Consider the following 41,299-nt stretch of genomic DNA (forward strand, 5'->3'; position numbering starts at 1 on the left):
CCCCCCGGCGCGCTGAGGGGCAGCGGCGCATCCGCCTCGAGGGTCCAGGCGGTGCTGTCGACGGTGGCCTCGGTGGGGCCGTAGACGTTATGCAGGCGCACCTGCGGCAAACGCTCGCGCACACGCTGGACCAGGGCCAGGGTCAGCTCGCCGCCGCCGCAGAAGATGTCGGTGAGGCTGCTGCACTGCGCCACCTCTGGCGCATCGAGGAAGGCATGCAGCAGGGCCGGGACGAACTTGACGATGCTCACCCGCCGGGCCTGGATCAGCCGCACCAGGTACTCGGGGTCGCGGTGCCCGTCAGGGCGCGCCAGCACCAGGCGCAGGCCGGCGCACAGGGGCCAGAACAGCTCCCACACCGAACCGTCGAAGCTGAACGGCGCCCGTTGCAGCAAGGCGCCGTCGGGCTGCGGCGGACACAGGCTCGAGCCCCAGTGCATCAGGTTGCACAGGCCACGATGCGCGACCATCACCCCTTTCGGCGTGCCGGTGGAGCCCGAGGTGTACATCACGTAGGCCAGGTGCTCACCGGTCAGCGCCTCGAGCGCCGGGGCCTGCGTGGGGTGAGCCTGCCAATCGGCGCGGTCGAGGTCGACCATCGGCGTCGCCACGTCGGCCCACAACCCCCGCGTGGCGCCATGCACCAGCAAGGCCACTGGCGCGCTGTCGGCGAGCATGTAGTGCAGGCGTTCATCGGGGTAGCCGGGGTCCAGCGGCACATAGGCGCCGCCGGCCTTGAGCACGCCCAGCAGGCCGATCAGCAACTGCGCGCCGCGCTCGATGCACACCGCGACCCGCAGGTCCGGCCCTACCCCCAGGCCGATCAGGTGATGGGCCAGGCGGTTGGCCTGGGCCTCCAGCTCGCGGTAGCTGAGCTGAGCGTCCTCGCCCTGCACTGCCACGGCATCCGGCGTGCGCCGCACCTGGGCGGCGAACAGGGCAGGCAGGTGCGGGCAGACAGGGTCCAGCGCCACCTCGGTGTCATTGAGCGTGTCCAGCAAGTAGCGGCGTTCGTCGGCGGGCAAGGTGCTCAAGCTGTCCAGCGCCAGTGCCGGGTCGTCCGCCAACGCCGCGGCCAGGGCCTGCAGTGCGCACTCGACATGCCCCAGCACCCGCGCCGCGCCCAGTTCGCGGGGCGCGCGCACGGCCAGGCGCAGGGCATCGCCGTCATCGTCCACGGTCAGTACCAGCGGGTGGCTGTGTACCTCGCTGGCCTCTTCCAGCGTCACGCCCGGCAATGCCAGGCGCTCGGCAGCCGGTCCGTGACGGTAATTGAGCAGGCTGTCGAACAATGCCACGCCAGCCGGCAAACCGCTGCAACGCTGGGCCAGCACTCGGGGCGCATCCTCATGGGCCAGCAAGGCGGCCAGTTGCGCATGGGTCGCCGCCAACGCCTGGCCTACACTGCATCCGCCCAGCCTCACCCGCAGCGGCAGGCTATTGATGAACATGCCCAGCGCCCGGTCGGCACCCTCGCCGGCCATCACCCGGCCCAGCAGCACGCTGCCGAACACCACCTCGTCACGCCCGCCCAATGCCCCCAGCACCTGAGCCCAGGCCAGGTGCAGCAGGCTGCCCAGGCCGACATCCTGCGCGCGCGCCAGGCGCCGCAGCGTGGCGGCGAACGGCGTCGCGAGCGTGACCGCGCGGCTGTCCGGCGCACCGCCCTCGCCCATCCCCGGTAGCCGCGCCGGGGCCTCGACACCGGCCAGGCTGGCGTTGAAGAACGCCTCATGGCTGGCCTGACGAGCCGGGTCTCGGCTATGGGCGACATAGTTGCGGTACGCCACGGGCGCAGGCAACGTGGCCGCCTGGCCGAGCATCATCGCGCGCAGTTCATGGAGCAGCACCTGCACCGACACCGCGTCATTGACCAGATGGTGGAAACGCAGCAAGCCCAGCCAACGCCCCTGGTCCTCGACGCAAGCCAGGGCCATCATCGGCGCCACGCGCAAGTCCAGTGCCTGGCCCTCGGCGCGCAACGCCGACACGGCAGCCCCTGGCGCTGCGTCGAGCACCGTCAGTGGCAACCTGGCCTGGCGCCAGACCACCTGCTGCGGCTGCTCCAGGCCCTCCCAGGCCAGGCTTGTGCGCAGAATATCGTGGCGCGCGATGACCTGCTCCAGCGCCCGGCTGAAGGCATCAAGGTCCTCGCGACTGGCAAAGCTGAACAAGGCGTCCTGCTGATAGGGATCGCGGGCCTCGGTGAGGTGGTGGTAGAGCAAGCCCTCCTGCAGCGGGGCCAGCGGATAGATCTCCTGCACATTGGCCGCGCCGCCGGGCACCGTGGCGACGATACGCTCGATGGCGGCCTGGTCCAAGGCCGCCAGGGCCAACAGTTCGGGGGTGATCCGCGCGCAGCCCGCGGGCACCCGGTTGGCCGGTATCAGTTCAGTCTTGCCCGTGTCGACGGCAGCCGCCAGGCTGGCCAGGGTCGGTTGGCCAAACAACACCTGGGCATCGACCTGCAGGCCCTGCTGGCGCATGCGCTCGATCAACTGCACCGCCAACAGCGAATGGCCGCCCAGCTCGAAGAAATGGTCCTGGCGACCGACTCGCTCGACCTGCAGCAGCTCGATCCACAGCGCCGCCAGGCGTTGTTCGAGCGGCCCCTGGGGCGGCTCGTGGGCGCGGCGCAACTGGGCGTCCATGGTCGGCGCCGGCAAGGCGCGACGGTCAAGCTTGCCATTGGCGGTGAGCGGCCAGCTTGCCACGGCCACATAGGCCGATGGCAACAAGGCCGTTGGCAGCCTGGCCCGCAAGTGTTGGTGCAAGGCCAGCGGGCTGGTGGGCGCGGCATCGAGGAACCAGGCCACCAGTTGCCCGTCACGCAACAGCACCACCGCCTCGCGCACAGCCTCGTGGCTGGCCAGCGCCGCTTCGATTTCGCCCAGTTCCACCCGCACGCCGCGGATCTTCACCTGGTCATCGTTGCGCCCCAGGTAATCCAAGGTGCCGTCAGCGCGCCAGCGCACCAGGTCGCCGGTGCGATAAAGGCGTGCCTTGGCCTGGGTGGCGAACGGGTCGTCGATGAAGCGCTCGGCGCTCAGCCCGGGCCGGTTCAGGTAGCCCCGGGCAACCCCCAGCCCGCCGATATAGAGCTCGCCGACAGCACCGATCGGCAGCAGGCGCTGGCGCTCATCGAGCACGTACAAGCGGGTGTTGGCGATCGCGCCACCGATATGCAGCGGCGCCCCGGCCTCGACCCGCCCCGAACTGGCCACCACCGTCGCCTCGGTCGGCCCATAGTTGTTGACCACCTGATAGCCGCGTTCACGGGCCAGGCGCCGCAAGCGATCACCACCCACCAGCAAGGTGCGCAGGGTCGGGTGCGGCTGGCCTTGGGCGAAGGCATGTTCGGCCACCGGGGTGGGCAGGAAACTCACCTGCAAGGGCTGGGCGCGCCACCAGCGCAGCAGCCCGTCGATATCCTCGCTGCCCTCGCCCACCGGCGCCAGGTGCAGGGTCGCGCCGGCGCACAATGCTGGCCAGATTTCCCAGGCCATGGCATCGAAACCGAAGCCGGCCAGGCTCGATACATGGCTGCCGGCGCGCACATCGAAGGCCTCGCAGTGCCAATCCACCAGGTTGGCGAGCATGCGCTGCTCGACCATCACGCCCTTGGGCTGGCCGGTGGAGCCGGAGGTGTAGATCACATAGACCAGGCTGTCGCCGGCAAGGCCCGGCACCTGCGGGTTGGCCAGCGCCGACCTGGTCTGCTCCAGGCGGTCCAGTTCGATCACCGGCAGCTCGCAAGCGCCCAGGCGTTGGCGCAGGTCGGACTGGGTCAGCAGTACCTGCGGCGCGCAATCCTGCAACAGGTAGTCCAGGCGCTCGCGCGGATGCGCCGGGTCGATGGGCACATAGGCGCCGCCGGCCTTGAGCACGGCCAGCAAGCCGACCAGGGTGTCGAGCCCACGCCGGGCCATCACCGCCACGCGCAGCTCGGGCCCCACGCCCAGGTCGATCAGTTGCGCGGCGAGTGCGTTGGCCTGCTGGTTGAGGGCGCCGTAGGTCAGTTGGCGACCCTGCTGCTCGGCGGCCACGGCATCCGCCTGGCGGGCGGCCTGGGCTTCAATACGGCGGTGCACCAGGCACTGCGCCGGGGGCTTGGTGGCGGTAGCGTTCCATCGTTCGAGCAACTGCTGCTCGGCCGGCAACAGGATGTCGAAGGCCTCGACCCTGCGCTGCGGCTGCGCCACCCCTTGGGCCAGCACCCACAACAGGCGTTCGCCCAGAGCCTGTACTTCGTCGCTGTCCAGCCAGGCCAGGTTGTGCACCAGGTGCAGCCAGGCCTTGCCGTTGTAGCGGTTGCTGCGCAGGTACAGTGACAACGGCGTGGGTTCGTGGTCGTTGCTGACCTTAACCGTATGCCCCGGCAAGGCGCCAAAACGCAGGTCGCTGCCCTCCTCCTCGTAGGACACCGTCACTTCGAACAGTTGCGCGCGCTCCTCGCGCAGCAGGCCCAAGGCGCGGTTGAGTTCACTGACCGGCAGGCGCTGATGGCGCAGATCACGGCGTAACGCGTCGGCGATGGCGCGGACCAAGGCGGCGAAGCTCAGTTCGCGACCAAAATCCATGCGCAGCGCGCTGACCTGGGCGAACAGCCCGAGCGTCGCCTTGTGCCGGGCGCCGCCCCGGTTGCGCAGCGGCAGGCCCACGACCCAGTCGTCACGCTGGGCACTGCGGGTGAAGCAGACATGCAGCGCGGCCAACAGCACGTGCAACACCGAGGCCTGCTGCGTGCTGGCCAGCTGTTGCATGCGCGCCAGCAGTTGCCCATCGAACGGCTGCGCGCACGCTTGGCTCGGCGATGCGCCGGCCGCCGCGCGTTCGCGCGGGCGCAGCAAGGCGTCGGGTAGCTGGCGGTAGCGCGCCAACCAGTAGTCACGGTCGCGCTGCTCGCGGGCCGAGCCCTGGTAGGCGTGGTCTTCATCGATGTACGCGCGGTAGGAAGGCGCTGTAACCGGCAACGCCAAGCCCTGCTCGAGCAGCCCGTAATACTTCCCCAGTTGCTGGAAGAACTGCTCGAAGCCCCAGCCATCGAGGATCAGGTGGTGTGCCTGGGCAGCCAGCCGATAATGCTGGTCGGCCAGGCGGATCAGCGCCAGCCGCAGCAATGGGCCCTGGTCGAGGCTGAACGCCTGGCGCATCTGCGCCTTGATCAGGCGTTGCGCGGCGGCCGGCGGGTCGTCTTCGCCGCGCACATCGTGCTCGCTCAGGGGCACCACCAGGGCGTCGACGAAACGTTGACGTGGCAGGCCGCTGCCAGCCGGGTCGTCGACCAGCACACTGCGCAGCGCATCATGCATGCGCACCAGGTGTGCCAGGGCCTGGCGCAGCCGGGCCGGGTCGAGCGCTCCTGGCAGTTCGACGTAGCCGCCGATGTTGTACAGCGGAGAGTCGCCATGGCTCAACTGGTCCAGCCAGATGTCGCGCTGGGCGCAGGTCAGGGCAAAGCTGTCGGCGGCGAACATGGGACTTCATCCTTGAAACGGGGTTATCGGCGTATTCAAGCATCGGCTTGGGGCGCCTGTATGGCCTGACAAACCCGGACAGCGCGCCATTCGATCTGAGCAGTTGCTCATCGCCTAAAGCACCGAACAAACGCACTGATTTTTTTGTAGGACATTGGCCACCCTGCAACACCCGCCACGACCTACCCGCAGCGCTTGTGGTCGCCATTACCCGCGATCCAGTGGCTTTCTGGCGGAAATCGTCCGACAAACCGACAGGCAAGCGCCCAGCCACCGGCAACCCAGACGCCTTTTCCCGGCGCGAAAAATGGCATTTGCTGTCCCCGGTTTCCATTACAGACGCAGGCTTGGAGCCTGCTATTCAATACCGCCAAACCCGCCCCGCAGAGAGGAAGCGCCCGCGAGCCCCACCCGCAGCGTTAGCGAATCAAGGAAGAAAGCACATGAAGCTGACCGACAGCCCCGCACACCGCCACGACCCGCTGCTGTACCTGCAGTTGGGCGCGCTGGTCGCCAGCACCGGCGACAGCACCTTTGCCGAGCAGATGTTCGAGCTGGTTGGCGACCTGGTACCCATGCATCGGCTCGACCTCAGCGAATGGACCCTCGACAGCCAGCAGACCCGCATCCAGACGGTCAAGGCGCTGGGCAGCGCCGGCCATGCGCAGGCCGTCAACACACGGCCGCTGCGCCATCCGTTGTTGCAGAGCATCATGCGCATGGAAGATCCACTGCTGATCCAGATCAACACCCCGGTGGGCGCCCAGGGCGATGCCCACCAATGCAAGCTGGTCTCGCGCAGCGGCAACCGCCGCTGGGTGATCTGCTGCTTTCGCCAGCCGAGCCAGCGCGCGTTCTCCCTGGCCGAGCTGGCACTGCTCAAGACCTTGTCGGACACCCTGCTGCCCCTGGTCGAACACCACGCGCAGCTACTCCACTCGGCCGGCCAGCGCCGCCCCGGGCAACTACTGCCCGATGAAGCGGGCACCCTGCGCCAACTGTTCACCGACCGCCTCGAACAGGAGGCCATTCGCCTGTCCAGCCGCGAACAGGAGGTCTGTATCGGCCTGCTGACCGGCGACACCGTGCCGCAACTGGCGCTGCGCCTGCACGTCAAGAACAGCTCGATCGAAACCTACCTCAAGCGCGCCACGGCCAAGCTGGGTGTCAGTGGCCGTCACGGCCTGGCCCGCTGGCTGGCCGGGCGCTGACCGCCGAGACCCGCCATGCCGCGAATCACCTTGCCCCTGCTGGCCACACTGTTGGCCGGCTGTACCCTGGCGCCGGACTACCAACGCCCGGCCTCGCCCGCGCCAGGCCAATACCCCGCTGGCGCCGCCTACCAGGATGGCCCGGCCGCCACGGCCTTGCCCCGCGATTGGCAGGCGGTGTTCCACGACCCCGCCCTGCGCCAGTTGCTGGCCAAGGCCATGGCCAACAACCGCGACCTGCGGGTGGCCGTGCTCAACGTCGAGGCCTACCGCGCCCAGTACCGCATCCAGCGCGCCGAATTACTGCCGAAGATCTCCGCCAATGCCCAGGGCACTCGCCAGTACCTGCCCCGCCGGCGCACCGGGGGCGACGGCATGATCAGCAGCCAGCAGTCGGCCACCGTTGGCATCAGCGCCTATGAGCTCGACCTGTTCGGCCGCCTGCGCAGCCTCAGCGACCAGGCGCTGCTCAACTACCTGGCCACCGACGAGGCCCGGCGCAGCGCCGAGCTGAGCCTGATCACCAGCGTTGCCGGTGCCTACCTCACCTGGCGCGCCGACCAGGAGCTGCTGGCACTGTCGCAGCAGACCTTGCAAGCCGATCAACAAAGCCTGCGCCTGACCCAGCGTCAGCGCCGCACCGGCACGCTGTCGGCGCTCGACCAGATCCAGGCCACCACCCGCGTCGACAGCACCCGCGCCGCGGTAGCCCGCTACACCCGCCTGGCCGCCCAGGACCTCAACCAACTTGAGCGCCTGGTCGGCATCGCGGTGCGCGACGACCTGCCGGCCATGGCCCTGGCCGACGAACAGATTGCCCGCCTGCCCGCTGGCCTGCCCGCCGACCTCTTGCAACGACGCCCCGACATCCGCCAGGCGGAGTACCAGTTGCAGGCGGCCAACGCCAATATCGGCGCGGCGCGGGCGGCGTTCTTCCCAAGCATCAGCCTGACCGCCAATGCCGGCAGCAGCAGCCGCCAGCTCGCCGACTTGTTCGACGCCGGCTCCGGCACCTGGCTGTTCCAGCCGCAGATCAACCTGCCACTGTTCAACGCCGGCAGCCTGCGCGCGAGCCTGGACTACGCCAAGCTGCAGAAGGACATGCAAGTGGCGCGTTACGAGAAATCGATCCAGACCGCGTTTCAGGAAGTCGCCGACGGCCTCGCCGCGCGCAGCACCTACCAGAGCCAGTTGCAGGCCCAGCGCGACCTGGTGGCGGCCAGCCAGCGCTACCACGACCTGGCGCAAAACCGCTACCGCAACGGCATCGACAGCAGCCTGACCTTCCTCGACGCGCAGCGCTCATTGTTCAGCGCCCAGCAAGGCTTGATCAACGACCGCCTGGCCCAGTTGCTGGCCGAGGTCAACCTCTATGCCGCGCTGGGGGGGAGCTGGGAGCAGCAATCGGTTCTGGCTTACCAGCGCTCGGCGGCCCTGCCGAAATAGACCGAGGGCGACACCCCAAGGGTGCGGCGGAACATTGCGCTGAACGCGCTGGGGCTGTCGTAGCCCAAGTCCAGCGCCACTGCCAGCACCGATTGTCCGGCCGCCAGGGCATCGAGGCTGGCCAGCAGGCGCATGCGCCGCAGCCACTGCACCAGGCTCAAACCGGTTTCACGCTGGAAGGCGCGGGTCAGGGTGCGCGGGTTAAGGCCACTGTGGGCCGCGGCGCGGGCCAGGCTCCAGGCCTCGGCCGGGGCTTGGCGCAAGGCTTCGCACAGCGCCTGCAACTGCGCCGAACGCGGGCTGGGCACATGCAGGGCAGACACCGGCAGCACGCGGATCTCATCGAGGATCAGTTGCATGATCCGCGCCTCGCGGCCTTGCGCCGGGTAGTCGGTGGGGATGTCCATGGCCCGCACGATCAGCTCGCGCAACAGCGCTGAGATCTCGATCACCTGGCACTGATGTGGCAGGTCGGGGCGCGCGGCAGGGTCGACGAAAAGCGTGCGCATGCGCACCACGCCGGCCATGCGCAGTTCGTGCTCGGCCGCCGCCGGAACCCAGACCCCGCGCCCTGGCGGAACCACCCAGCTGCCTTCGCTGGCGTTGACCGTGACCACCCCACTGATGGCATGGATCAGTTGCGCACGATCGTGACAGTGCGGGGCGATATGCTCGCCATGGCGGTAGTTCTCGGCGAGGGGCAGGATGATTGGGCGGGGCATTGGCGCAGACCTGGCGGTGGCGAGGGGAGATTATTGGCGATTGGCCGGGGTTGGGGAATCCCGGACGTGTTTTTTGCCGGCCCGCTGATTCCCCAACCCTGGGGCCACTCGCCCACCCGCCCGCCCTCGTCAAGCCGCCTGCCAAACCGGCAAGACCCTTGTCCCAGAGCCTCCTGCCTGCATCCAGGCAAACCTGGCACAACAGTTGCCGATCCCTCCCCAGACGCCCCAACCCATGGGCCCGTATGCAGGAGGAAGCAACTCATGCACCGACCGATACCCCACCCGCTGGCCGTGGCGATCTTCGCCGGCCTGCTCCAGCTACCGGCCCAGGCTGCGCTATACGCCGTCGACAGCGGCCCCTACGCGCTGCCCACCGGCAAGTTCCCCGCCTGGTACCAGGACAGCCACGGCCGGGTGCTCGACCTGTGCCTGTCCAAGGCTGTCAGTTCGCGCGTCGCCGGTGCCCCCGGCGCGCCATCGTACATGTGCACCCTGCTGCCGACGCCTGGCGTGTTCGACGACAGCCGCCCCATCGTCTTCCCCAGCAACTTCCCCGACGAAGCCTTCTGGTTCACCGCCGACGCGGCGGTCGTCGACGCCGCCCGGGGCATCGACCTCAGCTACGGTTCGGCCATCGAGGCGGCCTTCAGCGCCGAGGAACCCAAGGACGGCGACCAGCTCAGCTTTGCCCGGGTGCGCATCCGCGTCGATGTGCCGGTGGCCGGCACCTATGTGGTCACCCACCCCTATGGCGTCGACGTGTTCGACGTGCCGGCCGGGGGCCGTCGGGCGATCAACATGACCCGCGACATCGGCATCGGCTCGCCGGGCGACTTCAGCGGCGCGCTCAAGGGCGACGTCGGGCCGTTCCTGCGCAGCGTCAATGGCCCCTACAGCGAAACCAACCCGGACACCGGCGCCAGTGAGCGCTACGTCGGCGACCCGAACCTGGAAGAGCCGGTGACCGGCAGCCCGTTCAACACCAACTTCGTGCGCATCGAAGGGCCCAACGGCATCGACCTGCGCACCGAGCTGTTCGCGGTATCTGGCAAGTTGTCCACGGTCAACCGCCCGACCCCGCTGATCCCGCAGCGCAGCACCTACTCGCGACGCAGCGAGAACGGCGACCTGCGCGCCCAGCAGGATGTGTTCGTCATGGCCCCGCCAGCCCCGGCCACGGTGACCCTGAGCAGCCAGACCCCGGCCCTGGCCCTGGGCGAAGCCAACGGCACCGGCGCCTGGTACGTCCAGTCGGCGCTCAACCCGAGCTTGCCACTGACCTTGCAGGTGACCGCCGACAACAGCCTGGCCATCGCCACCAGCACACCGACCAGCGTGGCCATGCCCCTGGTCGACCTGGTGACCATCAGCCGTGCCGAGTACAGCCTGGCCAGCGGCCAGCTGACCCTGGTCGCCAGCAGCAGCGACGAGACCAGCCCGCCGGCGCTCACCGCGCGTACCGGCAACGGCAGCTTGATCGGCAGCCTCAGCGGCAACGGCGCGGTCAAGACCCTGACCACCGGGCTTGCGCCGATTCCGCCGGCACGGGTGCAGGTCAGCAGCGCCAATGGCGGCAGCGACAGCGAAGACGTGGTGCTGGTGCCATGAACAGACAAAGGCCCCGCCCTCAAGGAGGCAGCATGAACACTTGGTCACGCCGTGCCCTGTGCGCCGCCGGCTTCACCCTCACGTTGAGCAGCGCAGCCTGGGCCGCGCTGTCCGAGGTCGACCCCGGCCCCTACACCTTCGCCACCGGGGGCTACCCCATGTGGTACAAGGACCACACCAACCTCGCCCTGGAGTTGTGCCAGTCGCGCGCCACCAGCACCCGCGCGCCCGGGGCGCCGGGCGCGCCGGCTTACCTGTGCACCCTGCTTCCGGAGCCGGGGGTCTACGATGACACCCTGCCACTGGTGTTCCCCGACAACTGGCCACCAGAGATGTTCTGGTTCCTCGCCGAAACCGAGATCCCGGCGGTGGGCAACAGCGGCTACGAGCTGGAAGTCTACGTGGCGGGCCTGGAGGCCGCGTTCGCCGCCGAGAACCCGGTCGACGGCGACCAACAGAGCTTCGCCCGCATTCGCATTCGCGCCTCGGTGCCCCGCGCCGGCACCTACACCATCACCCATCCCTACGGCGTGGAAACGGTGAACGTCGCCGCCAACCAGGTTGGCCGACGGGCGATCAACATCACCCGCGACATCGGCATCGGCGCCCCGGGTAATTTCAGCGGCGCCCTGACCGGCGACCTCGGCCCGTTCCTGCGTGGCGTCGGCGGCCCGTACACCGCGGTCAACCCCGACACCGGCGCCAGCGAGACCTTCATCGGCGACCCGAACATCACCGAAGCGGTGACCGGCAGCCCCAACAACACCAACTTCGTCCGCATCCAGGGCCCGGCGGGGACGATCCAGACGAACGTCTTCACGGTTTCCGGCAAGGTTCTCGACCAGCGCCAACAAACCCCGGTGAGCCTCGAGCGCGCCACGTACCAACGCAATGCCGCCGGTACCCGCGTCGAGGTCTACGCCAAGGCGCCGAACAGCGCCAGCCTGTGCCTGCGCAATGGCCTGGCGCTGGTCGGCACACCGCCGTCGCCGTGCCAGTTCAACATGCTCGCCGACAACAATGGGCTGTTCTTCAGCCAACAATTGAGCCAGGCCGTGCCCCCCCCAGTGATAGTGGTCACCGCCAGCAGCCCCACCGGTAGCACCCGCCCGACCTCGCTGTCGAGCAAGCTCAGCGACGTGGTCAAGATCGGTACCGCCCGCTATGACTGGGCCAACAAGCGCTTGCTGATCGAGGCCCGTTCCAGCGACGAAGTGCTGGTGCCCGACCTGCTGGTGCAGGGCTTCGGGCGCATGTCCAAGGCTGGCGTGGCACAGAGCCTCACGGTCAACGACCTGGGTCAGCCGCCCGCTTCGATTACCGTCAAGTCGGCCCACGGCGGCAGCGATGTCGAGCCAGTGGTGGTGGTCGGCAGCGCGCCAGTACAGGCCGAGAACCAGGCACCGATCGCCCACGCCGACGCGGCCAGCACCAGCGTCGGCGTCCCCGTGACCCTCAACCTGCTGGCCAACGACAGCGACCCGGACGGCAACGTGCCGCTGTCGATCAGCGACCTCAGCCAACCTGGCACCGGCCTGGGCGGCGTGGTCCTCAATGGCACCACCGCCGTCACCTACACCCCGCCACCCGGCGCCACCACAGCACTGGTGGCTACCTTCAGCTACCGCGCCATGGACGCCAAGGGCCTGAAGTCGACGCCGGCCACGGTGACCGTCAACGTCGCGCCGAACCAGCCGCCCAGCGCGGTCGCCGACAACGTCGCCACCCTCGGCGTGCCGCTGACCATCAACGCCCTGGCCAACGACACCGACCCGGAAGGCAACCTGCCGCTGAGCATCGCCAGCGTCACCCAGCCGGCCACCGCCGGGCGCGGTACGGTCAGCACCGACGGCAACGTCATCACCTACACGCCGCCGGCCTCGATCGCGAGCGGGTTCACCACCAGCTTCAGCTACATCGCCCGTGATGCCCTTGGCGCGCTGTCCAGCCCCGGCACGGTCACCGTGCAGGTGTCGCCACGGCCAGCCCAGGAGACCTTCGCGGTCACCGCGGCAACGGTCACCGCGCGCTCGAACAACCGCTTCAACTGGGACATCAGCGGCACCTCCTCGGTAACCACCGGCAACACCATCACCGTGCGGGTAACCACCACCACCGGCGTGCAGACCCTGGGCACCACCACGGTGCCGGTCACCGGGCGCTGGCGCCTGGCAGTGAGCAACAGCACCACGGCCGTGCCGACCGCGACGCCCACGGCCACCGTGACCAGCAGCCAGGGCACCACCCGCACGGTCAACGTGACCGTGCAATAGCACCGGAGGACGCCATGAAGCGCCTGCATTCGCTGTTGCTGTGCCTGGCCCTGGTCGGCCAGGCCCAGGCCGACGACCTGGTGGACAACGCCGACCTCGCCGCCGGCAACGACCTCGGCGAACCGCTGGTGGTGCGCCTGCTGCCCCTGGCTGCCGGCCAGGCAGCGCTGATCGAGCAACAGGGCGCGGGCAACCGCGCCGCCCTCGACCAGGCCGGCCAGGCCCTGCTGGGCCGCATCGTCCAGGCCGGAGGCGCGCAGGAGGCGTACATCCTCCAGCAAGGCAGCGACCTCAGCGCGACCATCAGCCAGCAGGGCTACGGCAACGACGCGTCGATCCGCCAGAGCGGCAGCAGCAACAGCGCCGCCATAGAGCAGGTCGGCAACCACAACAGCGCCAGCATCGACCAACGCGGCACGGGCCTGAACAGCACCGTGACCCAGGCCGGCAATGGCCAGCAGATCCACATAACCCAGTACCGCTAGACAGACCTGGAGGCATCACCATGCATATGCTCGCCCCCCTGAGCGCCGCCATTGTCCTGGCCCTTGCCGGCCAGGCGCAGGCCGATGACAGCAACTCGACCCAGTCCCAGCAGGGCAACCAGAACATCGCCGAGGTCAAGCAAATGGCCGCGCCGTTCGCCTCGGCCACCCAGACCCAGACAGGCCAGGGCCACAACCACATGGCCCTGCAGGACAACAGCACCAGCCATATCCAGCAGAGCGCCAGCGGCTCGTACAACGCCGGCTACGCCGAGCAGTTGTTCGAAAACGGCAGCCAGATCACCCAGCGCGCCGGTGGCAACACCAACGATGCCTTCGCCAGCCAGTCGGTGGGGATCAACAACGAGGCGCTGCAGGTGCAGCAAGGCAGCGGCAACCGCTCGGTGATCTGGCAGGACACCCAGAACACCAGCCAGGCCACCACCCTGCAGTCCGGCCACGGCAACGACGCGACCATCGAGCAGTTGTTCGGTGGCACCAACAACAAGGGCCTTATCCAGCAAGGCGGCACCGGCAACCAGGCCGCCGCCGAACAGATGACCCACCTGGACGGCGATATCGCCATCTACCAGGAAGGCAAGCAGAACTGGGCCTATGGCGACCAGCGCGATGGCCTGGGCGGCAGCATCGGCATCAACCAGTACGGTACCGGCAACTCGGTGGAGGTGTGGCAGGACAACCAGTCCGCCAGCTATGCCAACGTCCATCAGAATGGCCAGCAGAACGAAGGCTACATCGACCAGAGCTTTGGCCAGGGCAACACTGCCGGCCTGAGCCAGACCGGGCGTGGTAACGCCAGTTGGTCGGACCAGTTCGAGACCAGCCAGTCGGTGACCAGCATTTCGCAGATCGGCAACAACAACCTGCACTTCACCTACCAGACCGGCGACAACCATAGCCTGAGCATCAGCACCCAGGGCAATGGCAACCAGATCATGGCCAGCAACTGGAAGGGCGCGAAGTCGGGGGGGCAGTTCGGCGACAGCCAGCACGCCGAGATCAACCAGGCCGGCAACGGCAACGGCGTGAACATCACCCAGGAAGGCAGCAGCCAGCAGGCGCGGTTGAACCAGTACGGCAACCGCAACCAGATGGAGACTCGCCAGGGCGACAGCAACAACGAGTTGTATTTCGAGCAGAACGGCAGCGACAACCTGCTGATCGCCGACCAGCGCGGTAGCGCCAACTACGCCGAGGGCCTGGCCGGGGGCAATGGCGGCAGCATCACCCTCGATCAGTCCGGCAGTGGCAACCAGAGCTACACCTACCAGCTGTATGGCCAGGGCAACCAGGCCACCATCAAGCAGACCGACGGCGTCAACCTGGCCTACGTGACCCAGGGCGGCAATGGCAACCAGGCCTTTGTCGACCAGAGCGGGGCCAGCCAGACCGCCACCATTACACAGTACGGCAATGCCAACATGGCGACCGTTACCCAACAGTGATGCCCTTTCCCCTTGGACCGCGGTGTTGGCCTCTCCCTGGCACCGCGGTTCTTTTTTTCTCGGAGCTGTTCTGATGTTTTGGATTATGTAGGCGCATTTACTGGCGGGGGCGAGGCATGAACACCTTTTTGACTTTACGGTGGCCGGTTTTCTCTCTGGCACATGGGCTTTAGACGTCGTCGATGAATGCGTTTATATCTGCAAAAATCTACGTCGAACGACTTTGACTTTGACTTTCAGAGCGTGGGTTTCGAAAGTTATACGCGCATTCATTGGCGATGGCGACGCATAGTCACCTTTCCGCCCTTACGGCGGGTCCCTTTTTGAAGGATCAAAAAGGAACCAAAAAATCCTCGCTCCATTCATCCGGCCCCTACGCTTCGCTCCGGGGTTCCCTCGCTCCGTTCTTGCTCCCGTGGGGACCGCGCTGTACGCCCCATCCTGGGGCGCAGCGCTCGACGGCCATCCATGGCCGTCGCCCCACTACGCAAGAACTACGCTCGGCCTCCTGAAGTCGCAATTTGTGTTGCCTGAACTACCGCGCGTTTAGAAGCAAGAGCAGAGCAAGAGCAAGAGCAAGAGCACTTCGTTTTTAAGGCAGTTAATCCGCGCGGCCAACCGGCATATAGACACCCGGTGTAACCACCTGTCCCAAATCTATATGCCGAAAGTCCGGTTTCGCCCCCAACCGAGCATTGAAACGCACATTGAAGGTAAACGGGTCGTCCGTCGGCATATCCAGTGCCCGGCCATACAATGTGCTCACCGCTACACCGTCGTAGCCCATCAGCTTGAGCAGCGTGGGAAACAAGTTGTAATGGCTCGAGGCATTGCGGTTCTGCGCCAGGTGCGCCTGCCAGTCGAGGGTCTTCAGGCCCTGGCCCTGGATCACCACCAACGGCACCACGCCCTCTTCCGGCACCGGGTCGCTGTCACAGTGGGTGTTCAACCCCGGGTTGCCGCGCTCATGCAAATCCTGACCATGATCAGAGGTATACAGCACCACGGCATGGCTGAGATCCGCCTGGGCAAACAACCGGCGGAAGAACTCACCGACATTCCACAGCAAGGTGTTCTGGTAGGCATTGCGATAGAGCACCCAATCCTGCGGGCTGCCAGCGAAGCCCTCGCGCGTGCCGGTGTCGGCAACATCCGCGAAGCGCCCACGAGGCAAGGCCGGCTTGAACGTCAGGAAATCGTCCGGGTACTTGTCATGCACCGGAAAGTGCGCGCCAACCTTGTTGATCACGATCAACTGCGGCTTGCCATCCCCCAGCAGCGCCACCAAACGTTCCAGCGCCGCCATGTCGCGCTGTACCACCGGCGTGTCGTCGAACTGAATGAACTGGTCGATATCGCGCTTTTCGGCTTCAGTCATCAGGTTCTGCAAGTTGCCCCCAGTGCGCTGGCCGTCGATGTACACCGTGCCCAGCCCCGCCTGCTTGGCATACTGCCAGATCGACGGCTGGGTGGTATTGATACGCAAATAGTCGTCACGCGTGCCGCCATAGCGCAGGGTCACATTGGTATCGGCACTGCAATTGGCGATCGAGGCGGCGTAGCCGAAATTGACGATATCCACGCCCGGCTGCGCCTGCGCCAAGTGGCTGGTGACCCCGGCCCGGGTGTTCAGGTCCAGGTAGTTGCCCGAGATGCTCTCGTCGATCAACAGCACGATATCGCGCGCCATGGGCGGCCCGACACGCGGCAGCGTCACCGGCTGACGTGGACCGACACGGTCGTGCACGGCCTCATAGCCGAACAGCCCCAAATAAGCCAACGGTGTGTACATCACCGGCAGGCCCCGTGCGCCTTCCCCGGCGCGCACGAACAGAACGGCCATCAAGATCAGCACGCCCAGTACCGGTGCCAACGGTGGTATCGCGCGCGGTAAACGCGGCCAGTGTCCGGGACGCAGGCCAATACCCAATAGCAGCAGCAACGCACGGCCAGCCGCCAAGGTTATGGCGTAGTGGTACTGCTGCACCGCCTCCTGGACGAAACCACCGGCATAGACCATGGACACGAACGCGCTATAGGTCAGGTACGAATCGGTAATCCGGTGATAAGCATCGAGGAACACCGCGCTCAGCGCCAGCGTCGCCGCCAGCAACCAGCGTAACCAGCCCGGGCGGGTCAACGCCGCCAGCAGCAATGCAACGACAAGGATTGCGAACATCCCCAGGAACAACACCAATGGCAGGCCAATACCCAAGGCTTCTATGCGCTCGCGGTAATAGGCCTGAAAGCTGGTCAGGTAAATGAGCAGCAGCAAAATCTTGATCCAGCTACGCATGTCCCGGTCACTCCCGTCATGGATTGCTCTTCAAACCGTAGCAGCTGTGAAACAAACCACAACGAGAAAAAGTCAATTTTCCGACGATATCCCGACGCCAGATTCTGGCACCCCTGAGTAGTCGCTGATGATTATCCCTATCGTCTACAGCCCGCTTATTCCGCTGCATCTAACCGTTCATCGGGACACGAAACGGCCAATTGCCAGCAGCTTTGTTCGCTAACACACGGATTGGAAAAGGGTTGGTGGCACATGGCCCGTTTACTTAGGGTCTGTAAATTAGACGAAACATGCCATTGCTTTGACGCAAATCCCCGGCGCTGAGCTATACCGAATTCACACCACTGTTTCATCTCCCTTACTCATCCATCGAGGCACAGCGCATGGACGTGAGCGTTTTTGGCACAGGTTATGTTGGACTGGTACAGGCTGCCGCCCTGGCGGACGTCGGCCACCGCGTGCTGTGCGTGGATGTCGATGCCCACAAGATCAACCAGTTGCGCCAGGGCGTGCCGCCGATCAGCGAGCCTGGCCTGTCGGATCTGCTCGAGGACAACATCAAGGAAGGCCGCCTGCTGTTCAGTACCCAGGCCAGCGACGCGGTCAGCCATGCCGGGCTGATTTTCATCGCCGTCGGCACCCCGCCCGACGAAGATGGCTCGGCCGACCTCAGCCATGTGCTCAACGTCACCCGGCAGATCGCCGCATTGATGGAGGCCGACCGCACCCTGATCATCAAGTCCACGGTGCCGGTGGGTACCGCCGACCAGGTCATGGCCCTGGCCCGCGACGAGCTGCAGCGCCTGGGCAAGAGCCAGTTGCAGGTGCGCGTGGTGTCCAACCCGGAGTTTCTCAAGGAAGGCAGCGCCCTGGCCGATTGCATGCGCCCTGACCGGATCATCGTCGGCACCCTCGACGAGTTGGCCCATGACCAGTTGGCCGAACTGTACGCGCCGTTCTGCCGCAACCACGAAAAACTGATGTTCATGGACAACCGCAGCGCCGAACTGACCAAGTACGCCGCCAACGCCATGCTCGCCACGCGCATCAGCTTCATGAACGAACTGGCCAACCTCAGCGAACACCTGGGCGCCGATATCGAGGCCGTGCGCCGCGGTATCGGTTCCGACCCGCGCATCGGCTACCACTTCATCTACCCCGGTTGCGGTTTCGGCGGCTCGTGCTTCCCCAAGGACATCAAGGCCCTGCTGCATACCGCCGCCCATAGCGGCATGCCGCTGCGCCTGCTGCAAAGCGTCAATGAGGTCAACGACCAGCAGCGGCGCATCCTGTTCGCCAAGCTCAAGCAACGCCTGGCGGGCCTGGCCGGCAAGTCCATCGCCCTGTGGGGGCTGGCCTTCAAGCCCAACACCGACGACATGCGCGAAGCCCCCAGTCGCTACCTGATGGAAGCGCTGTGGGCCGAAGGCGCCACGGTGCGCGCCTACGACCCCGAGGCGATGGATGAATGTCGGCGGCTGTACGGCTACCGCGACGACCTGCAACTGTGCGCCACCCGCGACGACACCCTGCAGGACGCCGATGCCCTGGTGATCTGCACCGAGTGGAAGAACTTCCGCGTGGTCGACTTCGCCCTGCTGGCCAGCAAGCTGCGCGCGCGGGTGATCGTCGATGGCCGCAACCTGTACAACCCCGAGCAAGTAGCCGCCCACGGCTTGCATTACAGCGGCATCGGCCTGCGCCAGGTCAGCCCGCAGGTGGATGCGCCATGAAGGTGCTGGTCACCGGCGCGGCCGGTTTCATCGGTGCCCATACCTGCCGCCGACTGCTGCTCGACGGCCACCAAGTGGTAGGGCTGGACAACTTCAACGACTATTACCCGCCGTCGCTCAAGCACGCCCGCGTGCACTGGGTCCGCCAGAGCGCCGGCGACTTCCCGCTGCACAGCCTGGACCTGGGCGAGCGCGATGGCATGGCCAGGCTGTTCGCCAGCGAGCGCCCCGAGGTGGTGGTGCACCTGGCCGCCCAGGCCGGGGTGCGCTATTCACTGCAGAACCCCCAGGCCTACCTGGACAGCAACCTCGCCGGTTTCCTCAACATTCTCGAAGGCTGCCGCCACCACCCGGTTCGCCACCTGCTGTACGCCTCGTCCAGCTCGGTCTATGGCGCGAACCAGCGAACCCCGTATCGGGTCGAGGATGCCGTGGACCATCCGCTGTCGCTGTACGCCGCCACCAAGAAGGCCAACGAGGCCATGGCCCATAGCTACAGCCACCTCTACGGCATCCCTTGCAGCGGCCTGCGCTTTTTTACCGTGTACGGCCCCTGGGGGCGTCCGGACATGTCGCCGATGCAGTTCGCCAGCGCGATCAGCGAAGGGCGACCGATCCAGCTGTTCAACCATGGCCGCCATCAGCGTGACTTCACCTACATCGACGACATCGTCGAGAGCCTGGTGCGACTGATCCCCAGGCCCCCGGTCGGCGACCCGCAGTGGGACCCGCTCAACCCCGACCCGGCCAGCAGCAACGCACCCTGGCGCCTGTACAACATCGGCGGGCAACGCCCGGTGGAGCTGCTCGACTACCTGGCGCTGCTGGAAAAACACCTGCGGCGCAAGGCAGTGATCGAGCTGCTGCCCCTGCAGCCGGGCGACGTGCTGGCCACCTGCGCCGATGCCAGCGCCCTGGCTCGGGTCACCGGATTCACCCCACAAATAGGCCTTGATGAAGGGCTCGGGCGCTTCGTCGCCTGGTTCAAGAGCTACTACTCGCCCGCCGCCAGCGAAGCGGCGCCCACGGGCGAGCAGCCAAATCAACGGAGGGCGATATGACAGGACAACCGAAAAGCGCGCAATTACAGGCGCTGTACCAGGACAAGCGCATGGACCCGGCGCACCGCCAGCGCATCGACGCGGCCATCCACATGCAGGGCCGCGGTTGGATCAGCGGCCGTGCCGGCGGTCGGCCCTGGACCTTGTCGCGGACCAACCGCGTGCTGTCGTGCCTGGCCGCGCTGGTGTTGCTGCTGCTGCTGTCGCCAGCGTTCCTGGTGCTGGCGGTGCTGATCAAGCGCTCCAGCCCGGGCCCAGTGTTCTTCGTGCAAAAGCGCACCGGCTACCGAGGCCGGCTGTTCGGCATGTACAAGTTCCGCACCATGGTGGCCAACGCCGAGGCGCTGAAGGACTCGGTACGTCACCTCAACAAGCACGGCGCCGACGCCATCGATTTCAAGATCGACAAGGACCCGCGCATCACCTCGGTGGGCGGCTGGCTACGCCGCAGCAGCCTCGACGAGCTGCCCAACCTGATCAACGTGGTCACCGGCGACATGCGCCTGGTCGGCCCGCGTCCCACTTCTTTCAACGCCTACCGCTACCACGACAACCACCTGGCGCGGCTGTCGATCTACCCCGGCATGACCGGCCTGTGGCAGATCTCCGGGCGCAGCGACATCGACTTCGACCAACGTGTAGAGCTCGATCTGAGCTACATCAACGAACAGAGCCTGATGCTGGACCTGAAGATCCTGCTCAAGACCCCGTTCAAAGTCTTCACTGGCCACGGAGCAAGCTGAGATGGACGGTTCATCCTCAAGAAGCCTGACAATCGCGACCCCAAGCGAGACCAACCTGACCGCCACCGTGCTCGACCTCGACCAGCGCACCCTGCTGCTGACCGCGGCCAACACCGGCAGTGGCACCAGCACCAGCGCCCTGGCCTTTGCCGGCCAACTGGCGGTGATGAGCGCCGGCAACGTGCTGCTGATCGACGCCAGCCTCAGTTCCGGCGGCCTCAGCCAGCAACTGGGCCTGGCCAAGTTGCGTGGCTACAGCGACCTGTTGTTCGACCAGGACACCCCCCCCCTGGCCCAGGACTGCATCGTGCGCTTGTCCGACCAGCCGTTCGACCTGCTTCCGGCCGGTACCTGGAAGCGTGGCCGCGACCGCCTGGACCCTGAGCAACTGCGCGTGCTGCTGCACCAGCTGAGCAACCAGTACCGCTTCGTGGTGATCGACGGCGAGGCCATCTACGCCAGCGCCGACAGCCTGGTGATCGGCACCCTGGTCGACGGCGTGATACTGGTGGTCAGCGCCGAGGAAACCCGCTGGGAGGTGGCCCAGGCCGCCGCCCAGCGCCTGACCCAGGCCGGCGCGCGGCTGATCGGCAGCGTGTTCAACAAGCGCAAGTACTACATGCCCAAGTGGCTGTACGAAAATCTTTGAGAGGCCGCACAGGATGAATGCCATGAGATACCCATCGATTGCCCTGTGCCTGCTGGCCGTGGCCGGCTGCGCCAGCCAGGACGACCGCGAGATGCCGGTGCAGATCCTCACCGCGCCGCCCGCCGAAAGCCAGGCCACCGAAGTTGCCCGCCGCGAGCAGGTGCTGCGTCCGCAGGACGTGCTGGAGGTGATCTTCCATGTCAGCAACCGCTCGGCCGGGGTGTACCGCATCCAGTCCGGCGACACTCTGGACCTGAACTTCATGGCCGCCAGCGGCCTGAACGGCAACCAGTTGGTGCAGCCCGACGGCAGCATCACCCTGCCCAGCACCAACGCCGCGGTACGCGTGGAAGGCATGACCCCCGCCGAGGCTGAAGGCGCGATCCGCCAGGCCTACCAGGACAAGCGGGTGTTCAAGCCCAACCGCGACCAGGTCACCGTGCGCGTGCTCAGCCCGATGACCGACGAGATCAACCTGAAGAACGCCCTGACCCACCCCGGTACCGGCATGAGCCGCGACATCACCGTGGGCAACGACGGCCGCGCCACCTTCCCGGAAATCGGCTCGGTGCCACTGCAAGGCATGACCGTCAACCAGCTGCGCGACTATCTCAACCAGCGCTACGCCAGCCTCCCGGGGCGCATGAGCGTGGACGTGCTGCTCAAGTCCACCGCCGCCAACGAGATCTATGTGCTCGGCGAGGTCGGCCAACCCGGCGCCTTCCAGATCCGCCGGCCGATCTCGGTGCTCGAGGCGCTGACCCTGGCCCGCGGCCCGACCCTCAAGGCCAAGCTCGGCTCGGTGGTGATCATGCGCCGCGAAGGCAACACCGTGCACGCCAAGCACTACGACGTCGACAAAGCGCTCTCCGGCGGTAGCCAACAACTGGCCTACCTGCAACCCGAAGACATGCTCTACGTGCCCAAGACCACCCTGGCCAGCGCCGCCGAGCTGTCCCGGCAACTGGCCGACGTGGTGCTGTTCCAGGGCTTTGGCTTCAGTTTCAGCTACCGCGTCGACAACAAAGAAAGCAACGACTGAGCGGGGGACGAACCATGATCACGCAACCGAAAGAAAACTATGTGCATGAGTTCTTCCGCATCTTCTTCGCCAATCGCCAGTTGGTGAAACGGGTGTTCCTGGTGTTCGCGCTGATCGCCGTGCTGCTGCCGCTGGTGCTCAAGCAGAGCTACGACGTCACCGCCGAAGTCATCGTGCAGTCGAAGAAACTCTCGCAGAGCGACACCTCCTCGGCCCTGTCGCAGCAGGCCGACCAGTTCATCCCGCCGTCGCTGGCCGATATGGAGACCGAAAGCAATATCCTGCGCTCGCCCACCCTGATCCGCCAGACCCTGGGTGAGCTGCGCAAGGAAGGCCACTACCCCGACGAGCCTGGGCTGCTGCGGCGCATGCTGCTCGACCCGCTGCGCCACAGCATCATCGAGCCGCTGCACCGGCTGTTCGGCAACGCCGTGGCCGATGACCGCGACACCCAGCTGGACGCCCTCACCGACCAGGCCGTGAAAGACCTCAAGGTCGAGACCCTGCCCGGCTCCAACGTGATCTCGATCACCTACAGCGCCGCCGACCCCAAGCTTGGCACGCTGTTCGTCAGCCGCCTGCTGGAGAACTTCCTGACCAACCGCCAGGATCTGCAATCCAACGAGCTGCCCGAAACCTTCTACGAGCAGAAGAAGCTGCACTACCAGGCCCGCCTGGGTGACCTGGAAAGCCAGCGCCTGGGCCTGCTGACCGCCATCGGCTCGTCGGACCCGAAAGAGGAGATCACCTTCCGCCTCAACGCCATCAACACCGAGGAGCAGGCGCTCAACCTGCAACGTGACCGCCAGTTGCAGAACCAGAAGTGGCTGGACTACCTGCAAAGCAGCCTGGCCGCGGCCAACAAGGCGAAGCTGGCCGACTATGCGTTCCCCTACACCTTCACCACCACGGTCGACAACGTCGCCTTCGAGGACCGCGAGATCAAGCAGCTTGGCGAACAGCTGACCACCCAGCTGGCCCGCTACAACGGTGACGCCACGGTGTTCCAGCCAGGCTCAGACCAGATGGTCATGGCCCGCCAGCAGATCGCCCAGTTGCGCGCGCAGTTCCTCAAGATCGTCGAGAACCGCATCCGTGAACGCCAGCAGGACCTGGCCGTGACCCAGCAGGTGATCGAGCAGAAGACCCAGCGCATCGCCGACTACAGCAAGCGCATCCTCCAGTTGCGCGAGACCCAGAGCAAGACCCGCCAGCTGGACACCGAGATCGATGCCCTGCACAAGGCCTTCTCCACCTACGCCCAGCGCTACGAGGAAAGCCGTGGCCAGGGCCTGCTCGACGGCAGCCAGTCCAACGCGCGTATCCTCAGCGCGCCTTACCAGCCGACCGCCGCCAGCTTCCCGAAACCCGGCCTGATCATTCCATTCGGCCTGATCACCGGCTTGCTGCTGGCCATCGCCGTGGTCTATGTCAAGGAGTTCTTCGACCACCGCTTCAAGCATCCGGCGCAGATTGGTCACGAGTTGGGCTTGCCGGTGCTGCTGGTGATCAACGACCAGACCCCGGCCCTGTCCAACCCGCACAAGACCTGGTCGCTGCCACGCCTGTGGCACTGGGTGCGCAATTGAACGCGGCGCTGCGGGCCTGCGGGCGGCCGATCCTGCACCTGCTCAGCAGTGGCGGGTTCTACGGCGCCGAACGCATGCTCCTGGACCACTGCCAGGCCATGCCGGGCCAGCATCGGGTGCTGTTCCTCGATGCCCCGGCAGAGCTGGTGGCGCGTTTTCGCCAGGCTGGCGTTGCCTGCGAAACCTGCCATGGGCTACTGGCGGTGCTCAAGGTGCTGGGTGCGCAGCGCGGCCAGCGGCCGCTGGTCAACAGCCATAATTTCAAGGGCCAACTGTTTGGCTGGGTCGGCGCCACCCTGTGGCGCCTGCCGATGGTCAGCACCCAGCACGGCTTCACCCCGCGCAGCCGCAAGCAGCGTTTCTACACCTGGCTGAGCCTGCAGCTGTGCCGCACGCCGACGGTGGACACGGTGGTGTGCGTGGCCGAGAGCATTGCCCGTATCCACCGCGATGCCGGGGTGCCAGCGGCCAAGCTGCAGGTGATTCCCAACGGCCTGCCTGAGATCTGTGAAGCGCAGGCAAAGGATGGCGTGGGCGCGGCACAGCCAGGCGCCGCTCCCTGGCTCGCCGCCTACGTTGGCCGACTGTCCAGCGAAAAAGGCCCCGACCTGTTCCTCGACACCCTGATCCCGGTGTGTCAGCGCCAACCGCGGGTCCACGCCGTGATGCTTGGCGAAGGCCCTGAGCGCGAAGCCCTGCAACAACGCATCGACGCTGCCGGCCTGGGCGAGCGCATCACCCTGCCGGGCTTCCAGCGCGACATGCGCGGCTGGATGAAACACATGGATGCCCTGGTCATCAGCTCGCGCACCGAAGGCACGCCGATGATCCTGCTCGAAGCCATGCAGGATGGTGTGCCGGTGGTGGCCTTCGGTGTTGGCGGCATCCCCGACGTGATCGAGCACGGCCACAACGGCCTGCTCGCCCGCCCCTTGGCCACGGCCGAGCTGGGTGAACATCTCGAAGCGCTGCTGCAAGACCCCGAGCAGGCCGACGAACTGGTTGCCCGGGCGCGCCAGACTCAACGTCAACGCTACCACCTGCCGACCCTGGCACAACGCTGGGCCCAGGTGTACCGGGGCACGGCCGAGGAGGTTGTCGCATGATCATTCCCCTGTCGCTGGTGGCCCTGGTGGCCTTGCTGAGCCTGGGTCTGCTGGCCAGCCCCTACCCGTTCCTGGCGCCCGGCGGCGTGATCGGCCTGGCCGGCGTGCTGGTGTTGTACCGCAAGCCGGCCTGGGGCCTGCTGGCGATCGCCACCCTGGTGCCGCTGGAAGGGCTGCTCAAGGACGGCCTGGTGTCCGGCGCCAAGCTGGTGGGCATCGGCCTGGTGCTGATCCTCAGCCTGCAACTGGCAGTGCGCCAACTCCCCGGCGAGCGCCTGCGCAGCAATCAATGGCGCCTGCTGCTGCCGTTCATGGCCCTGTACCTGCTGAGCCTGTGGGCCAGCGACGACCTGGCCCTGTCGGGCGGGCACCTGCGTGAGCTGCTGGTGGGCCTGGTGGTGTTCGTCATTACCTTGCTGGTCGGTCGCGACCTCAACCTACCGCTGCTGGCGCGGCTGATCACCGTCAGCGTATGCGTTACCTGTCTGTTCGCGATCTTCTCCACCAAGTACCAGGAGCAGGGCCGCGCCTCGGCCATGCTCGATCCCAACGCCTTCGCCCTGCTGATCACCATCGCCATGCCCTTGGGGCTGTGGCTGGCGATCAAGGCGCGGCAGATCCCGGTCAAGCTGTTCTGGGCCGGTTGCTGCCTGTTGCTGCTGGTGGGCATGACCAAGACCGAGTCGCGCTCGGGGCTGGTGGTGCTGCTGATCAGCCTGGGCATCGTGCTGCACAACTACCGCGAACAGCTGACGCGCATCCGCCCGCGCCACCTAGGCTTCGCCATGCTCGGCCTGGCCATCGTCCTGCCCCTGGGCATCGCCTTGATGCCCGCCGGCTACGCCGAGCGCATCCAGTCGCTGATGCTACTCAAGTCTGGGGTCAACGCGCACCAGGACGAGTCGCTGGGACGGCGCGCCTCCTACCTGGTGGTGGGCAAGGAAATGATCAGCCACAGCCCGCTGCTCGGCACCGGGCCCGGCACCTTCCCGCTGCATTACGCAGATACCGGCTTCTCCAAGGCCTTCGCCCCGGTCAACAGCAAGACCACCGACCTCTACCGGCGGGCCCACAACACCTACCTCGAACTGTTCAGCGAAGTCGGCCTGCCGGCGGGGCTGCTGTTCGTCGGCATGATCGTGCTGGCCCTGCGCAATTTCTGGCAGGCGCGCGCCGCCTTCCGCGCGGCCGGCGACCCGGACCGCGCCGACCTGATGACCCACCTGACCATGAGCATGCTCGCCATCGGCCTGTTCCTGATGTTCCTCAGCGCGCCGAGCCACAAGTACCTGTGGCTGATGCTGGCGCTGTCCAGCGTGCTGCTTGGCCAGGCGCGTGAGCAGCAGCCGGTGGAGGTGGCCCGATGAGCCGGGTGAGTATCGTCATCCCGATGTTCAACGAAGCCCGCCATATCGGCCGCACCCTCGACGCCGCCCGGCGCTCGGCCAGCGCGGCGGGGCTGGCCTGCGAGCTGATCGTGGTGGACAACGGCTCCAGCGACGACGGCCCGGCGCTCGCCCGCGCCCACGGCGCCCAGGTGCTGAGCGTGCCGGGCGTGGCCATCGGTGCCCTGCGCAATGCCGGCGTGAACGCCAGCCAAGGCGACTGGCTGGCCTTCCTCGATGCCGACATCGAAGTCCCGGAGCACTGGCTGGACCTGCTGCTGGACCTGCAGCGCCGTGGCGAAGGCGATGTCTTCGCCCTGGACTGCGACACCCCGCGCCACGCGCCGTGGTTCGCCCAGGCCTGGCAACGGCGCACCTTGCGCACCGGCCAGACGGTGCAGGACTGCACCTGGCTGCCCACCCCCAACTTGTTGATGCGGCGCAGTTGGTTCGAACAGGTGGGCGGCTTCGACGAACGCCTGCGCACCGGCGAGGACAAGGACTTCACCCTGCGCCTGCATGAAGCCGGCGCGCGCCTTCGCGTACTGCGCGAACCGGCGGTGCTGCACTGGGGCTATGAAGCCAACTGGCGCGAATGGCTGGGCAAGGAGATGTGGCGCCAGGGCAGCCACCTGCAATTGCTGCGCAGCCATGGCGTGAGCCTGCGCCTGCTGCGCTTCCCGATGCTCTCGGTGGGCGCCTGGGTGCTGGACGCCATGGCCCTGTCGGCGCTGCTCGACGGTTTCCCGCATGTCGCCCTGTTCTTCCTGCTGGTCAGCGCCCTGCCCGCGCTGCTCCTGAGCCTGCGCCAGAGCCGCAGGCACCGCGACCCGCTACTCACGCTGCAGCTCTGGGGCCTGCACTGGCTGCGCCTGCACCTGGCCGGCGCGGCCTTCATCCTCAGCCTGTTCAACCGCACCGCAAGGAGGCCCGCCCGTGGCTGAGTTCATTTTCTGGCTATGCCTGTTGCTGCCGCTATATGCCTGGGTCGGCTATCCCCTGTTGCTGACCCTGGCCGCGCCGTTCTTTGCCCGTCGCACCCATTCACCATTGCCGCCGCAGCGGGTGAGCGTGGTGATCGCCGCGCACAACGAAGAGCGGCATATCGAAGCCAAGCTTGCCAGCGTGCTCGGCCAGGACTACACAGCCGCCGAGCTGCAGGTGGTGGTGGCCAGCGACGGCTCCAGCGATCGCACCGTGGCCTTGGCCCGCAGCCTGGGCGACCCACGGGTGCAGGTGCTGGACCTGCCACGCCTGGGCAAGGCCGGTGCGTTGAACAGTGCCGTGCAAGTGTGCACGGGCGACCTGCTGGTGTTCACCGACGCCGACAACCAGTGGTCGACCGACACCCTAGGCCTGCTGCTGGCGCCTTTCGCCGACGCCGATGTCGGCGGCAGCGCCGGGCATATGATCATCCCCGATCCGGGCAAGGGCCTGAGCATCGGCGACAGCCTGTACCGCCACTATGAGGCCTGGGTGCGCAAGGTGGAGAACCGAACCGGCTGCATGGTCTCGGCCGACGGCGCCCTGCTGGCCCTGCGCCGCGCGCTGTACCAGCCAATCCCGAAACAGGTCAACGACGACTTCTTCATCAGCACCTGCGCGCCGGCCGCCGGGCTGCGCATCGTCTATGTGCCTGAGGCGGTGGTACTTGACCAGGGCGTGGACGAGGCCGACAAGCAGTTCCGCCGCCGCCAGCGCGTCACCGTCGGCGGCCTGTTGAGCCTGGCCGCCCGCCGCGAGCTGCTCAACCCGGCGCGCCACGGCCTGTACGCCATCGCCCTGATCAGCCACAAGCTGATCCGGCGCCTGGCCCCGGTGCTGCTGCTGCCGCTGCTGCTGGCCAACCTGTGGCTGGCCGCCGAACCCGGGTTCTACCGCCTGACCCTGGCCTTGCAACTGCTCGGCTACGCCGCCGCCATCGCCGGCCTGCTCGATGCCCAGCGACGCCTGCCGCGCCCGTTCCGCCTGGCCGCCTTCGTGCTGGTCACCCTGGCCGGCATGAGCGTGGGCCTGTGGCAGTTCCTGCGCGGGCACAGCTACAGCCAATGGAACCCCGACCAGAATCGATGAGCGACGGACATGCCGATCAAGACCCATATCAAGCAGGCCAGTGGCTGGTTGTACTTCAAGTCGCCGCGCGGGCGTGCCGAGCTGCGCGGCGCCGGTGTGATCCTCATGCTGCACCGGGTGCTGGCCGATGACGCCAGCGCCGCGCTGCCCCATCGCAACGAGCTATGCGTCGGCCCGCGCGCCTTCGAAGGGCTGCTGCGCTGGCTGCAACGGCACTTCGACTGCGTCAGCCTGATGGACCTGCTGGAAAGCCACCAGGCGCCGCGCGGCGATGCCCGGCCCAAGGTGGCCCTGACCTTCGACGACGGCTGGCGCGACAACGCGGTCAACGCCTTCCCGCTGCTGCAGCGCCACCAGATGCCGGCGAGCATCTTCCTGTCCACCGACTACATTGGCAGCCGCCAGCGCTTCTGGTGGGAAAGCGTCGGCGAAACGCTGTGGGGCAGCCATGGCGAGGACGCCCGGCGGCTGTTGATCGAGCGCCTGCGCAAGCTGGGCCGGCCATTGCCAGCTGCGTACTTCATGCACGACCACAGCAAGGCCCGCAGCCTGGTGCTGGCGCGCTACCTGCAAACCCTCAAGAGCCTCAGCCCCCAGGCCCTTCACCTGCTCACCGACGCCTGTCCACCGGAGTCGCTGCCCCAGGCCATGGACTGGCAGCAGGTGCGCAGCCTCGAGGATTCCGGGCTGGTGCGCTTCGGTCCCCACGGTGCCAGCCACGCGCTCTTGCCTTACCTGGACGATCACCGTCTCAACGACGAACTGCAACGCAGCCATGCCGCCCTCAACGCCGGCTGCCGCGCGCCACTGCCGGTGTACTGCTACCCCAATGGCGATCACGACGCCCGGGTCCGCGCGCGGGTCGCCGCGCACCGCTACCCTTACGCCCTGAGCACCCGCCCTGGGATCTGCCAGGGCCATGACGACCCCCTGGCCCTGCCGCGTATCGGCGTCAGCCAGCGCAATGCCAGCCGCCCGTCGCTGCTGGCCTGGCGTATCAGCCGCGGAGAGCGCTGATGAACCGCAACAGCTACCTGCGCCACCTGGCCCTGAGCATGGGCACCAAGCTGGCGATGATCGCCCTGCGCCTGCTGCGCAACGTGCTCCTGGCGCGCATCCTCGGCCCCAGCGAACGCGGGCTGTTCGCCCTGCTCAGCACCCTGCCCGACCTGATCAGCGCCGCCACCAGCGGTGGCCTGAACAGCGCGGTGGGCTACCAGGCGGCCAAGCAGCGCGACCTGGGCCTGCTGCTGACCCAGGTGCTGGTCTACGGCAGCCTGCTGGCCGGGCTGCTGACCCTGCTGTGTGTCGTGCTGGTGCGCCAGTTCGGAGCCGACCTGGCGGTGACCGTGCAACTGGGCCTGCTGGCCTGGCTGTTGCTGCTGGCGGTACCGATGACCGTGCTCAAGAGCGGCCTGCTGACCCTGCACAACGCCAGCGGCGGTGTCGGAGCCTTCAATGCCCTGCGCCTGACCGAGTCGCTGGCGCCACTGCTGCTGTTCCTCGGGTTGTTCTGGATGTGGCGCGAGCAGGCCCTGGAAGCCGCGCTGATCAGTTGGCTGGTCGGCATCGCCCTGGTGGTGGTGCTGGGCCTGTGGTGGCTCGGCCGCCAGCATCGCCTGCGCCTGCGCTGGGACCGCGGCGGCCAGCGCGAGCTGTTGGCCTACAGCGCCAAGAGCCACCCGGACCTGTTGTTCCAGCAACTGATCCTGCGCTCGGACTACCTGTTCATCGGCGCCCTGCTCGGCAGCACCGCCCTGGGCCACTACGCCATGGCCAGCGCCGCCGCCGAGCTGCTGCTGATCGTCCCCGAGGCCGTCACCACGCCGCTGATGAAACGCCTGCTGCAACAGGATGCCGGCATGGAACGCCTGACCCCGCTGGCCCTGCGCCTGACCGCCACGGTGATGCTCGGCGCCTGCCTGGGCATGGCGCTGATCGGCCAATGGCTGATCGTCACCCTGTTCGGCGCCGACTACGCGCCGGCCTACCCGGCCTTGCTGGCCCTGCTGCCCGGGCTGCTGGGGCTGTGCTATGCGAGCATCCTGCGCCTGGACCTGCTGGGCAAGAACCGCCCCGGCACGGTGTCGCTGCTGATGGGTGCGGGGGCCGCCTTGAACCTGCTGCTCAATGTGCTGCTAATCCCGACCTGGGGCATCGTCGGCGCGGCGGCGGCTTCCTCGATCGCCTACCTGGCGGTGACCGTGGCCATGCTGGTGCTGTACTGCCGCCTGAGCGGCGTGCCAGCGGCGCACACGCTGATCATCCTGCCCAGCGACTTGGCGCCGCTACGCCAGATGCTGCAACGGAGGGCGGCATGAGGGCCCTGCTGCTGCTCGCCCTGCTGCTCTCGCCCGTGCTGCCGGCGGCGCCGCTGCAATGGGGGGAGATTCGCGATGGCAGCTTGTACCTGCTGCCAAGCCGCGACGACCAAGTGCGCATCCAGTGGCGCCCAGCCTGGCAGGCCGACGCCAACGCCGAGCGGCTGTTCCTGCTCGACGGCAAGGGCCGCCTGGTCGGCGAACGGCCCATCAGCGCCGAGGAAGTCCGCGGCGCGCAAAGCTGGCCACTGGCACCGGGGCTGGGCCCCTACCGCCTGGAAGTTCCCGGCTACAGCTTTCGCGACTACCGCATCCAGCACGCCGACAGCACCCGCGCGCTGTTCGCCCCGCCCAAGGTGCATTTCAGCGCCGAAGTCGGCCCCAGGGTAACCCTGTACTTCCGGGTCAAGGCTGGCGAACAGGCGATCCTGGCCGGCAAGCATCACGGCGGCGTGCATGGCCTGTTCGCCGAGCGACTGGGCGATGGTCGGCGCGTCCAGCTGGCGCTCAAGCCCTACCCTGCCTACTGGCGTTTCGACCAGCAGGCGCTGCCGACCAGCAACCACGACGAAACCTGGCGCCTGTCCTTGCAAGGCAGCGGCAAGGCGGCGTTCTGGCTCGATGGCAGCGCCAACCTGTTCACCCAGCGCGCCGAAGACCTCGGCGACCTGCCGCAGGCACCCGGCCAGGTGCGCCTGAAGCTGGCCAACAAAGTCCTCGGCCCCACGCCGAAGCTGGGGGTGGCCTTGCCCTACGTGCTGCCACCACCCTCAAGTTTCGCCGCCCTCGATGCGCTGCGCCCCCAGGCTGCCGGCTACTACAGCTTCGTCGATGTGCTGCAACGCCAGCCCGATTTCGAGAACGCCTGGCGCAAGCTCTATCAGCAACGCTTCGGCATCCGCCAGGACATCACCCTGCTGGCCGGCAGCGCCCGGGTGGCCGACCTGCGCAGCGACCGCACCAGCCACGACGCCCTCGGCGCCTGGCTGGAGGCGACCAAGGCCCTTGGCGGCCAGGGCCTGCACTACCTGGCCTTCGCCGACGAACCCAACCTCAACTACCGCGACTACGCCAGCTATCGGGATTTCTTCCAGGCCATGGCCAAGCGCGTGCGCGACTACCCCGGCGCCCACCAGGCCGGGGTACGCATCGCCATGCCCGCCTCGTCGCGCTTCACCGGCGGCCCCTTCGCCGAGGACGGCAAGCAACGCCGTGGCATCGACTGGGCGCGGCGCCTGCTCGCCGAGCAAGGCGCGCAGATCGACGCGCTGGCCTGGCACGAGTGGATGGTCCGCGACCTGCTCGCCACCCGCAGCTACCGCGACAGCGTGCGTCAGGCCGCCGCGCTGGTCGGCCTGGATGGCCAGGGCCGGCCGCGCAAGGCGCTGCTGCTGGACCAGACCAACCTGTCCAGCGGCTCGAGCCTGAGCCCTTACGAGCAGGACAGCCACTACGCCGGCCTGTGGTGGACCTCGGTGGTGATCAACGCCGCCAGCGACGGCCTGCTCGACATGCTCAACTGGTTCCACGTCGCCGACGAGCCCGAGTGGCCCAAGGGCATGCTGCGCGACACCGGCGGCCAGCGCTACGAACTCAAGCCGGTGGGCCTGGCCCAGCAGTTCATCCAGCGCCACTGGCTGGACCAGGTGCTGGCGCTGGACAACGATGCCTTCGAAGTCGACGCCCTGGCCATGGCCCGCCAACGCCAACGCAGCCTGCTGGGAGTGAACAAGGCCGAGCGCCTGCAGCAGGTCGCGCTCGCCCTGGGCAACTGCCCTGCCGGCCAGCTGGAACTGTTCGGCCCCGACAACCAGAGCCACCGCGGCCACTACGACTGCCGCGACGGCCAGCTAAGTTTTCAATTGCCAGGGCAGACCGTGTTTGCCCTGACCTGGAACGCGTCATGAGACGCATCTCGACCTGCCACGTACAGGAGGCACCATGAGTGCTTTGACCAAGCTCCAGGAGCGCATCAAGCGCAAAGGACTGCGCAATACCCTCGGTAGCGCCTGGCGGCACTACGTTTTCTACCACTGGCAACTGTTGTGGATGGAGCGCGACCTGGTCAGCCCGGTGCCGCCGCATCGCCTGAAACCCTACGGCGCGCTGCGTGTCGAGGCCATCAGCGTGCATAACACGCAGGCCTTTGCCCGGCATTTCGGCGATCGCGTCGAAACCATGCGCGAGCTGGCGGCCGAGGGCCATACCGGGCTGATGTTCCTCGACGACGACAACGATGCAGTGGCGTTCATCTGGGGCAGCAACCGCCACTACCATGATCGCCACTACTATGGTTGCTGGTTCCCGGTCGGGCCTGGCGAGTTCTTCGAGTTCGGTGGTGAGCTGATCCGCAAATATTGGGGCACCGAGCTATCGGTGGACCTGCAACTGGCGCTGTGGAAAGCCATGGCCGCCCAGGGCTGCACCAAGGTGGTGGATGTCTGCGAACAGCACAACATCCCGGCGCTCAAGTTGCACCTGCGCATGGGTTACCAGGAACAAGGACGGATCATGAACGTGTATTGCCTGTTCGGTCGCTGGAAGTTCTTCCGCGAAAGCCGCTACAGCGAGTCGCGCCTGGAACCGTTGCGCAAGCCGGAGCCGCAAGCCTCTGCGGCCACCGCGAGTTGAGCCGGTGAGCCTGGTGCTGAAGTGGTGCGCGTCGTTGCGCAGCCACGACTTCCCCGCCGGCGAGTACGAGGCGCTGCGCAAGCGCCTGCCTGCCAGCACGCCGTTCAACCACCTCGGCTGGCTGCGCGCCGCCGAGGCCGCGCTGGCGCCCGCCCAGCAGCTGCAAGTGCTGCTCGGCTACCAGGATCAACGCCTGTGCCTGTGCCTGCCGCTGATTCGCTGTCGCGAACCCTTCGGCCCGCTGTTCGCCCCGGTGGTGCGCCACCTCGGCCACCCGCTGAGCGACCGCATCGCCCTGCTCATCGACCTGCCGGCGCTGTATGCCGAGCAGGTACTGCAGGCCATCCGCAAGCAGTTGCCGCATGCCCTGCTGCAACTGAGCGAAGTGCCGGACCACCCCGAGACCGATGGTTGGCTGCGCCAATGGGCTGCGGCCAGTTCCACCTGGCAGCAGCGCCTGAGTTGCCGTGTGCCGGTGCACCGCATCAACGAAGGCGATCGCCAGGAAATCGGCGGCGACCCGCGCTACAAACTGCGCCGCGCGCGCAAGCGCATCGGCGCCTGTGGTGCCCAGGTCCGACGGGTCATCGCCACGCCCGAGAGCATCGGCGCACTGCTCGACGCCATCAGCGCCGTCGAGGCGGCCAGTTGGAAAGGCGACGACGAGGTCGGTATCTTCTCGGGCGAGCTGCAGCGCCAATGGATGTACCAGGCGTTCACCGCCCTGGCCGCCGAGGGCCTGGTCTGCCTGGTACTGCTGGAACTGGACGGACGCTGCATCAGCTACCGCCTGGGCCTGCTCGAACGCGGCCGGGTGTACGACTACAACCTCGCCTTCGCGCCCGAACACCGCGACCTGGGCAGTGGCCGCGTGCTGCTCGAGGAGTGGATTCACTGGGGGCTGGACCAGGACTGGAAGTGGGTCGACGCCTCGCGGGTCAGCCTGAACAATTCCAGCCACCAGCTCCACGAACGCCAGACCGGCCACCTCGAACACTGGCGCCTGAGCAGCTACAGCTGGCGCCCCGACGGCCTGCTGCTGGGCCTGGCGCAACGCACCTGGCAGTGGCTCAAGCCGCGCCTGCGCAAGACCGCCAGTACACCGGCCACCCTTGCCCCAACCCCACCACAGGAGCACCCCGATGCCCTCCCAGGTCATAGTCAACGCTGACGACTTCGGCCTCAGCGCCCACACCAACGCGGTGATCCTGCATGCCTTCCAGGCCGGGCTGATCAGCTCGGCCACGGCCATGGCCAACATGCCCGCGTTCGCCGCCGCCTGCGCGCTGGCCCAGCAGCCGGCGCTCAAGGGCCGGGTGGGGCTGCACTTCAACCTTACCTACGGCCGGCCGCTAAGCCGAGCCATCCTTGCCGAACCGCGGTTCTGCACGCCCCACGGCGAGTTCGACCTGCGCCTGAAACAGCGTACCCTGCGCCTGTCGCGGCGCGAGCGGGCCGCGGTCGAGCAGGAGCTGGAGGCGCAGTGGAAGCACTGCCTGGACCATGGCCTGATGCCCAGCCACCTGGATTCACACCAGCATGTGCACAATATCTGGCCGGTCGGCGAGGTGGTCGCCCGCTTCGCCCGCGACCAAGGCGTGCCGATCCGCCTGGCGCGCAACATCGGCCACAACATCGGTCCGCTGAAACGGCTGTTCAAGACCTTGCTCAACCGGCGCCTGCACCGATTGTGCGGGGTCACCGCCGACCATGTATGCACCCCGGCCGATGTGCGCGCGGGCCTGGCGCCGGCCCATGGCGTGCTGGAGGTGGTGGCCCACCCCAGTGCCCTGGGCAGCCAGGACTTCGGCGACGCCTACCTGGCCTGCGGAGAATCGCTCAAGGCGCTGATCGAGCAGCGCCTGGGCGACCGACCGCGGGTCAGCTATACCAGCCTGGTGCAGCGTGCGCCGGTGCTGTAGGGAAAGAACCGCATCAAGGCCACCAGGGGCCCGCCACGTCCCTGGCAGCGCCCTCGCCCTCGCTGCAAAAGTCAGCGCAGCGGATGCCGCTGGCGCTCCTGGTTTTCCCGCAACCAGCGCTGTAAGGCCTGCGCCGGCATCGGCCGGCCAAGCAGGAAGCCCTGCCCCTGGTCACACCCGGCGTTGCGCAGAAAGTCGTACTGCTCCTGGGTCTCGATGCCTTCACCGGTAATGCGAAAACCCAGGGCATGCCCCAGGTCGATGATCGCCCGGGCCACGGCGATCGCGTCGTCATCACCCGGCAGGTCCTTGATGAACGCGCGGTCGATCTTCAAGTGATCGATAGGCAACGCCCGCAGGTAGGCCAGCGACGAATAGCCGGTACCGAAGTCGTCCACCGCCGTGGCCACGCCCATCGCCCGCAACTGTGCCAGCACCGCGCAGGCCTGCTGCTGGCTCTCCATCAGCAGGCTTTCGGTGATTTCCACTTCCAGCAGGCTGGCCGCCAGGCCATGGCGCTCCAGTGCCGAGGCCAGGCTGGTGACATAGTCGCTGCGCTCGATCTGCAAGGCGGCGACGTTGATCGCCAGCGGCCCCGGCACTCCCTCGCCGTCGCGCCAGGCGGCCAACTGGGCGCAGGCCAACTCCAGCACCCGCTCGCCAAGGGGAATGATCAGCCCGGTGCGCTCGGCCAACGGGATGAACTCGCCTGGCGAAACCAGGCCATGTTCCGGATCACGCCAGCGCAGCAGCGCCTCGATGCCTTCCAGGCGGCCACTGAACAGGTCCACCTTGGGCTGGTACCACAGTTCGAACTCGTTGTGCTCCAGGGCCCGGCGCAGATTACGCTCCAGCTCCAGGCGCTGCTGCAGTCGCGCGGTCATGTCCGGGTGATAGGGCCGCCAGGCGTCCCGGCCGCTTTCCTTGGCCGCGTACATGGCCGTGTCGGCATGGCGCAGCAGGCTGTCGGGGTCTTCGCCATGCTGCGGACACCAGGCCAGGCCGATGCTGCCGGTGACCAGCGCGGCGTTGCCATTGAGGTCGAAGGGCCGCTGCAGACTGCGCAGCAAAGCACGGATCTGGTGGTTCACCTGGCCCTGGGTGCCCTGCAGCATGAACACGAACTCGTCGCCGCCCACGCGGCAGACCTGGTCCTGGCTATCCAGCTCCTGCAAGAAGCGCGCGGTGGCCTGCTGCAACAACAGATCGCCCATGGGGTGGCCAAGGCTGTCGTTGACCTGCTTGAAACCGTCGATATCCAGCATCAGCACGGCCAGGCCATGGCCGTGCCCGATCGCCTCGCCCAGTTGCTGCTGGAACAGCACGCGGTTGGGCAGCCCGGTGATGGTGTCGTAATGGGCCAGGCGCTCGAGCTGGGCCTGGTACTGGCGCAACTCGCGGTTGCGCTGCTCGAGCTGACGCTGCTTGCGATTGAGCTGGGCCACGAACAGGCTGAACAAGCCAGTGCTGGTCAGGGCGAACAGGAACAGCGGCGAACCGAACAGGTTCAGCTGCGCCCAGCCGCCATGTGGCGCGGCCACCAGTTGCCAGACGCCTCCCGGCACCTCGACATCGAGTGTCACCTGCGGGTCGTCGAACAACTGCGGGTCGCCCCAGATCAAGCTACCCTCGGCACCCTTGCCATCGCTGCCGCGCACCGCCAGCTCGAAGCCAGTCTCCGGGCGCAGGCCGGCGGCCAGCAGCAGGCGGTCGATATCGGCGACGATCGAGATATTGCCCCAGTACAGCTTGACCCCACGCTTGGCGCTGATGAACACCGGGCGCCGGTACACCAGCGCCCGGCCCCCCTGGTACAGCTGCAGCGGCCCAGCCAGCACTGGCTGGCCACTGTCACGGGCAACGGCCAGCAACGGGAACTGGTCGGGCAGGCGGCGGTAGTTCAGGCCGATGATCTGCTCGTTGCCTTGCAGCGGGTAAACATCGCGGATCACATCGGCGGGTGCCAGGGCGATGTGGTGCATGTACGGCACCGAATCCAACGCATCGCGGGCCATGCCATGGAAGTGGTCGATGCTGATGCTGCCGTCGGTGCTGATCAGTTGGGCAATACCCTCGGCTTCGGCGAACGATGCCCGCAGCTGCGCCTCCAGCGCGCTGCGCAGCCCGGACAGCCGCGCGGCGAGGTTGGCGACCTGCTCGCTCTCGGCGCGCCGGGCGTCCAGGTGCCCAAGCACCACCGACAGGCCAATGCCGATCACCGCGAAACCTACCGGCAGCAAGCGATAGAGCGTACGACGCAACTTGCCCGGAGCGGGCGGCGGGTCATCGAAGGAAGAACGTTCGTTGCGGGTCATAGGCCTGAAGTCGGAAGCGATAGTTCCTGTATCGGCGCGGTCGTGACGATGTTGAGCCAGACTGGTGTTTTTCCGGCACTGGGTGCATGCTCCAGAGCTGAAGCGATTCACCCAGCCAAACAAAAGAGGTGCAGTACCCATGGACCGTCTGCTCGATTCGTTGTTTCCCACCCTTGAGGACATTCCCGCGCAATGGCGCCTGGGCGAGCCCCTGGAACAACGCGATTATCTGGTCGCCGGCGAACTGCGGCGCTGGGACGGCCCGTTGGCCACGGTACATAGCCCGGTGTGGCTCAAGGAGGGCGACAGCGAGCGCCAGGTGATCCTTGGCAGCGCGCCACTGCTCGACGCCGACACCGCGCTGACCGCCCTGGATGCCGCCGTGCAGGCCTACGACAAGGGCCGTGGTGCCTGGCCGACGATGCGCGTGGCCGAGCGTATCCAGCATGTCGAGACCTTCCTGGCGCGCATGCGCGAGCAGCGCGAGGCGGTGGTCAAGCTGCTGATGTGGGAGATCGGCAAGAACCTCAAGGACTCGGAGAAAGAGTTCGACCGCACCTGCGACTATATCGTCGACACCATCAATGCCCTGAAAGACCTCGATCGCCGCTCCAGCCGCTTCGAGCTGGAACAAGGTACCCTCGGCCAGATCCGTCGCGCGCCACTGGGCGTGGCGCTGTGCATGGGGCCCTACAACTACCCGCTGAACGAAACCTTCACCACCTTGATCCCGGCACTGATCATGGGCAACACCGTGGTGTTCAAGCCCGCCAAGTTCGGTGTGCTGCTGATCCGCCCGCTGCTCGAGGCCTTCCGCGACAGTTTCCCGGCCGGGGTGATCAATGTCATCTATGGCCGTGGCCGCGAAACCGTCAGCGCGCTGATGGCCAGCGGCAAGGTCGATGTGTTCGCCTTCATCGGCACCCACAAGGCCGCCAGCGACCTGAAAAAGCTCCACCCACGCCCGCACCGCCTGCGCGCCGCCCTTGGCCTGGACGCCAAGAACCCCGGTATCGTGCTGCCTCAGGTCGACCTTGACAACGCCGTCGAGGAAGCGGTCACCGGTGCCCTGTCGTTCAATGGCCAGCGCTGCACCGCGCTGAAGATCTTGTTCGTCCATGAAGACGTGGTCGAGGCCTTTCTCGACAAGTTCCAGCGCAAGCTGGCCGCGCTCAAGCCGGGCATGCCGTGGGAACCGGGCGTGGCGCTGACACCACTGCCGGAGCCAGGCAAGCTCGACTACCTCGATGGCCTGGTGGCCGACGCCACAGGCAAAGGCGCGCGGGTGCTCAACGCAGGCGGCGGGCTCAGCCGCGGTTCGTTCTTCTACCCAGCGCTGCTGTACCCGGTGAGCGCCGACATGCGCCTGTACCACGAGGAGCAGTTCGGCCCGCTGGTGCCGGTGGTGCCCTACCGCGACCTGCAGACGGTGGTCGACTATGTGCTCGACTCCGACTACGGCCAGCAACTGAGCCTGTTCGGCAACGACCCGGCGACCATCGGCGCGCTGGTCGACACCTTCGCCAACCAGGTGGGTCGTATCAACCTCAACGCCCAGTGCCAGCGTGGGCCGGACACCTACCCGTTCAACGGCCGCAAGAACAGCGCCGAAGGGACCTTGTCGGTGCATGACGCACTGCGGGTGTTCTCCATCCGCACCCTGGTGGCGACCAAGTTCCAGGAAGCGAACAAAGAACTGATCAGCGAGATAATCCGTAACCGCCAGTCGAGTTTCCTGACCACCGATTACATCTTCTGAAGCTGACGAGCAAATGGGGCCGCATCGCGGCCCCTTCGCTTTTTTAGAGACAATCGATATAAGGCGACAGTCGATTTTCCGCCCGCGCAGACGACTCTAATCACCAAGGCGTTGCAACCCACCCCACGTGAAAGGAGATTACGCAAATGGCAGCCAAGCCCATCCCCGAAGGCCAGCACAGCCTCACCCCCTACCTCGGCATCAAGGAGGCCGCCAAGGCCATTGAGTTCTACAAGAGCGCCTTCGGCGCCGTGGAAATGTTCCGCCTCGAAGGCCCTGACGGCAGCATCGGCCATGCCGAGTTGAAAATCGGCGACTCCTCGCTGATGCTCGGCTCGCCCTGCGACATGGAGGGCGGCCTCAAACCCAGCGAGACCATCGAAACGCCAGCAGTTGGCCTGCACCTGTATGTCGAGGACTGCGACAAAGTCTATGCCCAGGCCTTGCGCGCCGGCGCGACACAGGTGCGCGAAGTCCAGGACCAGTTCTACGGCGACCGCAGCGGCACCCTGAAGGATCCGTTCAACAACCTGTGGTTCGTCTCCACCCACAAGGAAGACCTCAGCCCCGAGGAAATCCGCGCCCGCGCCGCCAAACTGTTCGACGGCCAGTGAGCGGCAGGCTCCAGGCTGCAAGCTTCAAGTTGAAAGCCAGCGCGCTTTGCTTGAAGCTTGAGGCTTGTAGCTTGGAGCTGCCTCTCAATGCGAATCATCGAAAAGACCGGCGCGCAGGTGCGCAGCCTGACCTTGGCCGAAGAGGAACTGCTGGCCGGTTTTGCCGCCGGCACCCTGGCCGGCCCCCGCCTGCTGCAGGCCAACCAATGGCTGATGAAAGTGCGCAGCGCCAACCAGTGGCTGGCCTGCGATTGCCGCCAGGATGCCCTGCCGGTGCTCAATGTGTCGCTCAACGGCAACACCGGCACCCTGTTCCTGCGTAACAACCCCGACACCCCCGAACACACCCCGGGTTGCCCGTTCAGCAAGGATGAGCGCGAGGCCGGCGCCGGCGCCCAGGAACACACACCTCCCGCGGCCTGGCTGGCCCCGGATGCCCCCTTGCGCCTGCTTGGCGACTATCGCCGTCCAGGCGACGGCGAAACCGTCGGCGGGCCGCGTGACGCCGGCGAACGCCGCGAGCAGCAGCGCCTGCTGTCGTTGCTGCTGACCTGGATCGAAGCCAGCGGCCTGAACGTCTATGCCACGCACCTGAAGAAGGACCTCACCGCCCAGTTCGCCGAGCTGCGCGGGGTTGCTGGCCGTTACCCGCTGCTGGAGCGGGTGCCGGCCAGCAACTACCTGGAAACGCGCCTGGACATGAAGCACATGATGATGCTCAAGGCCCGGCTACGTGAGGCCACGGTGTTCGGCAACCACCGCCGGCATGGCTTGCTGCTCGACTGCGTCGACCAGATCAAGGGCCGCAAGCTGTTCAACAACCGCAGCGAAGACGGCTTCGACTTCCAGGGCCATCACCAGTATTGGGGCGGCGGCCGCGCCAGCGGGCCACTGCTGGCCCTGGCCCTGTATTCGCCGGCCACCGCCGGCAGCCACTTCTACGAACTGATCCATGTCGCCAGCGTGCCGGTGCTGTCGCGCGGGCAGTTGTTCCCGGTGTACCGCGACGAAGAGCGCGAGCCGTTGAAGGCGCTGGTGTCGCTGATCGACTGGATGGCCAGCAAGGGCGTCAAAGTGCTGATGCGTCGCCCGGTGATCGGCGGCCAGGTGATGGACGAACTGGTATTGACCTCGGATCAGGACCGGGTGCTGTCGGTGTCGTTGCTCGAGCAACCGCTGGGGCCGGAGCCGGATGCCGAGAACTTCAAGCGCTATGCCGACTTCAAGAGCCTGGAGACCTTCCGCAAATACGTGGCGGGGTTCTTCATGCGCGAGCGTTAGCCAGCGAGCTTGCTGGCGAACCAGGCGACGCGATGAATGGCACCGGCTACGCCGGTGTTCGCCGGCAAGCCGGCTCCTACGCCGATTA

29 protein-coding genes are annotated in these 41,299 nt (G+C 66.9%); 25 read left to right on the plus strand and 4 right to left on the minus strand.

Going from position 1 to position 41,299, the window contains the following annotated elements; genetic code table 11:
- Positions 1-5,477: amino acid adenylation domain-containing protein (locus ACODS5_RS20590; protein ID WP_489109547.1), on the minus strand; the 5,477-nt coding region annotated here is incomplete at its 3' end.
- 443 nt (positions 5,478-5,920) lie between these two features.
- Between ACODS5_RS20590 and ACODS5_RS20595 the strand changes: the two genes are divergently transcribed.
- Together ACODS5_RS20595 and ACODS5_RS20600 are read left to right on the plus strand one after the other, a co-directional pair.
- On the plus strand, positions 5,921-6,688 hold the full coding sequence (locus ACODS5_RS20595) for a helix-turn-helix transcriptional regulator (RefSeq protein WP_489109548.1): 768 nt from the start codon (positions 5,921-5,923) through the stop codon (positions 6,686-6,688).
- 15 nt (positions 6,689-6,703) lie between these two features.
- Positions 6,704-8,134 (plus strand): efflux transporter outer membrane subunit, encoded by a 1,431-nt coding sequence (locus ACODS5_RS20600; protein ID WP_489109549.1) that lies wholly within the window; start codon positions 6,704-6,706, stop codon positions 8,132-8,134.
- On the opposite strand, the gene ACODS5_RS20605 is transcribed toward ACODS5_RS20600, so the two are convergent.
- Complete coding sequence (locus ACODS5_RS20605; RefSeq protein WP_489109550.1) at positions 8,104-8,856, minus strand: AraC family transcriptional regulator; 753 nt, start codon at positions 8,854-8,856, stop codon at positions 8,104-8,106. The two genes, ACODS5_RS20600 and ACODS5_RS20605, sit on opposite strands and share 31 nt — an antisense overlap.
- 264 nt (positions 8,857-9,120) lie before the next feature.
- On the opposite strand from ACODS5_RS20605, the gene ACODS5_RS20610 reads away from it, so the two are divergent.
- From ACODS5_RS20610 to ACODS5_RS20625, 4 genes are read left to right on the plus strand one after another with little or no spacing between them, the layout of a single operon-like run.
- On the plus strand, positions 9,121-10,467 hold the full coding sequence (locus tag ACODS5_RS20610; RefSeq protein WP_489109551.1) for a hypothetical protein: 1,347 nt from the start codon (positions 9,121-9,123) through the stop codon (positions 10,465-10,467).
- Between the two features lie 32 nt (positions 10,468-10,499).
- Positions 10,500-12,740, plus strand: coding sequence for an Ig-like domain-containing protein (locus ACODS5_RS20615; RefSeq protein ID WP_489109552.1), 2,241 nt, complete (start codon positions 10,500-10,502; stop codon positions 12,738-12,740).
- 14 nt (positions 12,741-12,754) lie between these two features.
- The gene (locus ACODS5_RS20620) at positions 12,755-13,225 is read left to right on the plus strand and encodes a curlin (RefSeq protein WP_134694178.1); all 471 of its coding nucleotides are present in this window, start codon (positions 12,755-12,757) and stop codon (positions 13,223-13,225) included.
- Between the two features lie 20 nt (positions 13,226-13,245).
- Positions 13,246-14,691 (plus strand): curlin, encoded by a 1,446-nt coding sequence (locus ACODS5_RS20625; protein ID WP_134694177.1) that lies wholly within the window; start codon positions 13,246-13,248, stop codon positions 14,689-14,691.
- A 601-nt stretch (positions 14,692-15,292) separates the two neighbouring features.
- Here the strand turns inward: ACODS5_RS20625 and ACODS5_RS20630 are convergent.
- Positions 15,293-16,987, minus strand: coding sequence for a sulfatase-like hydrolase/transferase (locus tag ACODS5_RS20630; protein ID WP_489109553.1), 1,695 nt, complete (start codon positions 16,985-16,987; stop codon positions 15,293-15,295).
- 383 nt (positions 16,988-17,370) lie between these two features.
- Between ACODS5_RS20630 and ACODS5_RS20635 the strand changes: the two genes are divergently transcribed.
- The 16 genes from ACODS5_RS20635 to ACODS5_RS20710 are packed head-to-tail and all read left to right on the plus strand — an operon-like array spanning position 17,371 to position 35,242.
- A complete protein-coding gene (locus tag ACODS5_RS20635; protein WP_134693348.1) occupies positions 17,371-18,720 on the plus strand; it encodes a UDP-glucose dehydrogenase family protein in 1,350 nt (449 codons plus the stop codon).
- Positions 18,717-19,781: an NAD-dependent epimerase gene (locus ACODS5_RS20640; protein WP_134693347.1), complete on the plus strand. Its 1,065-nt coding sequence runs from the start codon at positions 18,717-18,719 to the stop codon at positions 19,779-19,781. The genes ACODS5_RS20635 and ACODS5_RS20640 overlap by 4 nt, the downstream gene beginning before the upstream one ends.
- A complete protein-coding gene (locus ACODS5_RS20645) occupies positions 19,778-20,524 on the plus strand; it encodes a sugar transferase (RefSeq protein ID WP_134693346.1) in 747 nt (248 codons plus the stop codon). The genes ACODS5_RS20640 and ACODS5_RS20645 overlap by 4 nt, the downstream gene beginning before the upstream one ends.
- Before the next feature lies 1 nt (position 20,525).
- Positions 20,526-21,173, plus strand: a complete 648-nt coding sequence (locus ACODS5_RS20650) for a CpsD/CapB family tyrosine-protein kinase (RefSeq protein WP_134693345.1) — start codon at positions 20,526-20,528, stop codon at positions 21,171-21,173.
- A 22-nt stretch (positions 21,174-21,195) separates the two neighbouring features.
- Positions 21,196-22,215 (plus strand): polysaccharide biosynthesis/export family protein, encoded by a 1,020-nt coding sequence (locus ACODS5_RS20655; protein WP_134693344.1) that lies wholly within the window; start codon positions 21,196-21,198, stop codon positions 22,213-22,215.
- Positions 22,216-22,229: 14 nt separating this feature from the next.
- Complete coding sequence (locus ACODS5_RS20660; protein ID WP_489109554.1) at positions 22,230-23,804, plus strand: GumC family protein; 1,575 nt, start codon at positions 22,230-22,232, stop codon at positions 23,802-23,804.
- A complete protein-coding gene (locus ACODS5_RS20665; RefSeq protein ID WP_489109555.1) occupies positions 23,801-24,910 on the plus strand; it encodes a glycosyltransferase family 4 protein in 1,110 nt (369 codons plus the stop codon). The genes ACODS5_RS20660 and ACODS5_RS20665 overlap by 4 nt, the downstream gene beginning before the upstream one ends.
- The gene (locus ACODS5_RS20670) at positions 24,907-26,277 is read left to right on the plus strand and encodes an O-antigen ligase family protein (protein WP_134693342.1); all 1,371 of its coding nucleotides are present in this window, start codon (positions 24,907-24,909) and stop codon (positions 26,275-26,277) included. The genes ACODS5_RS20665 and ACODS5_RS20670 overlap by 4 nt, the downstream gene beginning before the upstream one ends.
- Positions 26,274-27,239 carry a glycosyltransferase family 2 protein gene (locus tag ACODS5_RS20675; RefSeq protein ID WP_046855787.1) on the plus strand — a complete coding sequence of 322 codons (966 nt, stop codon included), beginning with the start codon at positions 26,274-26,276 and terminating at the stop codon, positions 27,237-27,239. Before ACODS5_RS20670 ends, ACODS5_RS20675 begins: the two co-directional genes overlap by 4 nt.
- Positions 27,232-28,368 carry a glycosyltransferase gene (locus tag ACODS5_RS20680; protein ID WP_489109556.1) on the plus strand — a complete coding sequence of 379 codons (1,137 nt, stop codon included), beginning with the start codon at positions 27,232-27,234 and terminating at the stop codon, positions 28,366-28,368. Before ACODS5_RS20675 ends, ACODS5_RS20680 begins: the two co-directional genes overlap by 8 nt.
- A gap of 9 nt (positions 28,369-28,377) precedes the next feature.
- Positions 28,378-29,385 carry a polysaccharide deacetylase family protein gene (locus tag ACODS5_RS20685; RefSeq protein WP_489109557.1) on the plus strand — a complete coding sequence of 336 codons (1,008 nt, stop codon included), beginning with the start codon at positions 28,378-28,380 and terminating at the stop codon, positions 29,383-29,385.
- Positions 29,385-30,689 (plus strand): oligosaccharide flippase family protein, encoded by a 1,305-nt coding sequence (locus ACODS5_RS20690; RefSeq protein ID WP_489109558.1) that lies wholly within the window; start codon positions 29,385-29,387, stop codon positions 30,687-30,689. Before ACODS5_RS20685 ends, ACODS5_RS20690 begins: the two co-directional genes overlap by 1 nt.
- Complete coding sequence (locus tag ACODS5_RS20695) at positions 30,686-32,596, plus strand: hypothetical protein (RefSeq protein WP_134693338.1); 1,911 nt, start codon at positions 30,686-30,688, stop codon at positions 32,594-32,596. Before ACODS5_RS20690 ends, ACODS5_RS20695 begins: the two co-directional genes overlap by 4 nt.
- A gap of 34 nt (positions 32,597-32,630) precedes the next feature.
- Entirely contained in the window at positions 32,631-33,320 is a 690-nt protein-coding gene (locus tag ACODS5_RS20700; protein ID WP_134693337.1) for a GNAT family N-acetyltransferase, read from the plus strand.
- Positions 33,321-33,324: 4 nt separating this feature from the next.
- Positions 33,325-34,491: a GNAT family N-acetyltransferase gene (locus ACODS5_RS20705; protein ID WP_489109559.1), complete on the plus strand. Its 1,167-nt coding sequence runs from the start codon at positions 33,325-33,327 to the stop codon at positions 34,489-34,491.
- Complete coding sequence (locus ACODS5_RS20710) at positions 34,463-35,242, plus strand: ChbG/HpnK family deacetylase (RefSeq protein ID WP_134693335.1); 780 nt, start codon at positions 34,463-34,465, stop codon at positions 35,240-35,242. Before ACODS5_RS20705 ends, ACODS5_RS20710 begins: the two co-directional genes overlap by 29 nt.
- Before the next feature lie 71 nt (positions 35,243-35,313).
- Here ACODS5_RS20710 and ACODS5_RS20715 read toward each other — a convergent pair whose 3' ends face one another.
- On the minus strand, positions 35,314-37,557 hold the full coding sequence (locus tag ACODS5_RS20715; protein WP_134693334.1) for a putative bifunctional diguanylate cyclase/phosphodiesterase: 2,244 nt from the start codon (positions 37,555-37,557) through the stop codon (positions 35,314-35,316).
- A 139-nt stretch (positions 37,558-37,696) separates the two neighbouring features.
- Here ACODS5_RS20715 and ACODS5_RS20720 point away from each other — a divergent pair, with 139 nt between their 5' ends.
- From ACODS5_RS20720 to ACODS5_RS20730, 3 genes are all read left to right on the plus strand, one after another.
- Complete coding sequence (locus ACODS5_RS20720) at positions 37,697-39,316, plus strand: NADP-dependent glyceraldehyde-3-phosphate dehydrogenase (protein WP_134693333.1); 1,620 nt, start codon at positions 37,697-37,699, stop codon at positions 39,314-39,316.
- A gap of 146 nt (positions 39,317-39,462) precedes the next feature.
- Positions 39,463-39,930 carry a VOC family protein gene (locus ACODS5_RS20725; RefSeq protein WP_489109560.1) on the plus strand — a complete coding sequence of 156 codons (468 nt, stop codon included), beginning with the start codon at positions 39,463-39,465 and terminating at the stop codon, positions 39,928-39,930.
- An 87-nt stretch (positions 39,931-40,017) separates the two neighbouring features.
- Complete coding sequence (locus tag ACODS5_RS20730) at positions 40,018-41,211, plus strand: DUF8534 domain-containing protein (RefSeq protein WP_134693331.1); 1,194 nt, start codon at positions 40,018-40,020, stop codon at positions 41,209-41,211.
- Positions 41,212-41,299: the final 88 nt, after the last annotated feature.

This window comes from Pseudomonas sp. FG47, assembly GCF_057809115.1.

What these genes read in the sequence shown, in the direction of transcription:
- ACODS5_RS20700 (WP_134693337.1), top strand. Translation starts at nt 32,631, where the DNA reads ATGAGTGCTTTGACCAAGCTCCAGGAGCGCATCAAGCGCAAAGGACTG.
- ACODS5_RS20610 (WP_489109551.1), top strand. Translation starts at nt 9,121, where the DNA reads ATGCACCGACCGATACCCCACCCGCTGGCCGTGGCGATCTTCGCCGGC.
- ACODS5_RS20690 (WP_489109558.1), top strand. Translation starts at nt 29,385, where the DNA reads ATGAACCGCAACAGCTACCTGCGCCACCTGGCCCTGAGCATGGGCACC.
- ACODS5_RS20710 (WP_134693335.1), top strand. Translation starts at nt 34,463, where the DNA reads ATGCCCTCCCAGGTCATAGTCAACGCTGACGACTTCGGCCTCAGCGCC.
- ACODS5_RS20725 (WP_489109560.1), top strand. Translation starts at nt 39,463, where the DNA reads ATGGCAGCCAAGCCCATCCCCGAAGGCCAGCACAGCCTCACCCCCTAC.
- ACODS5_RS20600 (WP_489109549.1), top strand. Translation starts at nt 6,704, where the DNA reads ATGCCGCGAATCACCTTGCCCCTGCTGGCCACACTGTTGGCCGGCTGT.
- ACODS5_RS20650 (WP_134693345.1), top strand. Translation starts at nt 20,526, where the DNA reads ATGGACGGTTCATCCTCAAGAAGCCTGACAATCGCGACCCCAAGCGAG.
- ACODS5_RS20685 (WP_489109557.1), top strand. Translation starts at nt 28,378, where the DNA reads ATGCCGATCAAGACCCATATCAAGCAGGCCAGTGGCTGGTTGTACTTC.
- ACODS5_RS20670 (WP_134693342.1), top strand. Translation starts at nt 24,907, where the DNA reads ATGATCATTCCCCTGTCGCTGGTGGCCCTGGTGGCCTTGCTGAGCCTG.
- ACODS5_RS20620 (WP_134694178.1), top strand. Translation starts at nt 12,755, where the DNA reads ATGAAGCGCCTGCATTCGCTGTTGCTGTGCCTGGCCCTGGTCGGCCAG.
- ACODS5_RS20615 (WP_489109552.1), top strand. Translation starts at nt 10,500, where the DNA reads ATGAACACTTGGTCACGCCGTGCCCTGTGCGCCGCCGGCTTCACCCTC.
- ACODS5_RS20720 (WP_134693333.1), top strand. Translation starts at nt 37,697, where the DNA reads ATGGACCGTCTGCTCGATTCGTTGTTTCCCACCCTTGAGGACATTCCC.
- ACODS5_RS20655 (WP_134693344.1), top strand. Translation starts at nt 21,196, where the DNA reads ATGAGATACCCATCGATTGCCCTGTGCCTGCTGGCCGTGGCCGGCTGC.
- ACODS5_RS20625 (WP_134694177.1), top strand. Translation starts at nt 13,246, where the DNA reads ATGCATATGCTCGCCCCCCTGAGCGCCGCCATTGTCCTGGCCCTTGCC.
- ACODS5_RS20640 (WP_134693347.1), top strand. Translation starts at nt 18,717, where the DNA reads ATGAAGGTGCTGGTCACCGGCGCGGCCGGTTTCATCGGTGCCCATACC.
- ACODS5_RS20605 (WP_489109550.1), bottom strand. Translation starts at nt 8,856, where the DNA reads ATGCCCCGCCCAATCATCCTGCCCCTCGCCGAGAACTACCGCCATGGC.
- ACODS5_RS20730 (WP_134693331.1), top strand. Translation starts at nt 40,018, where the DNA reads ATGCGAATCATCGAAAAGACCGGCGCGCAGGTGCGCAGCCTGACCTTG.
- ACODS5_RS20660 (WP_489109554.1), top strand. Translation starts at nt 22,230, where the DNA reads ATGATCACGCAACCGAAAGAAAACTATGTGCATGAGTTCTTCCGCATC.
- ACODS5_RS20645 (WP_134693346.1), top strand. Translation starts at nt 19,778, where the DNA reads ATGACAGGACAACCGAAAAGCGCGCAATTACAGGCGCTGTACCAGGAC.
- ACODS5_RS20635 (WP_134693348.1), top strand. Translation starts at nt 17,371, where the DNA reads ATGGACGTGAGCGTTTTTGGCACAGGTTATGTTGGACTGGTACAGGCT.
- ACODS5_RS20595 (WP_489109548.1), top strand. Translation starts at nt 5,921, where the DNA reads ATGAAGCTGACCGACAGCCCCGCACACCGCCACGACCCGCTGCTGTAC.
- ACODS5_RS20715 (WP_134693334.1), bottom strand. Translation starts at nt 37,557, where the DNA reads ATGACCCGCAACGAACGTTCTTCCTTCGATGACCCGCCGCCCGCTCCG.
- ACODS5_RS20630 (WP_489109553.1), bottom strand. Translation starts at nt 16,987, where the DNA reads ATGCGTAGCTGGATCAAGATTTTGCTGCTGCTCATTTACCTGACCAGC.
- ACODS5_RS20675 (WP_046855787.1), top strand. Translation starts at nt 26,274, where the DNA reads ATGAGCCGGGTGAGTATCGTCATCCCGATGTTCAACGAAGCCCGCCAT.
- ACODS5_RS20695 (WP_134693338.1), top strand. Translation starts at nt 30,686, where the DNA reads ATGAGGGCCCTGCTGCTGCTCGCCCTGCTGCTCTCGCCCGTGCTGCCG.